We start from the raw sequence: 57,671 nt of genomic DNA on the forward strand, positions 1-57,671 counted from the left end.
AACACACGCTTGCACATCGGATTCTGCAACTACAAATAAGATGACATTGCGCAAAGGATCTGTACTATTAGTTAGAAAGCTCTGAGTATTATCGTCATAAGCTTCAATTTGCCAGCTTTCTCCAACAATTGCAATGCAGCCCTTTGTCACAGTGGACTCCGCAGGGGTGAACCGTCGAATCAGCACAAATGGCTCTGCGGGTTCGGGAACGCCGAAGCGTTTTTGCAGATCGTTACCGACTTCTTGAATTTTAGAGTCAATAAAACCTTTGAGATTGTTGAATAAATCATCGAACATAGCGATCGCCTAAATCATCTTATTTTTAGTATTCCCTTTGAAGGTTGCAAATGAGATTACCCATAGAAACTGACCAAGGTTAAAGATTTTCTCAAATAAAGATGTTTTTGAGAGCAAACAAGGGATAAATAAAGATAGTTACATCTTTAGTGACTATTTTCTTAGTTTCCTATGACCTATTGCCTCAGAATTGCCGACTTACCTACAAATGAGCGTCCGCGTGAACGATTAATGACGCATGGTGCCAAAATTTTAGCCACAGCGGAGTTAATCGCAATTCTTCTAGGCACCGGTCAAGGGCCGGGAAAACTCTCTGCTGTGGGTTTGGGACAATATATTTTGAGCGAATTAGCCAAACACCAACGCGATCCTTTGGTAGTTCTGCGAGAAGTTAGCCCTGCTGAGTTAATGCAAATTTCTGGTGTTGGCCCGGCAAAGGCGACAAGTATCTTAGCAGCAATTGAATTGGGTAAACGTGCTTTTCAATCTCGACCCAATGATGGCACATTAATTGATAGCCCACTTGCTGCTGCTGCTACCCTTAGTCAAGATTTGATGTGGCAAATACAAGAACGTTTTGCAGTGGTGTTATTAGATGTCAAGAATCGCTTATTGGGTACGCAAGTAATTACCATTGGTACCGCAACGGAAACCTTAGCCTCTCCCCGTGATATTTTTCGGGAAGTTATTCGCCAAGGCGCAACGCGGGTAATAGTTGCCCACAACCATCCTTCTGGGAACCTTGAACCCAGCCAGGAAGATATAGAATTGACGCGTCAGTTGTTAGCAGGGGCACAGCTTTTGGGCATTCCGGTACTAGATCATCTGATTTTGGGCAATGGCAATCATCAGAGTTTACGGGAAGTGACAACCCTTTGGGATGAGCATCCGCAGGGGGATTAAAATAATTCGTAATTCGTAATTCGTAATTCGTAATTCGTAATTAAAGACTTGTGAGAATTGCAACACGCAGATCCCGGACTTCTTTAAAAAGTCCGGGATCTTGTTTCTGCGCGTTTGATTTAGGATTGCTATGGTAAAACTTATTTGCTTTCCTGCATATTTCTGACTAGTTTAGTCACTAGCTTTCTGGGAGTAAATCTTACAGATTCAGCAAGGAGCTTATTTTTAATTCCAGGAACTACAACAGTTTTGTTTTCTAATAGACCACGATAGCCGATTTGGGCTACTGTTTCCGCAGTCATAATTTTTTGACCGCTTACTAGCTTTGAGTCTTCCATTGCGGCTCTTTGTTGAAAACCAGATTCGGTAGGCCCTGGACAAAGCGCCGTTACAGAAACACCTGTATCTTCTAACTCATTTGCGATCGCTTCTGTGAACGATAATACATAAGCTTTGCTAGCGTAGTATACTGCCATCAGCGGCCCTGGTTGAAAAGCAGCAGTCGAAGCCACGTTTAATATTTTTCCAGACCCCCGCTTCACCATACCCTTTAGGAATAATTTGGTTAAATGTGTGAGACATAAAACATTAACCTGTAACATTTGCATTTCAGCATTCAGGTCAATTTCGTTAAATAATCCATAGGTAGCAAAACCAGCATTGTTTACCAGCACGTCAACTCTGATAGATGCTTGTTCTAGCTCAGTGAAAATTTCTTCTGGGGCTGATGGATTTGATAAATCCTTGGAAATAACTTTGACAACAATGCCAAATTTATTTTTAAATTCATCGGCGATTTTATTCAGCTTGTCCACGCTTCTAGCTACCAACACCAGATTGTAACCATCTTGAGCAAATAACTTTGCAAATTCATAACCGATGCCGCCAGATGCACCAGTAATAAGAGCCGTTTGTTTGCGATTACTCTGCATAATTTTTTCTTTGTTAACAGCTTAAACAATGAATCATTTAGTTATTAGCTATTATTAACCTAACGCTCTTGAACCTTAATTATTCTCTCTTTACAATACTTAAAAAGCGCTAATTAATTTAAACTAATCACTGACTACACAACAAGCATTCCTCACACTACTACTTACAGCAGATTTAAAATTAGTGAAGTACACAAGCTAAGTCTTAAAGCCAGATATTTTACTTCTGAATTCTAACTCCTGAATTCTGAATTCTGACTCCTGAATTCTGCTGTAATTTATTGCCACCGTGAAATTTCCAAGCGGACTGCCACATTTTGGCCTAATACTCTTTGGCCACGTTCAGGTAAGGGAACGTATGCAACATATACATTTGAACTGGATTCTGAAGTGGGATTTAAGTTCGTTACTGGCTCTTTTTCAACGGAATTCCAACTGTATTTAGCCTCATAAGTACCATCTGTTGCGACAACGTCAGTAATTAGATAGTCAGTCCACAAAGGCACTTGGTCGAGATGACTGTCACGTAACCAATTTGTCTCTTGTTTTGTGAAAGAATGTAGTGCTAAACGCAGGGCATATCTACAGACATTATTATCACTAGCTGAGTTTTTTGGGATTAAAAAGGCTGTAAATAGAGGAACGGGTTTATCTGTTCTGGTTAACTCTTGTGTGATTGGGCAATAATGAGCGATCGCTTGTTCATATATAGGAGTAGGAAGACCACGCAAAGCAACCCTAGTTTCTAGTTGATAAAAATTCTTGTTCTGTTCTTTTAAATCGACATTACTCAGAGACAGTTTCACCTGAATATCACCGAACAAAAAGCGTTGCAGATTTTGATAACCTTCTTCCGAGTTTAATATACCATAACGTCCACCATGAGCGCGATGAATATATGCACGATGAGATCCTGTGATGTAGGCTTTATCAATCTGAACTAAACCATCACTTTTCACCCCGACAGCCTTTCGTGAAAGACCCAAAGCCTCTTCATAATCATGTGCATTAGTGCCGATTAGAGAAAAGACGCGGCTTGGCGAAAATGCATTCTCTATACTTTGTAACTTTTCTAGTTGAAAATTATTAGGTAACTTATCGGTTGGCTTAACATAAGGTGTTAAATACTGGTACATCCGCTGAGGGCCAAAATCATCAGAATTATTCAATTGAAACCTGTCCCTCAGTTCTTCCAGCAAGCCACTTCCGACTTCAAAATAAATGCCACCATGAGGTGTACCGTAGGTAAAGAATTTATCAATGTGAGCGGCAGCTTGCTCACCTTTTTCTGGATAAATCTTTTGAATCAAGCTTCGACAAACAAGGCCTCCCATTGAGTGGGCGACAAGATAAACTTTGTCTGCACCCGTCGTTTTCTTAACGTTTTGGATCAAGTTTCTTAAACCCTTAGCTATCTCCTCCATCTCCTGACGAACTACACTTGAGGAGCCAAAACTAGGTGTAGTTACATCATAAAATCGGTAGATCCAAATAGTTTTATGAAGTTGACCAGACAATCTTTTAATCTGATTGCTCACATTCTGATTGTCAACAATCGGTTGATAACCATGATCAGTCATTAGCCGCAGCAATGGACTCTCAAAAACAAACTTTTGGGGATTTTCTTTCTGGTCTACTCGAATATGTGTTGAACCACTATTGAACCCATAAAATGGATCGTTAACTGTTTGTTCAACATCTTTTTGTGTCCCTGCATATCCACGAACAAAGATTATTGGTAAATACTGCATCTATATCCTCACTAGTTATTGAAGAAGAATTCAGAAGTCAGAATTCAGGAGTCAGGAGTCAGAATCAAGACGCGACGCTGGTTCCTCTCTACCGCTACGCTATCGTGGACTCGCTTGCCGCCAGCGCTATCCGCCACTCACACAGAAAACATTGCTGAATTCTGTTCGATAAATATTTTTGCTCGTTCCCATATTTAACATGGGAACGAGTGCAGCATCCAGACAATTTGTCTTAGAAAGTTTTCACAAACTCAATTAGGGCTTTCTTATCTTCATCTGGCAGATTTGAGCCAAAATAATGACCCTCATCTTCAACGAAGTCGGGAGATTTGTTGGCTCTTAAAAGCACACGTGCTAATTTACCTTTGATTCCACCGCCCGGTTTCAAGTCTTGGAAAAGGCTGCTGAGATTGAGAGATGTAATCGCCTCTCTAATATTGATGCTTGCCAGCAAATTCACAGGTGTACCTTTAGGAATAGGAATCCTAAATCTCGGATTTGGATCTCCTGGAGGAAGCTCTAATTTAGTATCTTGAGATGTCCTGCTGATAATTCCTTCACGCTTTTCAGGCCACAGCAACTTTTCCATAGCATCCGTATAGGCTTCCACACGTCCTTTCACTGAAGGATCTTCGTTGTAAAGTCCTAGTGTGTTGTTGTGCAGAAGTGGTGCTGTTGCCCAAATACTAACTAGCGAAGGTGTGCGGTAATATCCCAAACCGCCATCTGGTATTTTAAATTCAATGGGTTTTTTCTCATCGAAGGGGTTGTACAGCGTCAAATTACCTGGTGACGGTAGTTCTTTGTAGGTTTTAGACGAGAACTGATCCCAAATATGCCCCTTAGTAGCATTTGTCCCTAGCGATCGCGCCGCATTGGTACCAATTAGTGTAACTGGATAACGCTGGTCATCAGACAAGAAGTTGTGGTCGAGAAAATTACTACTGAGTACAGATTCTTCATACCATTTCTGAGCCTGTTCGGAGTCAGCAGCAATTTCAGCAGGTGGCTTTTTGCTGGAATGGCAACCAGCACAAGTACTAGCAAAAACCAGTTTGCCACGTTTGAGAACTTCTTCGTCTTTGGTCAATAACTCTTCACCACCCGGTGCATCTTTCAAGTGCATCGGCTTGATGGTTTTCAAGAATGCTTCGGCATCAGCCATGCGTGCTTCTGTCTGTCTCCAGCCTTCGCACTCCTTCCGCGCCTTTTCGATATCAAAAGGTTTTTGGGGAGTTCTGCCTAATAAAGGTTCATGGAGAGTCGTCCAGTAATCGCCGCACATCCCAATATTGACGTAGACGCGTAGTGAGGCATTTGCCACTCCTGTAGAGTCTGCACCATCCTTGAGAATATGATTGACATCCTTGATTGAACCATCGTTCATTACTTCTGGATATGTGGGGCGATCGCCTAAATTAAAAATGGCATTGATCGCATTCGGATTGTTGATGTGATCGTTACCAATCCGAGAAGTATCAGATGTACCCGGCCTTTGAGAGTCAAGTACTTGCTTAACAAAACTATTTGCCCCAACGCTGGATGCAAATAATTTGCTTTCCTTGATGTACTGATTACCCAATGCTGCTACAAGATTTTCCCATTTCGGGTGTTCCTTATCTTTGGGTGGGTTGAGAGGATCTAACGCTACATGACAGATGGCGCAAGACTGCCCAATTACGTATGGAGGCTCAACTTGTGAAGTTTTGGCATATTCAACAGAGTTCCATTTTGCCGAGTCGAAGTTGGGGTTTTGGAACTTACGCAACCCGATAACGCCAGTTGAAAGTGGATCTTTGCACTTATCTAGCCACAAACCGTATTCATCTGGTGTTGTTGCTTTCTCACATCCAGGATCGTTAATAGCGCCATAGCGTTGGAATCGTTCATCATGCACACGCGAATCAATCAGCTTTAGCAGATCAACACCGCCATGTGTCCGCTTCGCTAAATCACGATAGTACTTAGCGTTACCGCCAGTCCATAAGTACCAAGTACAACGGCCCCGTTTCTCGGCATCTGTCAAATTCTCTATTTTGTAGTCTGGGAGATAACCGATACCCTCACAGTTATCAGGGTATTCAGATACACCCGCATCTGAATGGCTAGTACTTATGGACGTAGGTGTTTCACTATACTCATCAGCTAAAGCTGTAGGCGTTCCATAAAAGCCGCAGACTATAAACATAGTCACGAATAGCAGGAGCAGACAGCCCTTAAAAATTAGACTTGTCTTTTTCATAAAACTCTTTCTTTGTAAGACCTAAACCTTCTCCACAGCACCTCACATTTGCAGAGGTACACTAATACTTCATCACTAATTTCCCATTTTCCAGATTTAGTCTTGGGATATTTTGATGATTTTAAATGTACCTTACTGAGGTTAGTTATATATGAACTTACTACACAAGTTTGCAAAACGTCATCAATAAACTTTTATACATTTTTAAACCAAAAATTTAAAAATTTGTAAACTTACAATGGTGTTCAATAACCAATTTGCTATGGTTATATCCATTCCCTAGGTACTTGGTTAAGTTTGTAACAAATTGTTAGAAGCTAATCTTAAGGTTGACTTAACCTTTTAAGAGAAATAAAGACGAAAGTTTTCATTTTTCTTAAGATTTTGTTTGTTTATTTTGTAGGTTTACAAACTGCAAAAGACTTTATATAACTGTAAAAACCAATAAGGATAAACATCCATGCTGAAACTTGGTAGGAAAATATAAGTAACAAAAACTTAATACTTAGCTTTCGCATCCGAAAACCTCCACTGTAGATTTGTAGAGATAAAATATTACCCTCCCAGAGACATTAGAAATCATAATTCTCTGGCGAGGCTATTCGTGCTACGAAAAATTCTGACACCTAATTTTATTGCCGAAAAAACACAAAAGACAGAGGAACAGATGGAAAACGATATTATCTTTGAACCATTGAGATTCCGTAATCTCACAGTAAAAAATCGGATTTTTCGCTCTAGTATTTCTGGAAGATGGGATAACTATGATGGTTCAGGAACCCAAGCCCGAATCAACTGGGAAGAAAAGTTTGCTCGTGGTGGTGTAGGGGCTATTATTACTTCCTTTGTACCAGTCGCCATCCGGGGAAGAATTATGCCCAATTATGCCACTATTGACTGTGATGAACGCATTCCTTTTTGGCGGAAAGTAGGAGAAAAAGTCCACGAATATGACTGTAAATTTATCTTGCAATTAAGTCATTCGGGGCGACAGCAGGACATTGCTGGTGTAGAAAACTTAGGAAAAAAAGCCTTAAGTTCCACTAGCCAAACTGAGCCATTTCACGGATTTTTGTGTCAAGCGATGACACTAGCAGAAATTAAAGAAACAATCCAATACTTTGCCGATGGTGCTAGACGGGCCCGTGAAGCAGGTTTAGATGGAGTAGAACTGCACAGTGCGAATGGATATCTTTTTAACCAATTTCTCAGTTCTGGAATTAACGATCGCCAAGATGAATATGGTGGCTCATTAGAGAATCGAGCGCGGTTTCTGCTAGATGTAATTAGAGCAATTCGTAAAGAAGTAGGTAATGACTTTCATCTGCAATTTAAAATTAGTGCCGTTGACTATAACAACGCCGTCACCTTTTGGGAAAAACCAGGTAATACCATAGAAGATTCTATCCAAGTTTGTAAATGGGCAGAAGAAGCTGGGGCTGATGGCATCCATGTATCAACTGGTAGCTTATTTCCTCACCCACTCAATCCCATTGGTGATTTTAATTTTGATGTTATTACTAAAACTTATGATGCGATGTTGTCGAGTGGCGTTGAAACCACACGCAACTACATTTTATTTCGCAAATCATTTCTGCATCCAATTTTCAATCTTTTATGGAACCGTGTGAAAAAGCAATTACCTCCTCAAGCATTTAGTGGCAATGATGTAAAAGATCCCAAAATTAAGCAGTTATTAATAGAGAACCAAGGCAGAAACTTACTAGATTCCAGAGAGATTAAAAAGCACGTTAATATTCCCGTATTATGCACTGGTGGTTTACAGCAAGCTTCATATATTCGTCAAGCAATTAATGATCAGTATTGTGATGGTGTCACAATGGCTCGTACCCTAATTGCTAACAATTACTTAGTTAAATCTTTTCAAGAAGGTAAAGACTTAGCAGATAAACCATGTACTTATTGTAATAAATGTCTGTTGAATGTAATTGAAAATCCCTTGGGTTGTTACGAGCAGGATCGCTTCAATAGCTATGAAGAGATGATGGAAGAAGTAATGTCAGTTTTTCATCCAACTCAGTTTGCCAATTCATCTAAATAAAAAGCGATGGGTATCACATTGACAATTTCGCTTACAGATAATCTCGACAATATGGGGAGTGTTTCATGACTGAACAAACAAACCCTACCCTACTTCCGACCTCAATTAAGGGAGTATTTCAGCGGATTTGGGTGGTGATTGTAGGCATTGTAGCAGTAGCAGTATTTTTCCTTTGGCCTGTTTTATCTAACTCCCCAGTGGATTATGCTGATATTGAAAACCACTTTAAATATGGTTCAATCGGCAGCGAACCCATCAATGGCATCCCTTACTGGATTTGGAAAGTTTTACCAGAATTATTCCCAGATAAATTACCCGGACAAGGTTATAATTCTTTGGGATTTATCAAAGAACCTGACAAAGATTTACCTGTAGGTTTTTCGCAACGAAGAGTCTTTATTGACCGAGTTGGGTTGAATTGTGCAGTATGTCATACAGGGACACTGCGAGATACCCCTAATAGTGAACATCAAGTCATGACTACGATGCCTGCTAATGTGCTGAATTTGCAGGGATATATCAAATTTTTATCAGCAGTTGGTGTGGATGAGCGCTTTACTGCTAACCGGATGTTACCAGAAATTGAAAAAATTAGTGGTGGTCTTAATCCCATTGAAAAATTACTTTATCGCTTCATTGCAATTCCCCAAACTAGAGATGCACTAATTAATCAGGCATATCGACTTAAGTTTGTGGAAGAACAACCAGATTGGGGGCCAGGAAGAGTAGATACTTTTAATCCTTATAAAGCAATTCAATTCCATTTCCCAATGGATAAATTGCGTGAAGATGAACTGATTGGTACTTCTGATTTCCCCTCAATTTGGAATCAAAAACCCCGCGAGGGATTGCAGTTACATTGGGATGGTAATAACACATCTGTTGATGAACGTAATAAGAGTGCAGCCTTAGGAACTGGAGTCACACCCACAACAATTGATTTGCCTCGAATTCAGAGAGTTGCTGATTGGCTGTGGGAACTACCACCACCCAAATATCCTTATGAAGTTAACGAAACTTTAGCGGCTACAGGAAAACCACTTTTTGAAAGTAATTGCGCTAGTTGTCACGCTTTTGGTGGTGCGTATACAGGCAAAGTTGTACCAATTCAAGAAATTGCTACAGACCCTCATCGCCTAGATTCATTTACTTATGAAACCATCTCTAACCAAAATACGCTGTATGCAGGTTATCCGTGGCGCTTTAAGAATTTTCGCAAGACTAATGGCTATGCGAATATGCCTCTTGATGGTGTTTGGTTACGCGGCCCTTATTTGCACAATGGTTCAGTCCCTACCTTACGGGATTTACTAGAAAAACCAGAGAACAGACCACAAGAATTTTATCGGGGCTACGACGTTATCGATAGAGAAAAAGTTGGTTTTGTCTCTGATGTAGCCGAAGAAAATGGTAAAAATTACTTCAAGTTTGATACAAAACTTGATGGTAACAGTAATAGCGGTCACTTATACGGCGTTGATCTTTCCCCAGAAGAAAAAGATGCGATCGTTGAGTACATGAAGAAACTTTGAAAAATCTTTTAGCGAGAAAAACCTAAGTTTATGGCAATACTTAAGTCAAAATTAGGGAAAATAATCACCTCAATTGTTGTAGTTATTATCCTTGCTTTTGGGGTTGTGGGTTATGTGGGATGGTACAACCTTTTCCGCGAAGTTCCTAGCGAAGTTTATGAGTTACCGGAGGATCATTTTAAATATGGTTCTATTGGTACAGAACAAGCGCAAGGTGTACCGTATTGGATTTGGTTAGTATTACCACGCATATTTCCCGATAAGCTACCAGGCCCAGGCGGTTATACTTCTTTGGGAATTACCTGGGAAGAAGGTAAAGAGCTACCAGTCGGTTTTTCTAAAAAAACAATTGGGTTTCCCAGAGTTGGAATAACTTGTGCTGTTTGTCATCATGCTACTTATCGAGAAAACCTCAAAGATAAGCCAACAATTATTGCAGCTGGGCCTGCTAATAGATTTGATTCTCAAGGCTATATCCGCTTTCTCGGTAACGCTGCTAGTGACCCCAGATTTGAACCGGATTATATACTTGATGAAATCAAATATAGTCATGAGTTTAGCTGGTTAGAAAACCTGCTTTATCGTTTTATAATTATTCCCCAAACAAAAAAAGGGCTGCTGCAACAAAGTGCAGACTTTGCTTGGACTGATTCTCGTCCTAATTGGGGGCCAGGTAGAATTGACCCGTTTAATCCTGTGAAGTTTACTACTTTAAAGTTGCCTAAAGATGACACCATTGGTAACTCAGATATGATGCCTCTGTGGAATCAAAAGCAACACCAAAACTTTGCCCTGCATTGGGATGGTTTAGAAACTTCGCTGCGAGAAACGGTGCAGACTGGAGCGATTGGTGACGGTGCAACTAAAGAGTCTCTACCAGTAGAGGATCTCCAACGAGTAGAAGATTATATTTCGGAATTACCGCCTCCTAAATATCCGTTTGCAGTTGATGAGCAACTAGCTACACAAGGAAAAGCGATTTTTAGCAGTACTTGTGCATCTTGTCATGCATTTGGCGGCGAAAGGACTGGTAAGGTGATTCCTGTTGAAGAAGTGGGAACTGACCGCCACCGTCTAGATATGTGGACGCAGCAAGCAGCAGATACTTACAACAAATTTGGTGATGGTTATGCTTGGGACTTCAACCAGTTGCGAAAGACCAATGGTTATGTTTCTGTCTCTCTTGATGGTCTTTGGTTAAGAGCGCCTTATCTCCATAACGGTTCGGTGCCATCCCTACAAGACTTGTTAGAAAAACCGGAGAATCGTCCCCAATCTTTTTATCGAGGATTTGATGTCTATGACCAGAACAAAGTTGGCTTTATTTCCGAAGGAGAAGAAGCGCAACGTGTAGGTTTTAAATATGACATTAGCGTTCCTGGTAATAGTAACCAAGGACATATCTATGGCACTAATTTACCTGTCAAAGATAAACAAGCATTAGTCGAATACTTAAAAACTTTGTAACCAAGTTATGAACAAATATGCTGTTTGGTTCCGGGCGCTCGTCTGGTTAGGTGTTATCCAAAACTGCGTGATGGGTATACCCGCTATCTTCGCACCGAATTGGTTGCTGGAATTACTCCACCAAAGACCTACCGAAGACCCGGTATGGACTTCGTTTGCTGGCTTGCTAGTGGTTCTGCTGTCGCTGTTCTACATTCCGGGAGGAAATGACCCGTACCGCTACACATCTAATGCGGTACTAGCGATCTTTGCGCGATCGCAAGGAGTGATCTTCTTTTTCTTTATTTACCCCAATGTTTATCCCGTCTTCGGGATTATCGACTTGGTATTTTTCTTGTTCCAAGCACCACTGTTGATACTGACCATGCTCAACAAACCTCAAGCTTCTACGCCGGATAACGATGTTTTAAAGTATGACGGGTCTACCTACAAAGAAGTAACTTGAAGTTGCTTGTTAGGTGGAACTAATTTTTAGATCACAAAGATGCGATAAATCGCCGTCTCTACAATAATTAGTCTTTTGTAGAGACTGCGATTTATCGCGTCTCTTGCCTTAACCGAACAGTATTGGAAGTCAACCTTCTTTTTGATTCGGCAAAACACCCTCAAGCATAGATTCTAATTCTTTATTTAACCGACCAGATTTGACAAATTCTGCATAAGTATCTGCCTCAATTGCCAGCAGTTCTCCTCGAAATTGTTCTGTTGTAAAGCTCTGAAGATTGGGATATTCACCCTGTAATTTGTCAATTTCTATCCGTAAATCTGCAAGTTCACCTTTGATTAGTGTCTCTTGATAACGACGAAACTCTGGGTCAATACCTGGGCGTTTGTCTGCCTGGAGATGTTCTAGAACGCGTTCTAAGGCAACATGACGGGCAACGAATTCTAAATATTGCTCACGTAAGGGTGCATCACCTAGCAAATTGAGTTTCTCTAGCAATGGTTTGATGGTTAACCCTTGGACAAGTAGAGTAAATAAAACTACTCCAAATACCGTTGCAATGATTTTTTCTCGCTCTGGTAATGTTACTGGTACACTCAATGCCAAGGCAATGGAGACGGAACCACGTAACCCACCCCACCAGAGGATAGTTTGTTCTGGTAACGAAATGTCCGATTTGGTGATGCTAGTACTAAATTTGGTGAGAATCAAAATAGCAACTGCTCGCATCAAAATCATTGCTACCACTGTCACCATTATGATTTGCAGGTTTTCGCCTAAACTAGCAAAGCGTATTTGGTCGCCAATTAGTAAGAAGACAATCGAGTTAACAAAGAACGCCAAAAATTCCCAAAATTCGGAGACAATAATCCGAGTGCGGGGATTCATGCCGATACGAGAGCCAAAGTTGCCTAAAATCAAACCTGTGGTGACAACCCCAATTACCCCAGAACCGCCTAAATCTTCGATAATCAGGTAAGTGCCGTAGGCGGAAACTAGGGTTAAGGATTGCTCCACCAAGGGTAAATCGAAGCGCTGGGTGAGATAGGAAATCCCAAATCCAATGAAAGCTCCTACCCCTACACCAATGCCAACAACTGTAAATAACTGCAATAAAATTGGCTGGAATTCCAATTCCACAGTTCCCAAAGATAACGCCACCAAAAAACTAAAGGCAACTACAGCCATGCCATCATTGAATAGGCTTTCACCTTCCATTAAGGTGGTAAGACGACTACCTACACCGAGTTGGCGGAACAAAGCGGTGACAGAAACCGGGTCAGTGGCAGATAGACTGGCGGCGATGAGTAAAGCTGTAGTTAGGGAAATACCAACGAATTGATTGAGAGCGATCGCTACTCCTGCTATTGTAATTAACACCCCAAACACTGCATACAAGCAAATTGGCACTAAATCCCGCTTCAGTTCTGACCATTTCAAATTCCATGCGGCTTCAAATAGCAGCGGTGGTAAAAAAATGAACAAAATTAATTCGGGGGAAAGGGTTACTAAACGCACATCCACCAACGCCAAACCTAACCCAACAATCACCAGTAGTAAGGTGTAAGGGATATTGCGAAACCAGCTAAATATCTGCGGTAGTGTCGCCACACCTAGAGATACCGAAAGTACCAGTAAAAACTGCTTGAGATTGTTTGTAATCACTTCTTCAGCGATCGCGGATTCAAGTACCATAAGTAAATTCCTGGTATAATTTTGCATTTATTGAAACAGAATTCAGGAGTCAGGAGTCAGAATTCAGAATTCAGAATGAAGCCGTGAATTTTGTATGTTTGGCAGACTTAGATATGACTATTTTCAGATGACACCAATTCAATTTAAGACTTTAATTAGCAGAGAATGAAGATTTTACAGTTAACCGAACATTTAGGAGGAAGGTCTTGAGTAATAACATTCGAGACCGCTTTAAAAATTTCCGCCGTCGGGGTTCTCACCCAGAACAACTCCAACAGCTACAAACAGACTTGCTGGCAGAATCGACTCTAGACTCAGCTTACATAATTTTGATTATTAGCTCCTGTGCGATCGCTACTTTAGGTTTATTGTCTAATAGTGCGGCTGTGATTATTGGCGCGATGATTATTGCCCCTCTAATGTTGCCGATTCGCGGGTTAGCTTTTGGTGCTTTGCAGGCAGATATTACATTATTCCGTAAGGGAATAATTGCTGTAGCAGTGGGCACTATATTAGCTGTAGCGATCGCCTGGACTCTGGGTTGGCTAGTAGGGTTGCCCAGCTACGGTAGCGAGATCCTGGCTAGATCAAGACCAACATTATTAGATTTGGGAATTGCGGTAGCGGCTGGTGGTATCAGTGGCTACGCAAAAGTTGAGACGAAAATCTCTACTAGTTTAGCGGGAACTGCGATCGCTGTCGCCCTCATGCCTCCCATTTGTGTCATTGGCTTAGGCTTGGCACAGGGAAATTGGTCACTGAGTTTCGGGGCAACCCTACTTTATCTCACCAACTTGTTAGGTATCGCCCTCTCCTGTATGGTGACATTCGTGGTAGTAGGTTACACTTCAATGGCGCGGGCCCGTCAACCCCTAATTTGGACTATGGCTTTAACGGCTATTTTGGTAATTCCCTTGGGAGTAAGTTTTGCCAGACTTGTACGACAGGCACAACTGGAAAATAGTCTACGACGGGCATTATTAAACCGAACTGTCACTTTTGGACGCTTGCAGTTACTCAACAGTAATACCAATTGGTTGACAAATCCCCCAGAAGTCCGTTTGAGTGTCCGGGCAAGGGAACCTGTCACACCCCGGCAAGTAGAATTATTAGAAGAATTTATCGAACGAGAGATGGGGCAACCATTCACTCTCATTTTTGAAGTTGGTCAAGTGGAGGAAATTCGACGTTCTGAACCAACGCCCTGAAGTTGCTAATGTAAAGTCAAGATAACTTTCCAGAATGCAATAGTGGATGTAACTCAATTAGTCAAAGTTTCAATTATTCTCTTGCTTGTTGCTACAGGTGTAGCTTTGCTGTCCCGACGGCTGCGAATCCCTTATGTCACAGGTTTAGTATTAGCAGGTTTGCCAATCACTGAGTTATTATCTCGGCCCATTGGTTTAAATCCAACCCTTGTATTGAATCTTTTCTTACCAATTCTCATCTTTGAAGCTGGTATTAATACAGATGTCAGCCGCCTACGCAGCACCTTTAAACCAATTGCCCTACTAGCTGGGCCAGGGGCTATACTTTCTAGCGCGATTATTGCCGCCCTCTTAAAATTTGGGCTGGGACTGGGTTGGATACCTGCGTTATTTGTAGGAGTAATTCTGGCAAACACTGATACAGTTTCCATGATTGCTGTATTCAAGGAGATACCAGTTCCCTCAAGGCTTTCCACCATCGTTGAAGGAGAAACCCTATTCAATGATGCAGCCGCCCTAGTTTCCTTCAACCTGATTTTGCAAGTATATTCAACAGGCTCACTCACATTTTTAGAGGGAATCCAACAACTACTATTTATCTCTCTAGGGGGATGTGTTGTGGGGTTAGTCTTGGGCTACTTGAGTATACCTATATTCGCCCGTTTAGATGATGCTCTTAGCAGTCTTCTACTGACAGTTGCAGTTGCATTAGGAACTTTTCAGGCTGGGCAATTTATCGGTGTATCGGGTGCTGTGGCTGTAGTTGTTGCGGGATTAATTTTCGGGAATTTAGGGCTTTCTGGCAATACTTCTGCTTCTAGTCGCATCACCTTGTTAAGTTTCTGGGAATATGCCAGTTTTACCGTCAACACCTTTATTTTTCTGTTGATTGGTGTAGAAATAGACCTAGTAACGCTCTGGAGAACTTTACCTGCAATTCTACTTGCAGTTTTGGCTTATCAAGTCGGACGAGTTCTTACAGTCTATCCGCTACTAGCAGGGATTCGTTGGATTGACCGCCCAATTCCGCTGCGCTGGCAACATTTACTGTTTTTAGGCAACATCAAAGGTTCACTCTCAATGGCTCTAGCTTTGAGCTTACCCACTACTCTACCAGGGCGAGAAGTCTTGATAGCTATAGTCTTCGGCTGTGTGCTGGTGTCGTTAGTGGGACAGGGCTTAACTTTGCCCTGGGTGGTAAAACGCTTAAAATTATCTAAATTTTCAGAAGCTCAACAACAGGTTGAAGAATTGCAAGCCCAGTTAATGACGGGTAAGGCAGCACAAGATGAATTAGATAGTTTGTTGAAATCAGGGGTGTTACCAAAAGCCGTTTATGAAGAGATGCGTTCAGCTTATCAAGTGCGAATTGCCAGTGCAGAAAAAATACTGCGGGAACTATATAATCGTCGTCCTGATGAGGTAGAAGGTAGAAGTGGCAAGAGCAGTAAACTGGAAGCTATTCGCCGACGTTTACTGCTGGCAGAAAAAGGAGCGCTCAATGAGGCAATGCGGAAGCGAATTCTCTCAGAAGAAATTGTGCGTGGGCGGATACAAACTCTTGATGAACAATTACTGAAATTAGAAGATGATTAAGGATATGAGGCATTGGTCAAAACAGTTGTGTTAGCAATAGTGGGGCGTTTAGCCCCGCTACTGCTAACAGCACTTTTCATCCATTGGCTACGCTGTCCCACTTTCCCAAGGGTGGACTTATAATGTGCATCTTCATGCAGAATTGTTATTAAGACACCCTAGTAGCTAATCTTGTTGTTGAAAAATTAAAATTACAGTAATTTAGTTTTTAAAGAGTGTATTCCATTCAATTGAAAACCGCTGTCAAATCTCACAGTATCTTTTTGGTAAGTACGCCACTTTTAAGTGCGTACTTCTCATTTTATATGTATATACTTTACTATTTAAATAGTTACAAATTAGGTCTAATCAATCAGAACTTTAAACTTTCAATTCTAAATTCTTCTAAAAACAATTAACAACGAGGTAAACTTATGTCTCAAAATACAATTACCCACTTAATTCACGATCGCAATGACCGCGGCCACGCTCAAACAGGCTGGCTCGATAGTTATCACACATTTTCTTTCGGTAGTTTTTACGATCCCAACCGCATGGGATTTCGCTCTCTGCGAGTGATTAACGATGATCGCATCGCCCCTGGTGCTGGATTTCCTACCCACAGTCATCGTGACATGGAAATTCTCACCTACGTCTTAGAAGGTGCTGTAGAGCATAAAGACAGTTTGGGTACTGGGTCGGTGATTCGTCCTGGTGATGCCCAAATTATGAGCGCTGGTACTGGAATCAGCCACAGCGAATTTAATCCCTCACCAACAGAACCACTGCACCTGCTACAAATCTGGATTCTTCCCGATCGAGAAGGAATAACGCCAAGATATGAACAAAAAGCTTTTCCTCTCGAAGAAAAGCGCGGTAAACTCCGCTTAATTGCCTCTAAGGATGGGCGCGATGGTGCTGTGACAATTCACCAAGATGTTGAGTTATATACATCTGTTTTAGAGTCAGGTGATGTTGTTAATTATCAAGTCAAAAGCGATCGCTATGCCTGGTTACAAGTAGCCCAAGGCATAGTCAACTTAAATGGTGAAGAACTCAGAGCCGGCGATGGTGTGCAGATCAACGGCGAAGAACAGCTAGAAATTAGCACCAACATCGGCGGCGAAATCTTGCTTTTCGATTTGGGCTAATATTCCACCTAACCTGGATTTCTCACAAATGAGAAATCCGGGAGTTGGGTATTCTGTATGACTGGTGGATAGCGCAGTGTAAAGCCTTCTCTTTCAGAGACGCTAACGCGAACAGCATGGGCATGGCTTCGCTTAGAGCGAGTATTTTCGAGTCGCGTCTGAATAACCGGGTTTAATACCACCACCAAATCGTAGATTTGGTGGTGCAACAATTCAATCGCTGGTCTGAATCCCCAACTGATTAGATTCTGACTCCTGAATTCTGACTCCTGAATTCTGAATTCTTCTTCAATTATATTTATTAAGTTATATAGGACTCATATTTGATTTCTGAAAAAACTCAGTACAACTAAGAAGCCTTCTTGCCTGTTGCCTGTTGCCTATTGCCTATTGCCTATTGCCTATTGCCTATCTACGCAAATTCGTTCAGAAATCAAAGCGGATTCCTACACCATTGCTGTATGCTAATTTTAAATGTGACAATTTTTATTTTTAATTCACTATATTTAACTATTTATCTATCTAAAGGAGGTTTAATCACTTGCCAAAATGGCAATATCAATACGTATCATGTTTTAGAATTATTGTACACATCCTAGAGCAAGATGACCAAAAGGAAGAGTAGCTCTAAATTAATTCTGGTGTGTCGAATAACTGCTTTCTATGGAGGTTTAGCTTAGTGCTAAACCTTTTTCATGGCTTCCATTATCGTTTGATAAGGATTCTTATAATATTTGTATGCTCCCTAACAGCAACCGAGTTCTTAATTTTGGATAAAGTCGAGCTAAAAGGATATTTGAAAAGTATTGTGCGAATATAATTCGCTACCACAAAAACAAATTACATCTCTATATACTAATATAAAAATAATGCTTTTTAACCTACCAAGGCATGTTTTGCCTGTGTAGGCGTGATTGAAAATTGCAGCTAAAAGTAATAAATTAGACTTTTCAAAAATCCTCTAAGGCTTGGTGATAAAACAAGTTTTTTTTATTAAAACAATTCGCAATTCGCATTCTTGCTAACGCCCCGCTTCTCTACGAGATGCTACGCGAACGCTAACGCAATGACACTCTCTACGAGATGCTAAAAGCGAATGCGGACTCGCTACCGCTACGCTAAAATAATTACGTTTTGCGTTAGCGAGTCTGCGAGCATCCGGGGATTTAGACCCCGACCCAAAACGGGCTGCCTGTCTTGCTGGGGACTTAAACCCCCAAAGTTATTTAACATGAATTCCTATAGGACTCATATTTTATTTCTGAAAAAACTCAGTACAACTAAGAAGCCTTCTTTCCTGTAGCAAGATTGCCTATTGCCTGTCTACGCAAATTCGTTCAGAAATCAAAGCGGATTCCTATATTAAGTATAATTTAATGTAAATTGTATAAAGCACTGGTATTAGATTAATATTTCGCTTAATGCAGACTTTTTTATAGCAATTAATTCTTGATTTGCCAACACTTTGGAGAATTTTTGTAAACCCACTAGAGACAGATGAACTGAAATCAAAGTAATTCTAAATTAGCTAGGTATGGTAAACACTTGGTATATATAGGGCGTGGCTTTTAGCCATGCCTTTTTCGTGAGTAGCATCAAGTAAGTGAAACGTAGAAACAACAAGTAAAATACTTACCCTATAATCTTTATATTTAATGTAAATAAGAGATTAATATCAGATCACAGAATATTGGAACTGATACTAGAGAAGTAGAAAATATCGTCCAATTTATCTATTTAGTATTAAAAAATACTATCTATAATAGACTAAGCAACAAAAAAGTACCAATACCATATATAGATAAATATTTGTATCGTTCTATGGATAGTAGAAATAACTATTTTACAGAGTTATTATTCAGCCTGTTAATGCCTGAAAAACGTGTATGCACCCTGGAGTAATACCCAGGGTCTTTTTTTATAAAAGCTTCGATCAGCAAAAGATAAACTCTCATTAGAGTAACGGTAAATTGAACATAGATAGACCCGTTCGTTGACAAAGCCTCTCGTACCACTCCGTGGTTATTTGAAACCAAGCTTTTTTCATTCTTTAGGTATATTTTTATGTATTTTTTAAATAAACCAGTCAATATTTTTACCAAGTGATTGAATACCAGATGCCTGAATATTTATACACATCCTCTAGGATGATGATCTGTAAACAGAGTAGAACTAAATTAATTTAGTACGTTGTTAAGCACAGCAATTATTGAGGTTTGGTTCACAGCCAAACCTTTTTTTTACAAGTAACCAGGAAATGTTATATCAGATGTCAGAATATTTGGACACAGCCTATAGGAAGATGAACTAAAGTAAGAGTCAGTCTAAATTAATCTTGGTGTAGTAAATGCTTGGTATATATAGAGGCTTGGTTTAACCAAGCCTTTTATTATTAATAATCAGGTAATGGCGTATAAGTCTTCAGGATATTTGGATACAGTCTATAGGAAGATGAACTAAAGCAAGAGTGGGTCTAAATTAATCTGGGATGTCTGCTTAAGCACTAAATATATAGAGGTTTAGCTGGGTGCTAAACCTTTTTTTAAGCAAGTGACGAGAATTGAGGAAGAATTCAGGAGTCAGAATGGGCTAAACGCCCCGCTACCGCTAACAGGAGTCAGAATAAAGACGCGACGCTCGTTCGCCCTTGGCGTCTCCCCTTGGGAGAAGACTCGCTAACGCTACGAAGCACCGCCAGTCATACAGAATACCCAACTGAATTCTGAATTCTGACTCCTGACTCCTGAATTTTGTTTGATCAACGACACCGAATAGCTCGTCGTAGCCATCGCTCTCATTCATGACACTGGGTAAATTCCTATCGAAGCATAGCTTGCAAAATAATCATCAATGTTATGCGTTAATTGCATGACTACGGATTTACTATAGCTTCACAGATGCGATCCTAATATGTAGGGAATAAAGATGGATACCCCTGGTGTTGACCAGGGGCTTTTTATTTAGGAACTTCCAAGAAATTAGGACTTACGCAAACAATAGCCGAAACCTCCCAGAATGGATTCCCAGCCTGGGGGCTGGGAACCAGTCAGAACAAGGGCTGTATCTTTTCTTAGTGCCATTCCCTCCAGAGTCAAAATGGGAGGAACCCAGTTCCCAGCCCCCTATATACCCAAACTATTTTTCTCTACGTACCAGCATTTGATAAGTTAGTACATAATCTGAAACAATAACAGTAAAAGCAAAGAGGGGATTACGTTGAGTCACAATCCAGATGCCATAGCCCCCCACGGTGGACAGTTGGTTAACCGTATCGCCACATCAGAACAAAGAGCAGAGTTCCTATCAAAAGCTAACTTTTTGCCACGAGTAGAACTTGACGATCGCGCCGTATCTGATCTAGAAATGATTGCGATCGGTGCTTTTAGTCCACTCACGGGTTTTATGAACCAGGAAGACTACGATCGCACTGTTACAGAAATGCGATTAGCTAACGGTCTTGTGTGGTCAATCCCGATTACACTATCGGTAAACGAAGAAGTAGCTTCTCCGCTGCCAGAAGGTGGCTTAATCCGTCTCGATAACTCCAGAGGGGAATTTATCGGAGTTTTGCAACTCACCCAAAAATATCACTACGACAAAACCCGCGAAGCAAGAAATGTCTACCGCACTGATGATGTCAATCATCCAGGCGTGCAGGTACTCTATAACCAAGGTACTGTAAATCTGGCGGGTGACATTTGGTTGTTGCAACGCGAACCTCATCCCCAGTTTCCCACTTACCAAATTGATCCAGCCGCCTCACGGCAAATGTTTAGAGAAAAGGGTTGGAAAACCATCGTCGGCTTTCAAACACGCAACCCCATCCACCGCGCCCATGAATATATTCAAAAGTGCGCTTTAGAAACTGTTGATGGTCTATTTTTGCACCCATTAGTCGGGGCGACAAAAGAAGATGATATTGCCGCTGACGTGCGGATGCGTTGCTATGAAATTTTGCTGGAACATTACTACCCTTTAGATCGGGTAGCTTTAGCAATAAATCCAGCCGCAATGCGCTATGCTGGGCCTCGTGAGGCCATATTCCATGCTTTAGTCCGCAAAAACTACGGCTGTACTCACTTTATTGTTGGACGGGATCATGCTGGTGTAGGTGACTATTATGGCACTTACGATGCTCAGTATATATTTGAAGAGTTTGCGCCAAGTGAATTAGGCATTGTGCCAATGAAATTTGAACATGCTTTCTACTGCACGCGCACTAAGCAGATGGCAACATCTAAAACTAGTCCCAGCAGGCCAGAAGAACGCATTCACCTATCAGGGACAAAAGTTAGAGAAATGCTGCGGCGCGGTGAGTTACCTCCACCAGAATTTTCTCGCCCAGAGGTAGCAGCAGAGTTGGCACGGGCAATGCGGATAGAAGTACCGGTTTAGGGAATTGGGCATTGGGCAAAATAGTTCTGAGTGCTGAGTGCTGAGTGCTGAGTTAAGAGTTAGGAGTGAAGAGTTAGGAGTTAGGTGTTAAGAATTTTCCCCTGCTCCCCTGCTCCCCTGCTCCCCTGCCCCCCTGCTCCCCTGCCCCCTGCTCCCCAGGTTTTTGTAACTTTACAATACAGAGTTCAGCCCTGTAAGCTGCTAACTGAATAGCTGAGGGCTGATAGCTAATTATGAAACGTCGCACGTTTTTAGAGAGAATTGGCTCAATACTCGCGGTATTGGGGATAACTGAAGCTGAGTGGTTGTCTTTAGGAAATCGCTATTATCAGGCTTTGGCACAACCCAGTCCGCGTAAGTTGGCATTGTTAATAGGTATTAACCAATACCCAAAAATTCCAGCCCTCAGTGGTTGTCTGACGGATGTGGAACTACAAAGAGAACTTTTGATTCATCGCTTTGGTTTCCAAGGGTCAGATATCCTCACCTTAACTGAGGAAGAAGCTAGTAGGGAATTCATTGAGGCGGCTTTTTTACATCACCTGGGCAAGCAAGCTAAACCCGGTGATATGGTCGTCTTCCACTTTAGCGGTTATGGCAGTCGAGTCAAATTGGAAACATCGCCAGAGACAATGCAAAATGCTCTGGTAGCAGCTAATGGAATTATAAATACACAAAATGAGAAAATAGTCAACTATATATTAGAAGAAACTCTACTGCTATTATTGCGATCGCTCCCCACAGACCGAGTAACAGCAGTATTAGATACTAGCTATGATGCTCCTAGCACAATCTTAGGATTAAAAAGTCGCGCCCTTCAGGAGTCAGTGGCAAAGTTAGCAGCAGAGGAACTTGACTTTCTCCAACAACTCAAAACTCAGAATTTACCAAGCACTCCGATTGTTTTAGCAGCTACCTCAGAACCAAAGCAGCCGGCAAGGGAAGGACTCTTTTCTGGTTTTAGTGCCGGGTTATTTACCTACGCTTTGACACAGTATTTGTGGGAATTCACCCCAGCCAGCACAATTCAAGTCGCCCTTTCCCATGTGGAAAATTCTCTATTCAAATTGGGTAGCAGACAACAACCAGGGAATCTGGAAAACCTCTCTCCAAACCTCTCTCCTAAGAAGAGAAAGGCTTTGAATTCTCCTCCTTCCCTACAAGGGAAGGGGGCTGGGGGGTTAGGTTTGCCAGAGAGTATTATTGGTGCAGAAGGCGCAGTGACAGCCATTGAAGAAGACGGCAAAACAGTCCATCTGTGGTTGGCAGGATTACCGCCACAAGTGCTGCCATACTACGGAGTGAATTCTCGATTTACCTTAGCAACAACAACAGAGCAATTAATATTGCGATCGCGGACTGGGTTAACAGCAAAAGCGCAAATTTCCAAAATTGAAGGCGCAAATTCCCTACAAGTCGGGCAACTCGTCCAAGAAGCAGTCCGGGTTTTACCCCGAAATATTAATTTAACAATAGCTTTGGATACTGGATTGGAAAGAATTGAGCGGGTAGACGCCACAAGCGCCTTTGCCGCATCTTCCCATGTGTCCACCGTAGTAGCAGGAGAAAAATCGGCTGATTATATATTTGGTAAGCTACAGGAAATCCCTAGTCGTTATGGTCTATTTACTCTTGGTGGCGAGCTAATTCCTAATACCACGGGGGAAGTAGGAGAAGCAGTAAAATTAACAGCGCAAAAGTTAGCACCAAAATTATCAACCTTACTAGCAGCCAAGTTATGGCGACTCACAGAAAATCAAGGTTCTTCTCGCTTGCCTCTCAAGGTAACTTTAGAAATAATTAGTAAAATATCGCCTCGCGTCGTCATGCAGCGCGAAACAGTACGAGCTTTCAAAACTGAAACTCCGATTAAAAAATCACTCCCCACTCCCATTGTCCCTATTGGTAGTCAAATGCAATATCGAGTGGAAAATCAGAGCGATCGCCCAGTATATTTAATCTTGCTAGGATTAAAGAATAATCATACAGCAGTTGCCTTTTACTCTTGGGAAACTCCCCAAGAACCAAACACTGAAGATACCAAGCCTCTTCTCAAAGAAGTCGTCATCGCCCCAGGTGAAACCCTCACCCTGCCCCAAACTAATGGTGCGCCAGCTTTCTTTTGCGAACAACAGCTGATTTTTAGTACAGCCCCTTTTAGCGGAACTATCGCCGCTTTGAACACTGCTAAGTATTCCACAGAACAACAACCAATTAACCCATTGTTGAATTCCTTGGATGTTGCACAAGCGTTGCTACAAGACCTACATAACGCCAGTCTCCTCAAAACGGAGATGAATGGCACAGCAGCCGACTCATATATCTTGGATGTGAATAATTGGGCAAGTCTTAGCTTTAGTTTTCAAGTGGTGTAAACATGGAATTCATTAACTTAGTTGTGTATGTAACTATATATTCTGTGTTAACACGTAATAAAGTTTCATGAAAATCAATAATCAGGTAGGGTTAGTGTTGTCACTCGTCTTACTATCTGGCAGTGTTGCTGCTGCTCAACCAAAGCCAACTGGCTCAGAAAAGCAGCCTCAGTCCAATGCGACAATTTCAATTCAACAGTTAAAGGAACTGGAAAAACTACAGCAAGAAAAAGAGATACGCGATCGCGTCCAATCTGAAGTAGACCGGGCTTTTGGTAACAGCACAACCCTACTCAACATTTTGCTAATTGTATTAACTTTTTTGCCAATATTAGCAGCGGCCGGTGTTTGGCTGCTGCGTCGTAGTGTAGTTAGTGAATTAGTAGCTGAAACAAAGCAACAATTAGAGACAGAAGTAAAAACACAACTGGAAAAAGAAGTCGCGGCAGAAGTAAAAAAGCAAACAGAAGATTTTAAGCAAGAGCTAGAAATATTAAAGTCAGACTTTTTAGGGCAATTATCCCAATTAAATAATCTATTTTTAGATGCTCAAAACCATAAAGAACAAATTCTTCAGCAGCTTTCTGGATTAACACCTTCTCCTTCATTAACACAAGATTATTATGTCCACCCAGAAATTCAGCAAAAAATCCAAGAATTAACAGCACAACTAGAAATACTAAAGGCTGGAAATACTCATTTATTTTTCACTGCCAATGATTATTTGAAACAAGGAGATGCTTTATTTTTTGAAAGTAGGTATGAGGATGCATTAGCTTGCTACGATCAAGTTATTCAGAGAGAACCTAATTCTTTTCTTGCTTGGGTAAATCATGGTTGGGCGCTGAGAAGATTAGGACACTATCAAAAGGCATTATTATCTTATCAAAAAGCAATTGCTATCCAATCAGATAACTATATAGCTTGGTTTGGGTGCGGTAATTCGCTTAGAAAATTACAACGATATGATGAGGCGATCGCTTCTTATGATAAAGTCTTAGAACTTCAGCCTGATTTTCATTGGGCTTGGGGTCATAAAGCCCGTTGTCATGCATTAAAAAATGAGCGTGATTTAGCCATTGAAAGTTTGACACAGGCAATTAGATTAAGAGGCGATCAACATCGAGAGTTTGCAAAAAATAATTCTGAATTTGATCTAATTCGAGCAGACGAACGATTTCAGAAAATACTTGCAGGTTAGATTTTGGCAGCCTGCAATCTATCTGTTTATCTACAAGAGTAGGCATCTTTATATCTGATTTGTAAGTCCTGCATTTTGTACATCACTTAAAAAGCCAACTGCTGTATTTTATTCTTGCCCACTTACTTAAACATAGAATAAGAATATGCAAAACACAGATATAGTTGTCATTGGTAGCGGTATTGGCGGTTTAAGTTGTGCTGCTCTTTTGGCACGGTATGGCTTTGATGTAATAGTCTGCGAAAGCCACTCCATCCCTGGTGGTGCGGCCCACAGCTTTGAGCGCAATGGGTTCAAATTTGACTCAGGCCCGTCCCTTTATTCTGGACTGTCTTACAGCCCATCTACCAATCCCCTAAAACAAGTATTGGATGCAATTGGCTCTGAACTACCATGCGTAACCTACGATACTTGGGGTTGTTGTCTACCAGAAGGTGACTTTGACACATCGGTTGGTGCCGAGCAATTTTCTGAAGTGCTGATGAAATTGCGTGGTAATCATGCTGTTACCGAATGGCAAGAACTCCAGCGCGTTATGGAACCATTCGCTAGTGCAGCAATTTCTATACCACCAGCCGCATTACGTTTTGATTTGGGTGCAGCTAGAACTGTAGCCCCATTTGCCCCATCTCTGGCAAAACATCTGACAGATGTCATCAAGTTGACGGGCCCCTTTAGCCGAATTATGGATGGCGTTGTTAAAGACCCATTTACCCGAAATTGGCTGAATTTGCTGTGTTTTCTGCTTTCTGGGCTACCCGCAGATGGCACTAGTGGCGCAGAGGTAGCATTTATGTTTGCGGACTGGTATCGACCAGACGCAGTACTTGAATATCCCATTGGTGGTAGTGGTGCTTTAGTTGACAGCCTTGTACAAGGATTGGAGCGTCACGGCGGGAAGCTGATGCTGGGCGCTCATGTGGAGGAAGTGCTTGTAGAAGGGAATCGTGCGGTGGGTGTGCGTCTGCGCGATCGCCAAGAAATTCGGGCGCGTCGAGCAGTAATTTCTAATGCATCGGTTTGGGACACACTGAAGCTACTACCAGAAAAGGCAATACCCAAAAACTACCGCACTAAACGACAGGCGACACCTGAGTGTGATAGCTTCATGCATCTGCATTTAGGTATTGATGCTCAAGGATTACAGTCAGATTTGCGGTGTCATTACATCGTGGTTAATGACTGGGAATTGGGCATAACAGCACCTCAGAATGTCGTGGTGATATCAATCCCTTCAATTCTCGACCCATCTCTAGCACCACCGGGTAAACACGTGATTCATGTGTATACTCCTGGTAATGAGCCATACTCTATCTGGCAGGGAATGGATAGAAAAAACCAGGAATATGCCGAGCAAAAGCGATCGCGTGCAGAAGTAATGTGGCAAGCGCTACAACGAATCATTCCAGATATTCGCTCTCGTTGTGAAGTCACACTTGTTGGTACACCTCTAACCCACGAGCGTTATCTCCGTCGTCACCAAGGTTCTTATGGCCCAGCAATTCAGGCTGGAAGTAGTATGTTTCCTGGCCCTGGCACACCTCTACCAGGATTGATGTGCTGTGGAGACTCGACATTTCCCGGCATTGGTTTACCAGCAGTCGCCGCCAGTGGGATGATTGCTGCAAATACCCTTGCACCTGTTAAGAAGCATTTAGCCATGCTTCAGGATATCAAGTGCATTTAATTTGATAAAACAGGAGTCAGAATTCAGAATGGGCTAAACGCCCCGCTACCGCTAACTGAATTCTGAATTTGTGAATACTCTATCCCTTTATGGGTAGAGTTTTAAGGTGAGAATATTTTAATTTTTTTCGCTTGACTTCGGGTGTTAGCGTAGCGGGACGAAGTACGGTTTTAACCAATATTCGTCACCAACTCGTACAGAATTCATACTGAATTCTGACTCCTGAGTTCTGAATTCTTCTTATAAAATCTCGTTGCCAAGAGAGCCGCACCCACTGCCAAAACTGCCAGTACACTGTCAGGTTCGGGTACGGCAGCAACTTGAGCATCAACTCGTGCAGTTCCAGCAAACAAACCTGTTAAATCAGGGTCGCCTAGTATATTTGCAAACTCTGGAGAAATCAACAATCTAACATCGGGAATGGTTAAAGTTTGACCATCAAATGCTACAGGTTCCGGAAGACTTAAATCAAACAAAATTGTATTTAAAGAAAATGTGTCTCTTAAAACAAATCCGCTGGCATTTGGGACGGTACGTCCTGGAGCAAAACCTATTGAAAACTCACCAACAGTAATTTGATCGTTGAAGGTAACAGTACCAGTATGTTCGATTGTACCTGAGAGCGGAGTAAAACCGCCCTCGTCACTGAATGTAAAGTTGGTGGCTGAGTCGATGCTGAAGCCAACTAAATAATTGCTGGGAATTGGTGTGACTGTATGATTATCGCCTGTCAAGATTAGCCCGATATTTCTCAGAATATCCTCGTGGTCACGATCAATGCTGGTGACTCCAGATATCACTTTAAAAGTTGCAGCCTCTACTTGTATGGGTGCAATTGACATAAAAGCTGCTATTGTACAACCAAGAATCCCTGCAAACTGAGAAAAACGCATATATAGTCCTGATGATATTTGTAGTTTATTTTATCTAATAAAAGACTCTTTGTTAATCTAATAACTGATGAATTAACGCTAAGAATACACCCTAACAAGATGAAAAAATTATTTTTTAAATTTAACAACAATTTAACAACAAGTAATCATCAAGTTAATATCAAAATTTAGGTCATACAGTTACAAAGGCAAGGTTATTTAGGTGGGTAAAAATAAATATAACTGCTTATGATAGAGCATAAAATATGAGGCGTAAGGCATTAGGGAACAAAGATGATAAAAATATAGCTATGTTTAATTATGTCCACTTCCAATTATTTAGCCTTAAACCTAAAACTATGATGTGGTCAAACATAAGTTTTATCTCTAATTTATTGATAAGTTTAGGTTAATACCGTTTCTTTGTGAAGCTGCATATCATTCACCCCCCGGCTATCGCCGTCCCTCCTTGCCAAGGGGGGACTACTGTATCTTTATACAGAATTGGTATAAGAAGTGAAGCACTGTTTTATACGGTTTCAGTTTAATAATGTAGGACTTACGCATTGACAAGAAATACCAAATATGTATCAGGTGAAAGCCCAAATCTTTCGTAGGGGTTTAGTATGCTAAACCCCTACAGCATCGTCTATTTACGATCAAAGGATAAGTAATCAAAGCCTGAAACAACCTATTTTTCTTAAGGCACATCATGAGGAATTTGTATAGTGTAGTAAGAGCAAATTCCGTTCGCCAAATACTTTTAAAAATTCTTAATTCACAAACTTGTTCTAATCCACCAGCCTATTTTCTCCAAATTAGGATCTATTTCCTGCCAAAAACTTGCTGATGAGTCTACTTCTCTTTTTCCTGCGAGTATTTTCTCTATACTGTCGAAGTTTTTTTGAATCAACTGTTTATCTAGTTTAGGAATATCTAATTTCAGATATTTCAACCGATTGGGTAACTCTACTTGCTCTGTTGTTGACAAGTGAGTAATCTGATCAATTTTTTCTAAAATTTTGTCTACTGATGCAATGACTTCTTGCATATTCGGCTTTTTAGTTTGTAATTGCAAATCTTTTTCTTCAAAAGCTTCTTCTTGATTCCCTAACCTTACTATCACTATTTTGACGAAGAAAATATTATAATCAATTTCACTTACTTCACCAACTTGTTGATGATATTTTCCAGTTTTATTTATCAGTACTATGTCACCTTTCTCAATTCTGTCTTTCATGATTTCTACAGCCTCTAAATTAAATTGCTAAATAATCTCCTCTACGGAAAATACTACTCTAAAGCCACAAACTCTCAGCCCACCGTCTGACTCATTCCAGCTACGGCTAGCGCTGCGACACAGTTCTGCGTTGAAACTCCAAGAACCACCGCGTAGTACCCGGCGATTAATATCACCGCCAACTTCCCAAGCTGTTCCATCTGAGGGCGCATCGTTGTAATTGTTGTGCCATGCATCAGCACACCATTCCCAAACTAGCCCGTGCATATCGTACAATCCAAAGGCGTTGGCGACTTCAAAACTACCGACGTTGGTTGTTTCTTTACGGAATTTGCTTTTTGGTTCGATAGTGCAACTGACTAACTCAGAGGTAATGGTTTCGCCAAAGTGGAAGGATGTTGTAGTTCCAGCCCGACAAGCATATTCCCATTCAGCTTCACTTGGTAAACGATAGTCGCGTCCAGTTTTTTCTGATAGTCTGAGACAGAATTCTACAGCCTCATACCAAGATACATTTTCTACTGGTCTATCTAGACCTTTGAATTTCGATGGATGGGGATTTAAAGCTTGTTTAACTTTGGGTAAAGCTGCTACTACTCTCCACTGTGCTTGAGTTACGGGAAATTTCCCCATAAAAAATGGTTCAACGGTAACTTGATGCCGAGGACGTTCGTCAGCATCTCCTTCAAACTCTGGTGAACCCATCATATAAGTACCACCAGGAATCGATACCATTTCTAATGTGACAGATTTACCCAATTCTTCGGCAAAGAAGTTTGCATTGCAACTCATGCGATTTACTTCTCTACCACCTGTGTCTACTGTCACTACGTCAAATTCAAAGGTTTCTAAGGGTGGTAATGGTACGATTACTTTTTGTGGTAGCGGCGGTAATATAGGTTGGGACATCGAAACAATTTTAAGGGCAACAGGTTCAATGTTCGATGTTGCAAATTTCAAATCGTTGAGAACTTCTACTGCTGTTTGATATCTTTCGCTCGGTAGATATTTTAGTAATTTATCTAATATTTTTCCTAAGTCGTCGCTAATAGTAATACCTTTTTCTTGTAAACGTTCGCGCCACAACCACTTAGCATTCATTGCATCATAAATAGGATCATTAACCTGTCCAGAAGCATCCTGGAACGGCAAACATCGAGTTAAAAGACGCACACAAGTTACACCCAAAGCATACAAATCACTGCCGTGACAAGCAAATCCAGCCATTTGTTCTGTTGGGGCATAACCAAGGGTATAAATTACTGTAGCTTGTCTTCCTAAACTGGTTTGTGTTACCTGTTTAGCACCGCCAAAGTCAATTAATACTGGTTTTTCATCACTTGCACGACGAATAATGTTTTCTGGTTTGATATCCCGATGAATGACGTTATGGGTATGAATGAATTGCAGTACTGGCAATAAATCAGCTAAAAGTTCCCAAATTTGTGATTCATCATAGATTTGTTGCTGAACTTCTTGTAAGAGAGTTTTTCCTTGAATAAATTCTTGTACGAGATATAAACTAGCACCTTGTTCAAAGTAAGCTAGTAATCTGGGAATTTGGGTGTGATTTTCTCCCAGTTCATACAACCGAAAAGCCTCTTCTTTGAAAAATTCTGCTGCTTTGGTGCGTTGTCCTGTTCCCTGAAATTGTGGGAAAAATTGTTTGATGACGCAAGGCGCGTTTAGTCTGTCTACGTCTTCTGTAGCATAGGTTCTGCTAAATCCACCTTCACCTAAAAGTCTTAATACGCGGTAACGGTTTCTTAGCAGTTTGCCAAAGTTGCTTTGTCCGCAACTCACACAAAATCTATTGCTATCAGAGTTGAATGGATTTGAGCAATTGGGATTTTGGCAGATTTGCATAATGAGGGGGAAATAGCATCTTCTCCAAAGTTAGCCCCAATATTATCTAATTGAAAACAGTTATGTAGAGAAGCGAACACGGAAGTTTATTCATGTGCTTAAAACTATCTTTAACACGAGGATAGAAGGATGAATAAATTATATTTATTTATACCAATTCAATTAATGATTGCAACACATACTTGGGTTAAGACGCGATGAATCGCGTCTCTACAAATGGTGTATTTGTCGCATTCTTTTTTACAATTGGTATTACTTATCTATACTATGACGTTGTGTTAGCAGAAAGTATGGCACATTGCCATAATGTTTGGGCGTTGGGCTTGCCGTAATGCACCCTAAATTTTAATATAGCTGTTGTTCATGAACCAAAAAAGTTCACGAAGAACGAAATTGCCAATAATATTTATTGCAAATTAAAACTCTTATTTAAAAGTTTTCTTCTCTCCAGAGGCGCGAATTAATTCAGCTACAATAGCAACGATCGCAGATACGGAAATTAACATTACACTAAGAGCATTAATATCAGGTTTAACTCCTGTTCTAATCCGGCTAAAAATTTCCATTGGCAGAGTGTTAGAACCGCTACCAGCAGTAAAACTGGAAATGAGAAAGTCATCTAGGCTGAGAACAAAGGCTAAGAGACAACCGGCTACAATTCCAGGCATTAATTCAGGTAGCAATACTTTGATGAAAGCTTGGGTTGGTGTAGCGCCTAAATCTAGTGCTGCTTCTTCTAAGTGAGGATCTAAATTAGTTAGTCGTGAAGCAACCACAAGTCCGACGTAAGCGAGACAAAACACTACATGGGCTGCAACTATCGTCCACAAACTCAAAGGGATTGCAAAGGCGGCTAGACATACTAGGGTAGCCACTGCGATCGCAATATCGGGAATAATTAATGGTAGGTAAGCAATACCCCGATACAATTTCTTACCAGGAAATTCGTAACGCGCCAACCCAACCGCCATCAAGGTTCCCAGCACTGCTGAAACTGCCACTGCACAACCAGCAACGATCATACTGTTTTGCAAAGCTGATAAGATGCGATCGTCACTGAACAACTTGCGATACCAATCGAGAGTGAATCCTTGCCAAGTTGCACTGTAGGGTGACTGATTGAAGCTATAAAAGCCAAGTACCAGTATGGGCAGGTACATGAACACAAATATCAGTAGTGAGAAAACCGCTTGCCATGAGACACGCGGTTTTTTGAGAGATGGAGAGATATTCACGTTTATATATATGATGATTTTTATTGATAGCAATACAAAATATCATATTTTGTGTAATTAGTCAACAACTTAACAGTCAAAAGTATTATGGAATAGGTTTTTTACGGATTTTAAATGGTTGCTCTATTTCCGCCGTGGCGTACTAGTTAATTATTACTTTTAAGAAAATAGATAAAACTTCTAAAAAAATACCACTTCTGATTTCAAACCATCGAATTTACCAAAATCTGTCCTTTGGATGGATGCAGGTTAACCTTTAGAGTACGGAAAGCCGCCCAAAGAGTCTCTACACGCTTTATTCTTTAATTAATATTTGTAAACAAGTTAATTGGCAAGCAATAGCATAGTTTTATCGCCCAATATCACCATTTAGCTTAGATTATAACGATTTTAGGAAGTTTATTTTTATAAAAAAATCCATATTTAAAATTGCCATAAATCATCAAAAAATCATAAATCAGAATATAGCTACCTCTTTAGGGGTGGGTAATTTCCGTACTAGGATAGACAAGGAATATAGAATTAACAGCATAACATTTGAAGGAGATTGTTAAAAAGTTTAGTATCTGAAGTTACTTTCGGATGCCAAGTTAATCAATTACAAGCACTAAAACAACAGAAATAAAAACGTCTAATTCAAGTTTTATCGAACAAAATTTAGGAGTCAGGAGCGGAGCCGGAGACGCTCCTGAATTCTGAATTCTGACTCCTGAATTCTAACTCCTGAATTCTAACTCCTGAATTCTGACTCCTGAATTCTGACTCCTGAATTCTTCTTCAATTTTTAAGAGGTTTATGATGAGAATTGCTCAAGTTGCTCCATTATGGGAAAGAGTTCCACCTCCAGGTTATGGTGGGATAGAGTTGGTAGTAGGGTTACTGACAGATGAATTAGTCCGACGCGGACATGACGTAACCTTATTTGCATCGGGAGATTCTATGAGTCTGGCAAAATTAAGGTCAGTTCATCCCCGTGCCCTCAGACTTGATCCGACTATCAAAGATTTTGGCATTTACGAGATGCTGAATCTAGCTTCGGTGTATGAACGCGCAGAAGAGTTTGATATTATTCACTCCCATATCGGACATGGGGCATTATCTTACGCAAATCTTGTCACAACCCCTACAGTTCACACGTTGCACGGTATTTTTACCCCTGACAACGAAAAGATGTTTAGTTTTGGTAAAAAACAACCCTACGTCAATATTTCCGATTCACAACGAGAACCAAGGTTAGGGTTGAACTGTATAGCAACGGTCTACAACGGGATTGATGTCAGCAGTTATAAGTTTCACTCCCAACCACAAGATCCTCCTTACCTAGCGTTTTTGGGTCGGATATCTCCTGAGAAGGGAGCGCACTTAGCCATAGAAATTGCCAAACAATCTGGTTGGCACTTGAAAATGGCAGGTAAGGTGGATGTCGTTGATGTGGAATACTTTGAGAAAGAAATCAAACCACTGATTGACGGGGAGCAAATTGAGTATCTGGGTGAAGCCAACCATGTTCAAAAAAATGCTCTGATGGGAGGTGCAGTAGCAACTCTATTCCCCATCACTTGGCGGGAACCCTTTGGATTGGTGATGGTGGAGTCAATGGCTTCGGGTACGCCAGTGATTGCAATGAAATTGGGGTCTACTGAAGAGGTAATTTCCCACGGCAAGACGGGTTTCCTCTGCAATAATATTCAAGAATGCATTAGTGCTATCGATCGCGTCATAGAGTTAGACCGCTATGCCTGTCGTCAGTATGTCGAAAATCTTTTCAGCGTTGAACACATGACTGATGGTTATGAGGCAGTTTATCAACAAATAATCGCAGAACGATTTTCTCAGAATGGGCATTTTCGCAATTTGGTTGAGTTAGCTGATCGCATTTAAATACCTATTCATGTGGTTTTACAGCCCTGGCGAAGGTCATTCAGGGCTAAACAAACAAAGCCCACCTCCGTGGGCTAATATGAAATCAAGCTTTTTCTCAAAAAATTCGCTGCATCTACCAATTAGCAATTGCTAAAAGTAAATAAAGACTACTACCAAATTAGGCGATCGCTCCATTTTTCTACAGTTCTAGCACTCACTCCTGGAACTCGTTCTAAGTCTTGCAAAGATGTAAATTTTTGCTGTTGACGGCTAAGAATTATCCGCTGCGCTAATTTCTTCCCAACACCAGGGAGAGTTGCTAATTCTTCCAAAGTTGCAGTGTTAATATTTAGTTGTTTAATTGCTTGTGGTTCACTTGATGAAGAAGTTTTTATTTGGGGACACCGTGTTTGTTCTAATTTGATTTTTTCTTGAATTGCTGGTGGTAAGCCCGGTTTCACTTTGATATAAAGACGAGCAAATTCTCGCACATAATGAGCAGCAATGATGGGATTTTCAATCACTACAAGTGTCTCATCGTTACCATAATTAGCGGCATCTGACCAATTATGAGAACCTGTAATTACTGTTGTACCATCAATAACACCAAATTTGTGATGTAATAGATCACCTTTGGGTAATAGAGGTACGCCTACAGTAGTAATTGGATTAGTCCAAGGATGGTTGTCAACTTCATATTTACATTTATTACTGAGAGCAACCCCCATCATATCCAATGCTTCACTATAGGGACGATAGGCAAATTGTGGTTCAATTAAAGCGCGAATTTGGACACTTTGTTGATGGCGTTTTTCTAAAATATTTGCAAGCCGCTGATCGGAAAACACAAATAATGCCAAATCGGTAGATTTAGTTGCGGAATCTAAAGTTTTGCCAATTAAACCATTACTACTGTTACTCCAAGGTTGAGTTGGAGAAGTAGGCGAAAATTGTACAGTAATTTGGGTGTTACCTAAAGTTATTTGTTTAGGTAAACGCATCGGTTTTTGCAAACCAAATCGACTATCTGGCTGACCTTCTGGCCCGTCACCCCACATAATGTTAAACTCTTCTGTAAATAAAGATGCTAATTCTGGACTGTCAATTTGCAATAAGTTATTGGCATTTCCTAAAGTGTTGGGATTTGTAAAATCACCAGATGTATCACTTAAAGTAAAATTAGCAGAAGTGATAATTAAAATCCGATTATCCACAATCACAAATTTATGATGCATCAAGCTACTACCTGCTGAACCATCTGCTTGATCATCAATCCAGGGAATTTGGGCATTCTGCAAAATCATCAAAGCATCTCTTTGATTGATTTCTGCTGGACTAAGTTGATTGTCTTGGTTAATATCGATAAATTGGCGAAACTCGTTATAGCGTTCCTGTTCCCTTTTATCTAACTTACCTACTTCGGCAGATGTTAAGCTACTCCAAGGTCGGCTGTAGTTATTTTCTAAAATTATCCTGACTTTTACCCCAGCTTTTTGTCTATCAACTAATGCTTGGGCAACTTTGGGTAAACGTAATTCTTGCACCGCCACATCTACTGTAGATTTAGCCTGTGTAATAGCATCGGCAATCTGTTTTTCTAAATCATCCCCAAGGCGAGTTTGCTGGCGGTAAGATTCTTTGTATTCTGAAGACTCAGAATGGTTAAAGTAAACTTGAACTAATGGGTCTTGTGGTAAGGGTTCTGGACGCTGATTGTAGGACTGGACTCGTTGACAACCAGCAAGGGAGAATATTACTAAAAAGATATATAAAAAATATCTTTGTCTAGAGATAAGTTGCACTGTAATCTGTTAAAAGTGGATTGGGAGTGGACATATTTATCATTCCCAAAATGTTGTGTTCTGAATTAAGTAGAAAAATAGCTTTCCAAGGCAAGGGAAAAATCTATTTCTAGAGGCAGAATTACAAAGATTTTTTCCGGTTTTTTTACTCAAGCTGATCATATCAGCAGTCTATACCAACGTGTGTTCTCACCATTAGCGGTTATATGCAAATTTATCTAGATTACAGCGCCACTACACCTACTCGAAAAGAAGCGATCGCAGTTATGCAAACAATCCTCACTCAACAGTGGGGCAATCCTTCCAGCTTACACGAGTGGGGACAACGGGCTGCAACAGTTGTAGAACAAGCTAGAGTCCAAGTTGCTGGTTTAATTAACGCTGCCAATTCGGAATCTATCATTTTTACCTCTGGCGGCACTGAGGCAGATAATCTAGCAATTATGGGCGTGGTTCGGTTGTATGCTGTTCCTCAACATATAATTATTTCTAGCGTTGAGCATTCCGCAATTTCTGAAACAGTAAGGTTGCTAGAAGTGTGGGGTTGGGAAGTTACGCGCTTGTCTGTGGATATTAAAGGCAGAGTCAACCCCTTGGATTTAAAGGCGGCGTTGCGACACAACACAGTCTTAGTTTCTATAATTTACGGTCAAAGTGAAGTAGGAACGGTGCAACCGATCGCAGAACTGGGTAAAATAGTGCGATCGCATGGTGCTTTGTTCCATACAGATGCGGTGCAAGCTGCGGGACGCTTACCCATAGATGTGCAACAACTTCCTGTAGACTTACTTAGCCTTTCTAGTCATAAAATATATGGGCCTCAAGGTGCTGGGGCGCTATATGTGCGTCCTGGTGTGGATTTGATGCCCCTAGTCAGTGGTGGTGGACAAGAAATGGGATTGCGTTCTGGTACACAAGCAGTACCGATAATTGCCGGATTTGGTATAGCAGCAGAATTAGCAGCCGAAGAATTGCCTACAGAAACACCACGATTGATTGAGTTACGCGATCGCGCCTTTGCCCAATTAGCTGAGATTCCTGGTTTAATTCCTACAGGGGATGCTTGCGATCGCTTACCTCACCATATCAGTCTGTGCCTAGAAAACGCCGATGGCGAAAAACTCAGCGGTAAAGCCTTAGTACGTCAGCTAAACCTTGCAGGCATCGGCATCAGTGCTGGTGCTGCCTGTCACAGTGGTAAACTTAGCCCTAGTCCGATATTGTTAGCGATGGGTTATTCAGAAAAAGCGGCTTTGGGGGGAATTCGCATCACATTGGGGCATGATACCACCGCAGCTGATATAGATTGGACAGTGATGGTATTGAAACAAGTTTTACAGAGACTAACACCGGATTTATCTTTAGTTAAGCGTTAAATCCAATCTTAATAAATTACAGACAACATTGGGGTTGCATATTTGCGGGATGATTTTACTATTATTTGTGGGGTGGGCCGAAAAGCCATTGCTGTCAACTTAACGCGAAACCTCACGTCCGCCAGGGATTGTAAATCCCTGTCTCATAGCTAAAGTCCTCTGAAGAGGACTAAAGAGAAAGAGTGCAAAAATTTTCAGTCTACTTCAGTAGACTTGAGCAATTAGTCAGGGATTTACAATCCCTGGCGGGTGAACAACACCCAATCAGTACGCTATTTTTGGCTTAAGTTGACACCAATGGCATCTTGCCCGCCCTGATGATGCAAGTTAAATGCCAATTAGCTTACCTCACACTTATTTCCACACGAAAATAATTCCCATCTGTATCTGGTTGCTTAAAGGCAACCTTTTTGATTTAATGGAAATTAATATCAAGTATTTCTTGGAACTTTATTCAAAATATTATCAATAATCAAGGTAAAAACTCTCCAAGATGATGTTTGTAAACTCTAATTTATGGCTAGCCCTGGCGAGTATAAGTCTCGGCTAAACCAGATAAAATAAGTAAAATTTGCTGTAATATCTTGATTTAGAAAAAACATTATGTTTTAGATGTTAGTCAAGAGTAAAACCAGTTTATGATATTATCGATATATTTAATCAATACGATTATTGATAATTTTGGGTAATAGTTTTAATTCTGGTGGAAGAAAATTATGAAGCGCCGTAAGTTTGTCTATATAGTTGGACTAGCAACTGCTAGTGGGGGATTAGCGATCGCTTGTAATCCTAATCAAACTCCCACCGATACTGCCGAATCGCCTTCAGGGCAAGCTACACCAGCTACGGCTGCTACTGGTGTCTTAGAAAAAGAGCTAGTAATCTACTCAGGACGCAACGAAAAACTCATTGGTGAGCTGATCAAACAATTTGAGCAACAAACCAATGCTAAGGTACAAGTCCGCTACGGCGATACTGCTGAGTTAGCATCAGCAATTTTGGAAGAAGGGGCAAACAGTCCCGCAGATGTCTTCTTCGCCCAAGATGCTAGCGCCCTTGGAGCTATTCAAAAAGCAAATCGAGCAGTACAGTTACCAACATCTCTTCTCAATCAAGTAGATACTACCTATCGTTCACCAGAGGGGAAATGGCTAGGTATTTCGGGGAGAGTGCGTACAGCAGATTACAACTCTAAATTAGTAAAATCAGGGGAATTACCATCGTCTATTTTTGGCTTTACTGAACCGAAATGGAAAGGTAAAATTGGCTGGGCACCTACAAATGGTTCCTTTCAATCCTTTGTCACCGCCTTACGAGTTGCAGAAGGAGAAGACAAGGCTAGGCAATGGTTAGAAGGTATTAAAGCTAACAATGCTAAAGTTTATCCTAATAATACTGCGATCGTAGAAGCCTTATCTCGCGGCGAAATTGCTGTGGGATTTGTCAATCATTATTATCTAGAACGAATCAAACAAGATAATCCTCAAGTTCCTGTGGAGCATCATTTTACCGATGATGTGGGTTCCTTGGTAAATGTCGCAGGTGTAGCAATTCTTAACAGCGCCAAACATCCCAATATTGCTCAAAAGTTTGTCGAATTCATGCTGAATGAAAATGCCCAAAACTACTTTGCTAATCAAACTTTTGAGTATCCTCTAACTTCGGCTGTTGCGCCCAAAGGTAAACTAAAATCTCTCCAAGAAATTAAAAAACAAACTCAAAAAATCGACTTGAGTAATCTTAGCGATTTAGAGACAACACTCAAGCTCATGCAGCAAGTACAAGTCATATAACTTGCTATTGGCTGGAATGCATCTGGCAAAGATAGGAAAAATCTAAATTTTTTGAGAAAGTTTATTGCTTACCAGTACAGGTTAATGGTAAAGGTTGAGAATACCAAGATTATTGCAAAAACTTCCTGGTAAGTATTAAGGTGGAGGATTGGAAATTGAAAAGTTTACCATTGCTGAAAGTTTCAGCGTTAGCTCTAGCTGTAACGCTCGGTTGGGGAATCGGGGTGGCTGTAAATGCCCAAACCAAAACCCTCGTGATCTATTCAGGCAGAGAAGAAAAACTAATTGGCCCCTTAATTGAGAAAGCCAAAAAAGACTTGAATCAGGATATTCAAGTGCGTTATGGCGATACTGCTGAATTAGCGATCGCACTTTTGGAAGAAGGCAAAAATAGCCGTGCAGACTTGTTTTTTGCTCAAGATGCTGGTGCTTTAGGCACTTTGGAGAAAAAACAGGTAACGCTACCAATTGCCTCTAAACTGCTAAACAAGGTTGATTCTCGCTTTCGTTCTGCCAAAGGCCATTGGCTAGGAATTTCCGGACGCGCCCGTGTAATTGACTACAACACAAAGTTAGTTAAACAAGGGGAACTACCGACATCAATTTCGCAGTTAACAGAATCGAAATGGCGCGGTAAAGTCGGCTGGGCACCCACAAACGGCTCATTTCAGTCATTTGTTACGGCAATGCGAGTCTTAGATGGCGATGCAAAGACTCTCCAATGGCTCAAAGCGATGAAAGCTAATGGTGTCAAAGATTACGGTAAAAACTCTGCGATCGTTGAAGCTGTGGGACGTGGAGAAGTTCATCTCGGTTTAGTGAATAATTATTACTTATATCGCTTCAAAAAAGATGATCCTAACTTTCCTGTTGCCCACCATTACACAAGCAAAGATGCAGGATCAATGATTAACGTGGCAGGAGTAGCTATTACGAAAACCACAGATCAAAAAGCTGATGTAGAAGCTTTAATTGATTACCTGCTCAAACAGAGTTCACAAAATTACTTTGCTCAAGAAACTAACGAGTATCCTTTAGTAAAAGGAATCCCAGCGCCATCAAAACAAGTACCAATTAGTAAGCTAAATCCACCCAATGTTAACTTGACAGATTTAGATGATTTGCCAGCAACGTTGAATTTATTACAGCAGGCAGGAGTTTTGTAACAGTTGAAAGCGGTTCGCCCTCCATTATTTCTCACATTATCGGCAGCGGTAGTGGCAATTGCCATTGCCCTGCCATTACTATACTTAGTGATTCGCACCGCAGGTATTGGCGGGGAAGAGTTCTGGGAATTGATTTCTCGTCCCCGCAATATTATGGTTTTTTTCAACAGTGCGGCAATGGCAGCAACGGTAACATTATTTTCCACACTAATTGCCGTACCATTGGCATTTTTAACTGTGCGGACAGACTTACCAGGACGACGTTTCTGGTTAGTGGCGACAACATTACCCTTAGCGGTTCCTAGCTATGTAGGCAGCTTTGCTTTGATTGCAACTTTGGCACCACGGGGTAGTTTTTTGCAGCTGTTGCTTCAACCATTAGGAGTAGAAGAATTACCTTCAATTTATGGTTTTCCTGGGACAGTTTTGGCAATTACTTTGTTTACCTATCCCTATATGCTACTGAGTGTACGTTCTGGATTACAAGGTATTGATCCATCTCTAGAAGAAGCGTCTCGTAGTTTGGGTTATGGTAGTAGAGAAACCTTTTTTAAGGTAGTTTTGCCACAGTTGAAACCATCACTAATTGCAGGTGGATTATTAGTCGCTTTATATGCTTTGCGCGACTTTGGTACACCTTCGCTGATGCGATTTGATGCCTTTACGCGGGCAATTTTTTTACAATATAAAACTAGTTTTAATCGGAACTCAGCCGCAGCCTTATCTTTGATGTTGGTGACATTGGTGCTGCTGATTTTGTGGTTAGAATATCGAATGCGATCGCGGGCAGCTTATTATAGTCGTGGTTCCGCTTCTCTACGTCCACCGAAAATTGTCAAGTTGGGGATTTGGAAATGGCCAGCTTTCGCCTTTTGTCTACTAATTACTAGCTTTGGTGTAGTTTTGCCAGTAGGTATCACCTTATTTTGGCTGATTCGCGGACTTAACGGTGGCTATACTTTCCCCAATTTATTCCCCACCATTCTCAACTCCATTGGCGCGGCTGGATTAGCGGCTTTAGTTACCACCATCTTTGCCTTACCAGTAGCAATTTTAGCAGTCAGATTTCCGAGTAAAATCACCGCCATAATTGAACGCTGTTCTTATATAGGTTTTGGAGTTCCAGGAATAGTTGTTGCCTTATCTTTGGTATTTTTTGGTGCCAACTATCTGCCAGCGCTGTACCAAACTCTGCCGATGCTGATATTTGCATATTTAGTTTTATTTTTACCGCAATCAGTGGGAACAGTCCGCAGTTCGCTTTTGCAAGTCAATCCCCAGCTAGAAGAATCAGCGCGTAGTCTAGGTAGGAATGCTTGGCAAACTTTAAGAGAAGTTACCCTACCTCTAGTACAACCAGGTGTGTTGAGTGGTGCGGTGCTGGTATTTTTAACAGCGATTAAAGAACTACCCGCCACCATGCTGTTAGCGCCTATTGGCTTTAGCACCTTAGCAATGCAAATTTGGCAAGCTACAGAAAATGTAGATTTTGCCGATGCGGCGGCGGCTTCATTAGCGATGCTGTTGGTTTCTATGGGTTCAACTTTATTGGTGCTATCTCAAGAGAACGTCAAAAAAGAGCAAGTCTTGAAGGAGGTAGGAGGCAGTAGGCAGGAGGTAAATCACTTATAGAATTCCACCTCTACTGATTTGAAACTTTTCAAGTAATTGAACTATAGTACTCTCCACTCCCTATGCAACAAGTAATTCTAGATTTACAAAATGTCACCAAGCGGTTTGCAGAAAGTGCCTTTCCTGCTGTAGATAACGTATCTTTGACGTTGCAACAAGGAGATATCTTGGGATTGCTCGGCCCATCCGGTTGTGGTAAAACTACGCTGTTGAGAATGATTGCTGGTTTTGAGCGATCGCAAGTAGGAGAAATTAAACTTGGTGAACAGATAGTTTGTAATAATTCTACTTGCATCCCAGCCGAACAGCGCGACATCGGCGTTGTTTTTCAAGATTATGCCCTGTTTCCCCATCTAAATGTGGCAGAAAATGTGGCTTTTGGGTTGAAACATTTCAGTAAACAGCAAATCCAAAAACGCATAGCCGAAGTCATTAATTTGGTGAGACTCGAAGGCTTAGAAAAACGTTACCCTTATGAACTCTCAGGTGGACAACAGCAAAGAGTTGCACTCGCCCGTGCCTTAGCACCCCAACCCCAACTCATGCTTTTGGATGAACCTTTGAGCAATCTTGATATTCAAGTTAGGTTGCGCTTGCGAGAAGAAGTGCGCGACATTCTCAAAGCGGCGGGTACTTCAGCAATTTTTGTTACCCACGATCAAGAAGAAGCATTAGCTATTTCAGATATAGTGGGTGTGATGCGCCAAGGACATTTAGAGCAATTAGGCACACCAGAAGAAATTTATACTCATCCAGCATCAAGATTTGTCGCCGAATTTGTGACTCAAGCTAATTTCCTTCCCGCCCATCGTCAAGGGAATTTATGGAAAACAGAAATTGGCAGTTTTGAGTTAACAGCAAATCACACCGATGATAGTGGTGAAATCATGATCCGCCAAGAAGATTTTATCTTAAAGCCAGCCACAGATGCGCCCGTAGTCGTCCGCACCCGACGCTTTTTAGGACGTGAGTATCAATATTGTTTACAAACTCCCTCTGGTAAAGAACTCCATGCGCGGACGCTGAAAGATACGGCGTTACCTGTGGGTACAAGAGTAGAGTTATCTATAGCCAGTGATAGTGTAAAGGTTTTTCCACAGTAGATTTTGCTGTTAACTATTTAGACACTAGTACCGCAAGGCGGAATTAAAAATTAAAAATTAAAAATTAAAAATGAAGACAGCGTAAGGGTTTTGTTGATTGGGAATGGGTGGTTTATTTCTGCCGTGCTGTACTAGTTGCTCATGATACTCTCGAAGGCCGTTTCCTCACCCCTATCGAAGACTGTGAAGGACTTGCCGATGCACCTTTGATGCATCGACCCGCACCTTTGATGCATCGACCCGCACCTTTGATGCATCGACCCGCACCTTTGATGCATCGACCCGCACCTTTGATGCATCGACCTGCACCTTTGATGCATCGACCCGCACCTTTGATGCATCGACCCGCACCTTTGATGCATCGACCTGCACCTTTGTTGCATCGGTGAAAAGTCAGTTTAATTGACCTAGCCCTGAGCTTGGTTGAAGAATTTGACTTTGCGCTAAGTAATTTATAAGCTGAGGTTAACTATTTGTTATCTGCTTCGTCTTCAAACAGGATGGTGTTCAGAAGATTCAATTCGCTGGATGCCATAAAATAGCGATCGCTAAAAACTGTTGATTTCTGATGAAACTTTAGGGTAATCCAGCTTGTTGAAAGATTGCGTGAGGGGTAATTTCCAATTCTGGTAGCAAATCATCAGTAATTATTTGATGAGATCGATAAGTAATCGGCAAGGAAGATGGCGCAAATACAGTTACAGTTCTAGCTTTTGTATCAACCACCCAAACACGAGAAACACTAGCTTTCAGATAATCAGTAGCTTTTTCTGCAATTTCACCAAAAGTTTGACCAGGTGAAATGATTTCGATGACTAATTCAGGTGCGACAGGACAAGCTTCGTCTAATAGCCAATCAGCAGGAAGACGGTTATGAGAAATATAGGTCAGATCGGCCACAGGCATCCAATCTTGTTGATTTCGTGTTAGTTTAATTGCCCATTCAATCACAACCCGACCCTTTGCTTGTGCCCATGCAGACAATAGTATAAATAAAGCACCAGTAGTCGAGCTATGAAAAAATTTTGGTGACATTTCATTGTCTTTATATTTGGGTACAGCTTCACCGTTAACAAACTCGTATGTAATATCTTCTGCGGGAAGTGCGAGAAATTCTTCTAGGGTTAGGCGTTGATTAGAAGACTGAACCATAGATGTTATGTGGATAAAAGATGCTTACTTTTAGTTTAGGCGATCGCTAAAATTATCCATAAAGAGACTCCCTATTCCACACCCACTTGAAAGACGTAAATCCCTCAAAATTTTTGGGATTTTGAGGGATTTACTTCGGGGCTATCTATCTTCCGTGTGTTTCCGGTAAAAAAACGGTCAGAACGAATCTGACTGCCATTTCGCCAAACTTCCACTTTTTCTGGAGTGATTAAATAAGAAAAACTGCCATTATTTGCTCGATATCTGTTTTTACCAATATTCAAAGCTGTGATCTTTATAGGCTGACTTCGGTCTTGCTTTAACTGCCCAATATAAAATAACTGACCATTTTCTTCACAGACTTTTACACGAATGCTTGCAGTCTCACCTTCAATAACAGTAATTCCATTACATTTAGTATCAGTGCTTACAGGTGCAAAATCTATGGGAATTGGCTGTGAAGGGGAAACTTGAATTGCTACTGGAGGTGGCGAGACTGGGCGGTTCGGATTATCTATTTGTTGAACTTTAGAACCAGAACCAACGCTTGCAGTTAAGGATGTCAACAGACGCAGGGGGTCAACTGCTATTCGACTATTTGGATAAACTTCAAAGTGTAGATGAGGTGCTGTACTATTGCCTGTAGATCCCATCTCGGCAATAATTTGACCTTGAATGACCTGTTGACCCTTACTCACTAATAAACGGCGATTATGTCCATAAACAGTAATGCTGCCGTCGAGATGTTTAATAGTTATGGCATTGCCTAATCCCCAATTATCCCAACCTGCTTTGACAACTGTACCGGATGCAGCAGCAACAATAGGAGTTCCAGATGCGCCTGCAATATCAATTCCTTCATGTTGATATTTGCGGAAGCCTTGAGAAATAAACCCTTGAGTCGGCCAGATTAAATTAGAAGCAGGGATAGGAGTTTGCCCAATTGGGGAATTGTCTGCTAACTGTGTTAGGGCAGATGTTGCTGTGCAAAATATAGTTGTTAAGGATATTAATCCAATTAGTCCATAAGTAGGGTATCGATAAACGATAACTTTTTTCATAAGTTGCAAGCCTATTAAAACAATAATTCAGACATTTTTTGACTATTTATTGTTTCAAACTGACTCGGAAAACATCAGGAAATTAAATAGGGTGAGTTAAGAAAAGCCTAACCCACCCGACAAAACTAAACAATAGAGAAATTAGCCATTAAAAACGCGACTGCGCCACTTATTCAACCGGGCTTCCCCAATTGTGGCAGACCGTCGAGAATCAGCAACTTGCTCTTGCAAAGCTGCAATCTGTTTTTCTTGAGTGTCAGCTTGCTGTTGCAAAGATGTATATTCGCCTGTACTGGTCACGGAACTGGAAGTCTGCCAACTATTACTAAATTTTGTTGCACCGATGCTGGCAAAGGGTCTTAAGTCTGCTAGTTGTTGTTGCAAAGTTGCAATCTGGCTTTCTTGGTCTTTAATCTTTTGCCGCAAGCCTTGTTCGGCTGCTGTGCGAGCTGCAATAAAGTTATTAACTGGAGTAGCAGCCGTTTCTGGTCTGGGCTTGAATACTTCGGCAAGTATTGCACTAACATCGGTGGGTTTTAGTTTACCGTAAGGAGTGTTGGTAATTAGCGATCGCACCAGTTGAGGTTGATTATTTGTTGCTAGGTTCTGATCACTGCTAGAATTACTCCGCAGCAGTTGTAACATATTGCTAAATTCCAATATCTTTTTGCCTGTTTGGGTTTTATAACCCCGATAATATGGCACTATATTATCCCCAAAGGCGTTTAGATACTCGTCGCTATCAAGATAAGAATCAATATCCGCCTCAAAACCCGACTCATCTAGAATGTTGCTGTGAAGTACCGTCTCAGAGTAGTCATCGGGAGCGCGACCCAACAAATGCTTGAAGTTCAGTTCAATTGCCCGATAGCGATAAACGTTATCAAAAAATCTGGAGCGATACAACTCTGATTTGGCAATTTGACGCACAAACTCACGAACATCGATTATCCCTTGCTTGAGTTGGGATTCTGGAACGACAAGCCGCTCACTTTCCATAATGTAGGCATTACCCAATACTTGCCGATAAACTGCCCGAATGACAATTTCAATGTCATCAACTGAAGCAGTATTCCACAGTTCGATGGGTTCTGTTTGGGGAAATGCTTGATATTGGCGTTGTCTGGTTGCGTCGTCTATGAAGGTCTGCATAATTGAGTTAGTGTGGGTAGAATTGACTAATTTATCAAGTAAAAATAAAATTTCTGGCGTTGCTGAATCAAGGGATGATTCTTGTAGGGTGAGCGACACGAGAGGCCTGAAATACAAGGGACGGGCAAGATGCCATTGGTGTCAACTTAAGCTAGAAATAGCTTCGCTGCGGGCTTCATAACCCGCCAGAGAATGAATTCTCTGGCTCATAGCTAAAGTCTACTGAAGTAGACTGAATATTTTTGGGGATATCTAGTCATCTTCAGATGACTTTAGCTATGAGACAGGGATTTACAATCCCTGGCGGACGTGCGGTTTCGCGTTAAGTTGACACCAATGGCAAGATGCCCATCCCACAAAACTAGCAAAATCATCCCGCAAATATGCAACGCCAAATTTCTATAGTAGGGTGGCAATACTAAATAGCACAGATGTAACACACTCTACTTAAGATTTACTAATTACTAGTTATTGATATTAACTTATCAAGTTTTGGGTAGTTTTTTAGTTACATTTTCTAACAAACTGAGACGGCTAACTGTTAATAACTAATAGCTAATCATGATAAAAAATTAGCAACTAGACATTAACAATTAGCCGTCAACCCCCTTGGGGAGTATTTAAAATTCAAAACTTAATTTTGAATTGGAGTATAGACGCCTGTCAGAAGAATTTCCGCAGGATAATAACCCTTAAACCCGCTCATCAAATTTAGTGTAGAAACCACCGTATTTGATCCAGTATTGTTTCAAAGTATGATGAGGTGTATGTAAACTAGCTTTTGCCTGATATAAAATTACTTGGCGATGATCGCCCATCCAAATTTTATTAACGGGGTCAACGGATATTACTGTTCCTCCTAAAGAAGCAACACATTGAGAAAATCTCTCAATCGTTGTATATTCTAATGTCTCGAATATAAAAAAGTTACCCGAACAAATCAAGTGGCGGCTGCGAATCCAGCAGCGCATCTTTCTTTCAGCCTGTGGAGGTAACATTTTAGCTTTAATAGATTCAAGCTGAATCAACATAATGCGCTCACCGCACGTAATTCATCAGCAAAACTTTCTCGTTTTTCAAAGCGCAATGGCCCAGCAGTTGATCCCCATATTTGCTTGTGGGTTTCAATATCCATACCTTTATCTAGACTTATCCAAGTATGCTCGGTCATTTCTACTTCGCTGACAAGATATGTCTGGCATCCATTGCGCTTAATCAGACATTGATTGCCTGGTTCCACACTGCCTCGAAATATTTCACCTTCTCGTTGAAAAACCATTGAACAGTTATAACGCCGTTCAATACTTTCTGGGGTAATAGTTTTGAGGATATCTAAGTCACGAGCTGCACCTGCATAAAGCATAGGATCTTTCAAGCTGTAATTTTCGATATAAATGCGATCGCCCAAATCGACTAGTTTATGTACTCCCTGACGATAGGGTGTCCATAAATCGTGGTCATAAGCTTGTTCAGAATAAAAACCGATAGCAGAAAAAAACTCTACCGGTAAAGGACGAAAAAAAATGTGAATGTGGGCGTAAAGTTGCGGATTTGCAAAAGATTGCTTGTAATTGCTAAAATCTCCCGCCATCCAACAGGCTAAGGTGAGCAAATCGCTAGCGTTGGTACTAGATTCACTGGGCGCTATCGTCATATTCAACCTCAGAGTGACAAAACTAGATGATTCCTTTTATGTTTTAACCTGATATTTGCTAACTGGTTGAATTTGACAAAGAACGAATTTCGGAAGAAAAGGAAGCTGTTGTTACGCCTTTACCATCACTGGTTTTAATTGTCGCTACCCGAAATCGCAGATTTGGAGTAGCAAACCAAATTTTTTCTTCAGCAGCAGCGAGTTCATACTCTGTCAGCAGGGTAAAAATCCCATCGTCACTCAGATGATATTTCGCCACTGCTGGGATTGTTTCAGCGTATCCCTTATCCCGCAGAAGTTTTCCTATAGAAGAATTTGCGGCATCAGGAATTGGCACCAGCACAGTACTACCAGAAATGGGTTTATCGTCCCAGTCTGACTCACCTTTCCAAGTCATCCGAAAGGGGTGGGTAATACTGGCGGGGTCAGTGTCATACAATTGACAAATTGCTAACACTGCCGGATCATCGGTGGATAGAGATTCAATGTCAATGTCAGACAGGACTTGTTCAAAGTGGGCGAATGCTAAATGATGACCGCTACGCTGCGATCGCCATCGTCCAATTGAAAGTTCAAAGAATTCAGTAATTTCCATTAGAAAAGCAATCTTAAAAAGTAGCTTAAAATCCAAGATGTATCTTGGCTAAAAAGTTATTCTCACTGTCTATATACTAGCCAAGAGTTCTGAGTGCTGAGTGGGGAGTGGGGAGTAGGGAGTTAGGAGTGGGGAGTTAGGAGTGGGGAGTTAGGAGTGGGGAGTTATTATTTCCCCATTCCCCATTCCCCATTCCCCATTCCCCACTCCTAACTCACCTAATTAAGCAACTTCAGTGATACTAATGATTTTGCCACCTGTCCGATGAATGTTTTGCACTTGTCCAGACAGTTGGTTGTAGTTAACTACATATTCGAGGTTGCCCAGACGAGTACGGAGATTAGCTGAACCTTTGACTGCCTTAATCAAGAAGCGTTTGTCGGTACTGCTTACACTAGAACCAGCTACAGGAGCCTTGATGGATGTGGGTAAATTGGAACCGACATCGCTGATCAGTTTGGCTTTGCGATCGCTATCACTACTAGCTACTCCTCTGAGCAAGGTAAAGGTGCGGTTAAAGGTGACATTCTTAATTCCGATTTGGGAGCTTGTGCTGCGAACATAAGGAACAATATTCTCACCAAAATTCTGCTGATATTCGTAGCTATCGATATAGGATTCGATCTCAGCATCATAGCCTTGTTCGTTATAGATGCGGACGTGTTCGGCAATTTCTGCCTGATCAGCAGGAGGACGTCCTAGCAAATGTTTGAAGTTCAGTTCAATGAACCGATATTGGGAAGAAGAGTTGAAAAACAGGGATTGATAAAGTTCTGATTTCGCAACGGTGTTGACGAATTCGCGGACGTTGATTTTGCGATCGCGCAATTGCGATTCAGCGGTGGCTAGTCGCTCACTTTCCAACAAGTGAGCATTGCCCAAAACCTGTTTGTAAACTGCCCGAATCAGTGTTTGTAATTCACTTTCGCTTGTGTTCGGACGCAGTTCAACTCTCGGTGAATCAATAGCCCAAAGTGACATTGAAGTATCTCCTTAAAAACGTTAATTAAATGAAATGTCTGAGCATCCTACCCTTGATAAAGGTAGAATTTCCTATCAGTTGTCAGTTATTTTTGCTACTGACCAGCTTTTGTAAAACTTTAATTTGTGAAAGTGTGTTAAATATCTTCGTATATGACAACTGACGGCAGAATCGATCAAACCCCAAATCAGCGATCGCTTGAGCTAATTGTTGATGAATCAGGACTTACGCAAACAATAGCCAAAACCCTGACTGATTTTTAGGTAGGGGCAATTCATGGAGACATCAAACGGCTTTTTGCAGGGTATTGCCCCAGAGCGCTTCAGAGGGAGTAGGGAACCCACGCCTGGTTGGCGTGGGATTGAAAATTTGGACGCATTATGCCTTGTTGCAAGCAATCTCGGCACAATGACCCACAACTAAAGTTTTTAATGTTTTTCTATCCCTACTCCCTACTCCCTACTCCCTACTCCCTAGTTAACAGGAGTAACACTGGCGATCACACCGCCCTGCTTGTGAATCCGCTGATACTCTTGTGAAAGCTGATTGTATGGCACGAAAAAGACCTGGTTACTGCGACGAAACTTGGAAATGTTATTTACCACATTTGCCTTGTAGCCAGTGACTTCAACCCGGTAGACCTTACCGTTATCACCAGATCCCACACCTTGACGAGTGCGAGGAGTAGATGTTGGGTTGCGGAATGCAGCACCCTTGCTAGCTGGTGAAATTACGGGGGTAGGTGTGCTTTGAATTAGCAAACTGTTCAATTTTGGTTGTTTGCCAGCTAAGTCGCCTTTCAAGCTGCTGCTAGAAGAACCACGTACCAGTTGGAACAAGTGAGTAAACTGAACCAAACTCTGGATAGCTTCGGTTTTGTAGCCCCGAATATAAGGCACAATGTTTTCCCCGAAGGTTTCTTGGTATTCGTCGCTGTCTAGATAGGAATCAATTTCAGCTTCAAAGCCCTTGGTATCCAGAATAGTGCTGTGTACACGCGTTTCTTCCAGATCCAATGGCGCACGACCAAGGAAATGCCTGAAATTTAATTCGATCGCTCGATAGCGGGGTGCGCTATCAAAAAAGCGTGAACGGTAAAGTTCCGACTTCCCAACTTGACGCACAAACTCACGAACGCTAATGTTACCCCGTTTGAGTTGGGATTCAGGAACGGAAAGCCGCTCACTCTCCATTACATAAGCATTGCCTAGAACTTGCTTGTAGACTGATCTAATTACGGTTTCAACTTCCTCATTAGAGCGACTTGGCCACAGATCAATAGGATCGGTGTCTTCAAACAGTGCGACCCCTAATCGTGATGCTGGTCCAAAAGCCATTCAAACTATCTCCCAGTTAACAAATAAATTTTATGAGAAGGATATTCAGCAGATGTTAAAAAACTTTACATCATTGTGACAAAGGAGAGGACATAGAGATTTTAAATCCTTATTAGTCTTGATGATTTTAAGTTTTTGCATCGGTTGCTTTTACATATTGTGATACGATGCTGAAACCATATTTATTAAAATTTGTGAAGCTAGATGATACTTTTAAAGAAAATTTAGCTTTTTTTAGCATTTGATTTGCGATTGGGATACAAGTGATGGTATTGTGTCGTCCCCTTGAGCAAAAGTATTAATCGTGCTGAGTCACCGTTCACCCTTGGCGTCTCCCCTTCTCTACAAGACGCTACGCGAAGGGAGAAGTTTATCTCAATAAGTGGGCAAGAATAAACTAAACTATATTACGCAATGTAAAATTAATTAAAATTGTTTCCTAGTAATAGCTGAAGCTCTGACTACAAACCTTTAATTATTTACGCCCACTTAAATTATCGAATTTGGAAAGTAGCCAATTGGCTGATTAAATGATCAAAATAGGGAGCAAGATTTTGCTGCTGATTGACTGGACAGCGTTTCAAACTAGCAGCCTTGATGCTTTTTAAGCCTAAAAGCATGGCATCCAATGGAACTTGTAATTCCTGATAAAGCAGGTTCATATAGTGCAGTCCGGTGGGATTTGTATACTCAGTGTGGCCACCTGCAATGCTGTATGTAATGCAGCGGAGAAAATGCCAAAAGTCTCGCCAGCAAGCTTGGGCGCGTTCAGGTGGATAAAGACCGCCTCCAGGCTGGATAATTTCGGGATAAGTCGCCAAAACCTGTTCCCTCGCTTCATCAACAATTTCGGCTGCGCGATCGCGTAACAATTGAGCAACAGGAATCAACTCAGAATTATCGGGTGACAAGGTTTTAATCTGCGATAAATCTTCATCGTCCAGGTAACGAAAAGCATCATCCGCAGCTTGGAATATGGCGATCGCTGGTTTTGGATGGGACTGTTCCCACTCAGTAAAGCTGACAATTCTAGCTTTGGCTATTAATTCTTTGACGGTTTCGCTTAATTGAGTCATTAGTTTAGGGGATAGGGCATTGGGCATTGGGCAGACAGGGAACAAGGAGAATAACCTATGCCCAATGCCCTTGATTCAATCTTCTGATCATGCGATCGCCATTTGATGACATCTGTAAAATAAAGTAAGAATAGCTGTACCAAATGCACCTATGGAAATCCAAAAAATCCAAACTGAACTGAAAAACCCAGATTTTCACTATCGTTTGAAGGCGATCGCGGCTCTCGATGATTATGAATCAGAAGTTGCAGTTCCTCTGCTCACGAGTAAACTTCATGACTCAGAATTTTTGGTGCGTTCTTTTGTCGCCAGGGGTTTGGGTAATCAACAATCAGCGGAATCTTTTGCGGCTTTGATGCAAATTATGAAATTTGACGATACCCCCAACGTGCGGGCTGAGGCGGCAAATTCTTTGTCGCTATTTGGTAGAGTCGCAGTTTCTCATCTAGTTCTAGCATTTTATCAGGATGACCATTGGTTAGTGCGGCGAAGTATTTTAGCTGCGATCGCTGAAATGGATTGTCCTGAAGAACTATTTGATATCTGCGTTCAGGGTTTAAAAGATGAAGATTTCACAGTTCAGGAATCCTCTGTTGATGGACTCGGCTTACTAGCTGATTCTAGCCAACATACTGCGGCATTATCCCAAATACTAACATTGGTGAATGATGAATCTTGGCGGATGCGGGTGCGAGTTAGCTATGCCCTCAAACGCTTTGATGAGCCGGAAGCCAAAGCAGCCCTGAACCAACTCAGACAGGATGAGGATCACCGAGTCGTCGGAGCAGCTTTAGAAGACTTGTTGCCACAATAGCAGTGTGACTTTGTTCAGAATATTTTTGTGATCAAAATGAGTCAGAATACAGAATTCTGAATACTCTAGCCATAAATTTGTCCAACAGTCATACAGAATTGATGCTGAATTCTGATTCCTGAGTTCTGAATTCTTCTTTATAAAACTTATTTCAGTAATCGTAAATGTATTATTTTACCTTAAATTTGACAAAAATATCCGGTTAATCTGCCAAAATCTGGAAGAAAAGATCAACTTTTTCAAGATGAGGAGGCATTTGTGACTGATACACCAACTGGTCAAATGACTTGGCGACTACCAGGTTCCTCAGAATGTGCCTTACATTTGCGGCATAATGCTTCAGAACCTTGGCGATCGTATAAAGAATTTCCCCAATATTTTCTACCAGATCCGCCGGGTTTTTCCGAAGGATACGCGACATTTTTAGCGCTCCTGAAAAAGAACTGGAAGCCGTTGTGAACTCACTACAAAACAACTGGTCAAAGAATTTTGAATTTTTGGTTGCACTTTTTAATACGCTTTGCACCTAATATGATGTCCGTTTAATCAAACTTAATAAAAAATGTTCGTAGTAAGGACTTTAGTCCTGCCTTTGGGGACTAAAGTCGAATGGCACTAAGAAAAGATACAGCCTTTGTTCTGACTGGTTCCCAGCCTGGAGGCTGGGAATCCATTCTGGGAGGCTCCGCCTCCAGTAGCTTGAATTGAGGCAGAGCCTCTTTTAAATACATTCCCAGCCTCCAGGCTGGGAACGAGACGACACAAGCTTTTGGGTTTTTCTTAGTGCCATTCGACTTGAGTCCTCACTACAAACTGTTGATTATGAGTGATTTGACGGACATCATATAAAAGCTCAAATCTAACAATTGGTACGGTTAAGCACTCAAACTCTCACGAGTTGTTGTGCGGGTGTAGGCGTTCCAAACGTCGAGTTCTGAATATGGACGGCTGGAAAGCATAGCTTTAGTTGCTTCTGTGAGTCCTTGAGCAAGAGTAAAATCTGCCCCAGCAATACTTTGAAGATGCTCCATCTCTGCATCACTGAAGTCAGCTGCTCGCAGGTCAGTATCCCGCAAATCGGCTCCAGTCAATCGAGCATTCCGCAAACAAGCCCCTGTCAAATAAGCTTTTGTCAGGTCAGCGCCACTCAAAGCCGCACCTTGCAAATTGGCTCCAGTCAAATCAGCGCCACTCAAGTAGGCTCCACGCAGATTCGCGCCTTGTAAATCTGCATTTCGTAAAGAAGCTGTATTCAGAAAAGCACCATTGAGATTAGCACCCGGCCCTACCGCTCCCGACGCTTTGTAGTTATATTCTTGGGGCCATTTCGTTTGTGAATCATAACGCGCTACTTGGAGTTTAGCTCCCTCCAAATTTGCACCACTGAGATTAGCTTGTTGGAGGTTAGCACGGTTTAAATAGGCTCCCTGCAAATTCGCCCCACTCAAATCGGCTCCTCGCAGATTCGCGCCTCGCAAATCAGCCCGACTCAAATCGGCATTACTCAAGACCAACTCACTGAGGTCGGCTCCTAATAGCTTGGCTTTGCTCAAATTAGCTTGTCGTAAATCGACTTCCCTTAGATTGAATTGGTACAAATCGACCCCATCCACAGGGATTCCTTTTTTCAGGGCTGTTAAGATTTCTGGAGTTGGACTGGGGCGTTCGGCAAAGCCGTTGCCGTAGGCATCGCTAGTAATAAGTTGAATTTCAGTATTTGTCATCAGCTGATTAAAATATAACTTTTGGAGTTATCCTACACTTTAGCGAAATGGGGACTTCATCTCATAACTCAGTATTCAATAACACCAAAAGTTTGATAAAACGAGGTTTCAAAACAGATGGATTTAATACCGCCCTTGACAATGCTCGACTTCTTCCGCAAAAGTGAGGGAACATGGTTTACGGAACGCTCCGTTCATCATTTTGACTCGGCGGCGGATGAGTCGGGAGAGTCGAATTTGATCATTAAAGTCATGGAAAAGGATGATCCAAAAGTCCAGGAAGTTTGTACAGCCCAAGGGATAGATCCTACTAAAGCAACAGGCGGTGCGAGTTTTTCATGGCAAGCGAATCTAGATACCAGGCTACCGAATACTGATAATGCTGCCATTTTGGTTGATGTTCCCGACGAAACGAGACGTTCTGGAAAACTGATCCGCAACCAAGGTTATGTTGAGAGCATTCCGGTTGTGAGTCGGTATCGATTTGCCGATGATGGAGTGCTGACGATTGATACTGACTATGACAATAATCAAGGTCAGGAACGTTGTTGGTTTGTTACAGATGATTTTCGTGTCAGAGTCAGTACCGTGCGAATGATGAACGGAGTCAACTTAATGACTTATTGTTCTGAGCGTCGCTGTGTTTCCCAAGAACTGCTGGAGCAAATGATCAGTCAGAATCATGCTAGGCGTTAGTGGGAATTGGGGAATGGGGAATGGGGAATGGGGAATGGGAAGAGTAATCTACAATACCCAATGACCAATGACCAATGACCAATGACAAATGACCAATGCCCAATGCCCAATGCCCAATGCCCTATTAAGGAATGTTGCTTTGTTTCTCATAAATGAGACGTGCACGATCGCCATAACTTATTTTCATGCAAGGGTTAACAAATCATGCTCCATGTATAAGCCTTTCCTGGAATTTTTAGAAAAAGAGCTATTTCAGCGGTTTGATTTACAAAGTAGGGTCATTCCCCCTGGTTTGGAATTCAAAGTTAGCGATCGCGGCAGAAACCCAGCAACTATTCGTAGTTGGTGTCACCAATGTCAAGAGTTGCGGAAAATTCGCTATACCTACATTGATGCCGGGGAGAGTGCCCAAATTTTTAACAGCGTGGTTTATCCTAGTCATCACTACGACCTACCTCTGTTAGGGATTGATTTTTTATCCTTTGGTAAAGTCAAAAACCTGATTGTGCTTGATTTTCAGCCATTATTTCAGGATGAAGATTATCAAAAAAAATATATAGTTCCGCTGAAATCTCTCCACGATAAATACCCGGATTTGGCGCAAAACTTAGAAATGAAGTTTTACGATGCCAACCAGTATTTTTCTAAATACCTATTGTTTGCCAAAACCGACCCTGAAACAGTAGCAACGCGAGTCTTTGAAGCTTTTCAGGATTATTTAAACTTGTATTGGCAAATGTTAGCAGATGCAAAACCGCTCCAAGATCCTGAAGATATCCAGCGGATTGTCAAAGCTCAAAAAGATTATGACCAATATAGTGCAGACCGCGATCCCGCATCTGGTTTGTTTAGCAGCTACTTTGGACATGAATGGGCAGAGCGTTTTCTCCATGAATTCTTATTTGAAGATGCTGTTCCCCTAGCAGTTGGTGCGGGCAAAAGATGAAGGCAGAAGGCAGGAGGCAGGGGGCAGGAGGCAGGAGGCAGAAGTTTTTTAATTTTTAATTTTTAATTTTTAATTCGGAGCGAAGCGACGTGACACTCTATCAGCCATTTCTCGATTATGCGATCGCCTATATGCGATCGCGCTTGGATTTACAGCCCTATCCTATCCCCACTGGGTTTGAGTCCAAGAGTGCTGTTGTGGGCAAGGGAAAGAATCAGGAAGAGGTTGTCACCACCAGTTATGCCTTTCAAACTTCAAAATTGCGGCAAATTCGCGCAGCTCACGTACAGGGTGGCAATTCGCTGCAAGTGCTGAATTTTGTGATTTTTCCCCGTCTCAACTACGATTTACCCTTTTTTGGGGCAGATTTGGTGACATTGCCCGGAGGACATCTAATTGCTTTGGATATGCAGCCCCTATTTCGAGACGATCCAGCGTATCAAGCAAAATATACTGAACCAATTCTGCCCATTTTCCACTCCCATCAACAGCATCTATCTTGGGGAGGAGATTTTCCAGAAGAAGCACGGCCCTTTTTCTCTCCCGCTTTTCTGTGGACTCGTCCCCAAGAAACGGCTGTAGTAGAAACTCAGGTGTTTGCCGCTTTTAAAGACTATTTGAAAGCTTATCTAGATTTTGTAGAACAGGCAGAAGTTGTAACAGATTCCCAAAATTTAGCAGCCATTGAGCAAGCCCAACTGCGATACCTACGATATCGGGCTGAAAAAGACCCAGCACGAGGGATGTTTAAACGCTTCTATGGTGCAGAATGGACTGAAGAGTATATCCACGGCTTCTTATTTGACTTAGAGAGAAAATTAACAGCCGTCAACTAGAGGATATTCTACAGGAAGTAATACCAATTAAAAAAAAGAATGCGACAAATAGACCATTTGTAGAGACGCGATTCATCGCGTCTTTACCCAAGGATGTGTTGCAATCATTAATTGAATTGGTATAAGGAGCAATGGTAATTCTCAAGTTTTATTACCTGTGTAGGCGTAATCCGTCGTAGATATCGCACTAATTTAATTAGGATATAGCAACATTCTTGAGGATAGTCATCGGCCCTTCAGCTTTGAGAAGCTCCATTTCTGCGGCATTTCGCACTAGCAAAGCACCAGCGAATCCTAATGAATTCACAGAGATGGAGTGAAAATGCTCCTGCGATCGCGGTACGATCAACATCCATTCTCGTGTCGCCAGCAGATTGTAAGCACCCAATTGCTTTGCATCTAAACCCACGGCATCTAGCAAAGTGCGATAAACTTCCAGTGTTGCTTGACCCCCTCGCACCCAATCGGGATCTAGCGGTGCGAAAGCGTGTATAAAAGGAAGCCCTGGTAAAGTTGCGCTTAAGTCCTGAAATCGTGCTGCCTTCAACAGAGGTTCAATAGGAATTTGCGGGACTGAAGATGCAAATGGTAGAGGAACTAACTGTAAATGCTTGTGTCGCTGACTAGCACCTGCCGTTTTGCCACTATTGTAAAATGCTAAACCATCGAAATCAGCTAGACATGCCCACATAGCCGTAAAATCTTCCAGGGTGAGCAAACTTTCCTGTTCCTCAAAATCACGGGTGATGATTAGCAGGTGATAATCAACAACATTGAATT

The 57,671-nt window shown here is 41.5% G+C and carries 44 protein-coding genes and 1 pseudogene (1 of these 45 running past the window's edge); 24 read left to right on the forward strand and 21 right to left on the reverse strand.

Features of this window, described 5'->3' with window-relative positions; all coding sequences use genetic code 11:
* Window positions 1-297 (reverse strand): annotated as a pseudogene (locus RRG12_RS24520) (hypothetical protein); the annotation flags it as partial.
* A 171-nt stretch (window positions 298-468) separates the two neighbouring features.
* Between RRG12_RS24520 and radC the strand changes: the two are divergent.
* Window positions 469-1,200 (forward strand): RadC family protein, encoded by a 732-nt coding sequence (gene radC, locus RRG12_RS24525; RefSeq protein ID WP_420758499.1) that lies wholly within the window; start codon window positions 469-471, stop codon window positions 1,198-1,200.
* A 140-nt stretch (window positions 1,201-1,340) separates the two neighbouring features.
* Here the strand turns inward: radC and RRG12_RS24530 are convergent, their stop codons facing one another.
* The 3 genes from RRG12_RS24530 to RRG12_RS24540 all read right to left on the reverse strand — a co-directional run bounded on the left by RRG12_RS24530 (window position 1,341) and on the right by RRG12_RS24540 (window position 6,125).
* Complete coding sequence (locus RRG12_RS24530) at window positions 1,341-2,132, reverse strand: SDR family NAD(P)-dependent oxidoreductase (protein WP_420758498.1); 792 nt, start codon at window positions 2,130-2,132, stop codon at window positions 1,341-1,343.
* Between the two features lie 278 nt (window positions 2,133-2,410).
* Complete coding sequence (locus RRG12_RS24535) at window positions 2,411-3,883, reverse strand: lipase/acyltransferase domain-containing protein (protein ID WP_420758497.1); 1,473 nt, start codon at window positions 3,881-3,883, stop codon at window positions 2,411-2,413.
* A 232-nt stretch (window positions 3,884-4,115) separates the two neighbouring features.
* The gene (locus tag RRG12_RS24540; protein WP_420758496.1) at window positions 4,116-6,125 is read right to left on the reverse strand and encodes a hypothetical protein; all 2,010 of its coding nucleotides are present in this window, start codon (window positions 6,123-6,125) and stop codon (window positions 4,116-4,118) included.
* Between the two features lie 604 nt (window positions 6,126-6,729).
* Here RRG12_RS24540 and RRG12_RS24545 point away from each other — a divergent pair.
* From RRG12_RS24545 to RRG12_RS24560, 4 genes are all read left to right on the forward strand, one after another.
* A complete protein-coding gene (locus RRG12_RS24545; RefSeq protein WP_420758495.1) occupies window positions 6,730-8,187 on the forward strand; it encodes an NADH:flavin oxidoreductase in 1,458 nt (485 codons plus the stop codon).
* A gap of 65 nt (window positions 8,188-8,252) precedes the next feature.
* Window positions 8,253-9,719, forward strand: a complete 1,467-nt coding sequence (locus tag RRG12_RS24550) for a cytochrome c (RefSeq protein ID WP_420758494.1) — start codon at window positions 8,253-8,255, stop codon at window positions 9,717-9,719.
* A gap of 30 nt (window positions 9,720-9,749) precedes the next feature.
* On the forward strand, window positions 9,750-11,186 hold the full coding sequence (locus tag RRG12_RS24555; RefSeq protein WP_420758493.1) for a cytochrome c: 1,437 nt from the start codon (window positions 9,750-9,752) through the stop codon (window positions 11,184-11,186).
* Between the two features lie 7 nt (window positions 11,187-11,193).
* Entirely contained in the window at window positions 11,194-11,631 is a 438-nt protein-coding gene (locus RRG12_RS24560; RefSeq protein ID WP_420758492.1) for a hypothetical protein, read from the forward strand.
* 129 nt (window positions 11,632-11,760) lie between these two features.
* Here the strand turns inward: RRG12_RS24560 and RRG12_RS24565 are convergent, their stop codons facing one another.
* Window positions 11,761-13,326 carry a cation:proton antiporter gene (locus RRG12_RS24565; RefSeq protein WP_420758491.1) on the reverse strand — a complete coding sequence of 522 codons (1,566 nt, stop codon included), beginning with the start codon at window positions 13,324-13,326 and terminating at the stop codon, window positions 11,761-11,763.
* A gap of 206 nt (window positions 13,327-13,532) precedes the next feature.
* Here RRG12_RS24565 and RRG12_RS24570 point away from each other — a divergent pair, with 206 nt between their 5' ends.
* The 7 genes from RRG12_RS24570 to RRG12_RS24600 all read left to right on the forward strand — a co-directional run bounded on the left by RRG12_RS24570 (window position 13,533) and on the right by RRG12_RS24600 (window position 26,918).
* Window positions 13,533-14,534, forward strand: a complete 1,002-nt coding sequence (locus RRG12_RS24570) for a DUF389 domain-containing protein (RefSeq protein ID WP_420758490.1) — start codon at window positions 13,533-13,535, stop codon at window positions 14,532-14,534.
* A 42-nt stretch (window positions 14,535-14,576) separates the two neighbouring features.
* On the forward strand, window positions 14,577-16,130 hold the full coding sequence (locus RRG12_RS24575) for a cation:proton antiporter (protein ID WP_420758489.1): 1,554 nt from the start codon (window positions 14,577-14,579) through the stop codon (window positions 16,128-16,130).
* Window positions 16,131-16,543: 413 nt separating this feature from the next.
* Window positions 16,544-17,260, forward strand: a complete 717-nt coding sequence (locus RRG12_RS24580; protein ID WP_069073473.1) for a pirin family protein — start codon at window positions 16,544-16,546, stop codon at window positions 17,258-17,260.
* Between the two features lie 3,216 nt (window positions 17,261-20,476).
* The gene (gene sat / locus RRG12_RS24585; protein ID WP_420758488.1) at window positions 20,477-21,655 is read left to right on the forward strand and encodes a sulfate adenylyltransferase; all 1,179 of its coding nucleotides are present in this window, start codon (window positions 20,477-20,479) and stop codon (window positions 21,653-21,655) included.
* 233 nt (window positions 21,656-21,888) lie between these two features.
* The gene (locus tag RRG12_RS24590) at window positions 21,889-24,030 is read left to right on the forward strand and encodes a caspase family protein (protein ID WP_420760972.1); all 2,142 of its coding nucleotides are present in this window, start codon (window positions 21,889-21,891) and stop codon (window positions 24,028-24,030) included.
* Between the two features lie 67 nt (window positions 24,031-24,097).
* Window positions 24,098-25,231 (forward strand): tetratricopeptide repeat protein, encoded by a 1,134-nt coding sequence (locus RRG12_RS24595; protein WP_420760973.1) that lies wholly within the window; start codon window positions 24,098-24,100, stop codon window positions 25,229-25,231.
* A 145-nt stretch (window positions 25,232-25,376) separates the two neighbouring features.
* Window positions 25,377-26,918, forward strand: a complete 1,542-nt coding sequence (locus RRG12_RS24600; protein WP_420760974.1) for a phytoene desaturase family protein — start codon at window positions 25,377-25,379, stop codon at window positions 26,916-26,918.
* A gap of 203 nt (window positions 26,919-27,121) precedes the next feature.
* On the opposite strand, the gene RRG12_RS24605 is transcribed toward RRG12_RS24600, so the two are convergent.
* The 4 genes from RRG12_RS24605 to RRG12_RS24620 all read right to left on the reverse strand — a co-directional run bounded on the left by RRG12_RS24605 (window position 27,122) and on the right by RRG12_RS24620 (window position 32,131).
* Entirely contained in the window at window positions 27,122-27,811 is a 690-nt protein-coding gene (locus RRG12_RS24605; RefSeq protein ID WP_420760975.1) for a hypothetical protein, read from the reverse strand.
* A 757-nt stretch (window positions 27,812-28,568) separates the two neighbouring features.
* The gene (locus RRG12_RS24610) at window positions 28,569-29,030 is read right to left on the reverse strand and encodes a hypothetical protein (protein ID WP_420760976.1); all 462 of its coding nucleotides are present in this window, start codon (window positions 29,028-29,030) and stop codon (window positions 28,569-28,571) included.
* 27 nt (window positions 29,031-29,057) lie between these two features.
* A complete protein-coding gene (locus tag RRG12_RS24615; RefSeq protein ID WP_420760977.1) occupies window positions 29,058-30,896 on the reverse strand; it encodes an SUMF1/EgtB/PvdO family nonheme iron enzyme in 1,839 nt (612 codons plus the stop codon).
* Window positions 30,897-31,321: 425 nt separating this feature from the next.
* Window positions 31,322-32,131 carry an ABC transporter permease gene (locus tag RRG12_RS24620; protein WP_420760978.1) on the reverse strand — a complete coding sequence of 270 codons (810 nt, stop codon included), beginning with the start codon at window positions 32,129-32,131 and terminating at the stop codon, window positions 31,322-31,324.
* A gap of 798 nt (window positions 32,132-32,929) precedes the next feature.
* Between RRG12_RS24620 and RRG12_RS24625 the strand changes: the two genes are divergently transcribed.
* Window positions 32,930-34,012 carry a glycosyltransferase family 4 protein gene (locus RRG12_RS24625; RefSeq protein WP_420760983.1) on the forward strand — a complete coding sequence of 361 codons (1,083 nt, stop codon included), beginning with the start codon at window positions 32,930-32,932 and terminating at the stop codon, window positions 34,010-34,012.
* A 152-nt stretch (window positions 34,013-34,164) separates the two neighbouring features.
* Here RRG12_RS24625 and RRG12_RS24630 read toward each other — a convergent pair whose 3' ends face one another.
* Complete coding sequence (locus tag RRG12_RS24630) at window positions 34,165-35,796, reverse strand: DUF655 domain-containing protein (protein WP_420760979.1); 1,632 nt, start codon at window positions 35,794-35,796, stop codon at window positions 34,165-34,167.
* 206 nt (window positions 35,797-36,002) lie between these two features.
* Between RRG12_RS24630 and RRG12_RS24635 the strand changes: the two genes are divergently transcribed.
* The 6 genes from RRG12_RS24635 (at window position 36,003) to RRG12_RS24660 (ending at window position 43,255) form a co-directional block, all read left to right on the forward strand.
* Complete coding sequence (locus RRG12_RS24635) at window positions 36,003-37,172, forward strand: cysteine desulfurase family protein (RefSeq protein ID WP_420760980.1); 1,170 nt, start codon at window positions 36,003-36,005, stop codon at window positions 37,170-37,172.
* A 716-nt stretch (window positions 37,173-37,888) separates the two neighbouring features.
* The gene (locus RRG12_RS24640; RefSeq protein WP_420760147.1) at window positions 37,889-38,965 is read left to right on the forward strand and encodes an iron ABC transporter substrate-binding protein; all 1,077 of its coding nucleotides are present in this window, start codon (window positions 37,889-37,891) and stop codon (window positions 38,963-38,965) included.
* 155 nt (window positions 38,966-39,120) lie between these two features.
* Window positions 39,121-40,131: an iron ABC transporter substrate-binding protein gene (locus tag RRG12_RS24645; protein WP_420760148.1), complete on the forward strand. Its 1,011-nt coding sequence runs from the start codon at window positions 39,121-39,123 to the stop codon at window positions 40,129-40,131.
* 3 nt (window positions 40,132-40,134) lie between these two features.
* Window positions 40,135-41,763 carry an ABC transporter permease gene (locus RRG12_RS24650; protein WP_420760149.1) on the forward strand — a complete coding sequence of 543 codons (1,629 nt, stop codon included), beginning with the start codon at window positions 40,135-40,137 and terminating at the stop codon, window positions 41,761-41,763.
* A 62-nt stretch (window positions 41,764-41,825) separates the two neighbouring features.
* Complete coding sequence (locus RRG12_RS24655; RefSeq protein ID WP_420760150.1) at window positions 41,826-42,866, forward strand: ABC transporter ATP-binding protein; 1,041 nt, start codon at window positions 41,826-41,828, stop codon at window positions 42,864-42,866.
* Between the two features lie 107 nt (window positions 42,867-42,973).
* Window positions 42,974-43,255 carry a hypothetical protein gene (locus RRG12_RS24660; RefSeq protein ID WP_420760981.1) on the forward strand — a complete coding sequence of 94 codons (282 nt, stop codon included), beginning with the start codon at window positions 42,974-42,976 and terminating at the stop codon, window positions 43,253-43,255.
* Between the two features lie 187 nt (window positions 43,256-43,442).
* Here the strand turns inward: RRG12_RS24660 and RRG12_RS24665 are convergent, their stop codons facing one another.
* The 9 genes from RRG12_RS24665 to RRG12_RS24705 all read right to left on the reverse strand — a co-directional run bounded on the left by RRG12_RS24665 (window position 43,443) and on the right by RRG12_RS24705 (window position 51,875).
* Window positions 43,443-44,018, reverse strand: a complete 576-nt coding sequence (locus RRG12_RS24665) for a Uma2 family endonuclease (protein WP_420760151.1) — start codon at window positions 44,016-44,018, stop codon at window positions 43,443-43,445.
* Window positions 44,019-44,122: 104 nt separating this feature from the next.
* On the reverse strand, window positions 44,123-45,079 hold the full coding sequence (locus tag RRG12_RS24670) for a M23 family metallopeptidase (RefSeq protein ID WP_420760152.1): 957 nt from the start codon (window positions 45,077-45,079) through the stop codon (window positions 44,123-44,125).
* Between the two features lie 141 nt (window positions 45,080-45,220).
* Window positions 45,221-46,231, reverse strand: coding sequence for a phycobilisome rod-core linker polypeptide (locus RRG12_RS24675; protein WP_420760153.1), 1,011 nt, complete (start codon window positions 46,229-46,231; stop codon window positions 45,221-45,223).
* Window positions 46,232-46,923: 692 nt separating this feature from the next.
* Complete coding sequence (locus RRG12_RS24680; RefSeq protein ID WP_069068885.1) at window positions 46,924-47,262, reverse strand: CpeR family transcriptional regulator; 339 nt, start codon at window positions 47,260-47,262, stop codon at window positions 46,924-46,926.
* A complete protein-coding gene (locus tag RRG12_RS24685; RefSeq protein ID WP_420760154.1) occupies window positions 47,256-47,885 on the reverse strand; it encodes a chromophore lyase CpcT/CpeT in 630 nt (209 codons plus the stop codon). The genes RRG12_RS24680 and RRG12_RS24685 overlap by 7 nt, the downstream gene beginning before the upstream one ends.
* Before the next feature lie 58 nt (window positions 47,886-47,943).
* Entirely contained in the window at window positions 47,944-48,480 is a 537-nt protein-coding gene (locus RRG12_RS24690; protein ID WP_069068883.1) for a phycobiliprotein lyase, read from the reverse strand.
* A 222-nt stretch (window positions 48,481-48,702) separates the two neighbouring features.
* Complete coding sequence (locus tag RRG12_RS24695; protein WP_069068882.1) at window positions 48,703-49,461, reverse strand: phycobilisome rod-core linker polypeptide; 759 nt, start codon at window positions 49,459-49,461, stop codon at window positions 48,703-48,705.
* A 474-nt stretch (window positions 49,462-49,935) separates the two neighbouring features.
* Window positions 49,936-50,799, reverse strand: a complete 864-nt coding sequence (locus RRG12_RS24700) for a phycobilisome rod-core linker polypeptide (RefSeq protein WP_420760155.1) — start codon at window positions 50,797-50,799, stop codon at window positions 49,936-49,938.
* A 494-nt stretch (window positions 50,800-51,293) separates the two neighbouring features.
* Window positions 51,294-51,875, reverse strand: coding sequence for a phycobilisome protein (locus RRG12_RS24705; protein WP_420760156.1), 582 nt, complete (start codon window positions 51,873-51,875; stop codon window positions 51,294-51,296).
* Window positions 51,876-52,026: 151 nt separating this feature from the next.
* Here RRG12_RS24705 and RRG12_RS24710 point away from each other — a divergent pair, with 151 nt between their 5' ends.
* Window positions 52,027-52,689: a HEAT repeat domain-containing protein gene (locus RRG12_RS24710; protein ID WP_420760157.1), complete on the forward strand. Its 663-nt coding sequence runs from the start codon at window positions 52,027-52,029 to the stop codon at window positions 52,687-52,689.
* A gap of 258 nt (window positions 52,690-52,947) precedes the next feature.
* Window positions 52,948-53,148, forward strand: coding sequence for a hypothetical protein (locus RRG12_RS24715; RefSeq protein ID WP_420760158.1), 201 nt, complete (start codon window positions 52,948-52,950; stop codon window positions 53,146-53,148).
* Window positions 53,149-53,564: 416 nt separating this feature from the next.
* On the opposite strand, the gene RRG12_RS24720 is transcribed toward RRG12_RS24715, so the two are convergent.
* Window positions 53,565-54,413, reverse strand: coding sequence for a pentapeptide repeat-containing protein (locus RRG12_RS24720; protein ID WP_420760159.1), 849 nt, complete (start codon window positions 54,411-54,413; stop codon window positions 53,565-53,567).
* 117 nt (window positions 54,414-54,530) lie between these two features.
* Between RRG12_RS24720 and RRG12_RS24725 the strand changes: the two genes are divergently transcribed.
* The 3 genes from RRG12_RS24725 to RRG12_RS24735 all read left to right on the forward strand — a co-directional run bounded on the left by RRG12_RS24725 (window position 54,531) and on the right by RRG12_RS24735 (window position 56,891).
* On the forward strand, window positions 54,531-55,109 hold the full coding sequence (locus RRG12_RS24725) for a phycobiliprotein lyase (RefSeq protein ID WP_420760160.1): 579 nt from the start codon (window positions 54,531-54,533) through the stop codon (window positions 55,107-55,109).
* 211 nt (window positions 55,110-55,320) lie between these two features.
* A complete protein-coding gene (locus RRG12_RS24730; protein ID WP_420760196.1) occupies window positions 55,321-56,055 on the forward strand; it encodes a 15,16-dihydrobiliverdin:ferredoxin oxidoreductase in 735 nt (244 codons plus the stop codon).
* Between the two features lie 89 nt (window positions 56,056-56,144).
* The gene (locus RRG12_RS24735; protein WP_420760161.1) at window positions 56,145-56,891 is read left to right on the forward strand and encodes a phycoerythrobilin:ferredoxin oxidoreductase; all 747 of its coding nucleotides are present in this window, start codon (window positions 56,145-56,147) and stop codon (window positions 56,889-56,891) included.
* Window positions 56,892-57,087: 196 nt separating this feature from the next.
* On the opposite strand, the gene RRG12_RS24740 is transcribed toward RRG12_RS24735, so the two are convergent.
* On the reverse strand, window positions 57,088-57,671 hold the 3' portion of the coding sequence (locus tag RRG12_RS24740) for an ATP adenylyltransferase family protein (RefSeq protein WP_420760162.1). 301 nt of this gene lie beyond the right edge of the window; 584 of the gene's 885 nt are visible here — the last part of the coding sequence; its start codon lies beyond the right edge, outside the window — the gene reads right to left on this strand; it ends in the stop codon at window positions 57,088-57,090.

The organism is Nostoc sp. CALU 546, from assembly GCF_048836525.1.

What these genes read in the sequence shown, in the direction of transcription:
- radC (WP_420758499.1), top strand. Translation starts at nt 469, where the DNA reads ATGACCTATTGCCTCAGAATTGCCGACTTACCTACAAATGAGCGTCCG.
- RRG12_RS24530 (WP_420758498.1), bottom strand. Translation starts at nt 2,132, where the DNA reads ATGCAGAGTAATCGCAAACAAACGGCTCTTATTACTGGTGCATCTGGC.
- RRG12_RS24535 (WP_420758497.1), bottom strand. Translation starts at nt 3,883, where the DNA reads ATGCAGTATTTACCAATAATCTTTGTTCGTGGATATGCAGGGACACAA.
- RRG12_RS24540 (WP_420758496.1), bottom strand. Translation starts at nt 6,125, where the DNA reads ATGAAAAAGACAAGTCTAATTTTTAAGGGCTGTCTGCTCCTGCTATTC.
- RRG12_RS24550 (WP_420758494.1), top strand. Translation starts at nt 8,253, where the DNA reads ATGACTGAACAAACAAACCCTACCCTACTTCCGACCTCAATTAAGGGA.
- RRG12_RS24555 (WP_420758493.1), top strand. Translation starts at nt 9,750, where the DNA reads ATGGCAATACTTAAGTCAAAATTAGGGAAAATAATCACCTCAATTGTT.
- RRG12_RS24560 (WP_420758492.1), top strand. Translation starts at nt 11,194, where the DNA reads ATGAACAAATATGCTGTTTGGTTCCGGGCGCTCGTCTGGTTAGGTGTT.
- RRG12_RS24565 (WP_420758491.1), bottom strand. Translation starts at nt 13,326, where the DNA reads ATGGTACTTGAATCCGCGATCGCTGAAGAAGTGATTACAAACAATCTC.
- RRG12_RS24580 (WP_069073473.1), top strand. Translation starts at nt 16,544, where the DNA reads ATGTCTCAAAATACAATTACCCACTTAATTCACGATCGCAATGACCGC.
- RRG12_RS24590 (WP_420760972.1), top strand. Translation starts at nt 21,889, where the DNA reads ATGAAACGTCGCACGTTTTTAGAGAGAATTGGCTCAATACTCGCGGTA.
- RRG12_RS24595 (WP_420760973.1), top strand. Translation starts at nt 24,098, where the DNA reads ATGAAAATCAATAATCAGGTAGGGTTAGTGTTGTCACTCGTCTTACTA.
- RRG12_RS24600 (WP_420760974.1), top strand. Translation starts at nt 25,377, where the DNA reads ATGCAAAACACAGATATAGTTGTCATTGGTAGCGGTATTGGCGGTTTA.
- RRG12_RS24605 (WP_420760975.1), bottom strand. Translation starts at nt 27,811, where the DNA reads ATGCGTTTTTCTCAGTTTGCAGGGATTCTTGGTTGTACAATAGCAGCT.
- RRG12_RS24610 (WP_420760976.1), bottom strand. Translation starts at nt 29,030, where the DNA reads ATGAAAGACAGAATTGAGAAAGGTGACATAGTACTGATAAATAAAACT.
- RRG12_RS24615 (WP_420760977.1), bottom strand. Translation starts at nt 30,896, where the DNA reads ATGCAAATCTGCCAAAATCCCAATTGCTCAAATCCATTCAACTCTGAT.
- RRG12_RS24625 (WP_420760983.1), top strand. Translation starts at nt 32,930, where the DNA reads ATGAGAATTGCTCAAGTTGCTCCATTATGGGAAAGAGTTCCACCTCCA.
- RRG12_RS24635 (WP_420760980.1), top strand. Translation starts at nt 36,003, where the DNA reads ATGCAAATTTATCTAGATTACAGCGCCACTACACCTACTCGAAAAGAA.
- RRG12_RS24640 (WP_420760147.1), top strand. Translation starts at nt 37,889, where the DNA reads ATGAAGCGCCGTAAGTTTGTCTATATAGTTGGACTAGCAACTGCTAGT.
- RRG12_RS24655 (WP_420760150.1), top strand. Translation starts at nt 41,826, where the DNA reads ATGCAACAAGTAATTCTAGATTTACAAAATGTCACCAAGCGGTTTGCA.
- RRG12_RS24665 (WP_420760151.1), bottom strand. Translation starts at nt 44,018, where the DNA reads ATGGTTCAGTCTTCTAATCAACGCCTAACCCTAGAAGAATTTCTCGCA.
- RRG12_RS24670 (WP_420760152.1), bottom strand. Translation starts at nt 45,079, where the DNA reads ATGAAAAAAGTTATCGTTTATCGATACCCTACTTATGGACTAATTGGA.
- RRG12_RS24675 (WP_420760153.1), bottom strand. Translation starts at nt 46,231, where the DNA reads ATGCAGACCTTCATAGACGACGCAACCAGACAACGCCAATATCAAGCA.
- RRG12_RS24680 (WP_069068885.1), bottom strand. Translation starts at nt 47,262, where the DNA reads ATGTTGATTCAGCTTGAATCTATTAAAGCTAAAATGTTACCTCCACAG.
- RRG12_RS24685 (WP_420760154.1), bottom strand. Translation starts at nt 47,885, where the DNA reads ATGACGATAGCGCCCAGTGAATCTAGTACCAACGCTAGCGATTTGCTC.
- RRG12_RS24690 (WP_069068883.1), bottom strand. Translation starts at nt 48,480, where the DNA reads ATGGAAATTACTGAATTCTTTGAACTTTCAATTGGACGATGGCGATCG.
- RRG12_RS24695 (WP_069068882.1), bottom strand. Translation starts at nt 49,461, where the DNA reads ATGTCACTTTGGGCTATTGATTCACCGAGAGTTGAACTGCGTCCGAAC.
- RRG12_RS24700 (WP_420760155.1), bottom strand. Translation starts at nt 50,799, where the DNA reads ATGGCTTTTGGACCAGCATCACGATTAGGGGTCGCACTGTTTGAAGAC.
- RRG12_RS24705 (WP_420760156.1), bottom strand. Translation starts at nt 51,875, where the DNA reads ATGACTCAATTAAGCGAAACCGTCAAAGAATTAATAGCCAAAGCTAGA.
- RRG12_RS24710 (WP_420760157.1), top strand. Translation starts at nt 52,027, where the DNA reads ATGGAAATCCAAAAAATCCAAACTGAACTGAAAAACCCAGATTTTCAC.
- RRG12_RS24720 (WP_420760159.1), bottom strand. Translation starts at nt 54,413, where the DNA reads ATGACAAATACTGAAATTCAACTTATTACTAGCGATGCCTACGGCAAC.
- RRG12_RS24725 (WP_420760160.1), top strand. Translation starts at nt 54,531, where the DNA reads ATGGATTTAATACCGCCCTTGACAATGCTCGACTTCTTCCGCAAAAGT.
- RRG12_RS24730 (WP_420760196.1), top strand. Translation starts at nt 55,321, where the DNA reads ATGTATAAGCCTTTCCTGGAATTTTTAGAAAAAGAGCTATTTCAGCGG.